The organism is Flavobacterium sp., assembly GCF_035299245.1.
Taxonomy (GTDB): Bacteria; Bacteroidota; Bacteroidia; order Flavobacteriales; family Flavobacteriaceae; genus Flavobacterium.
The window spans coordinates 115344-173014 of record NZ_DATGWY010000010.1 but is presented as its reverse complement, the minus strand read 5'-3'; the positions used below and the strand labels follow the sequence as shown (position 1 = coordinate 173014).

Below are 57671 nucleotides of genomic sequence, written 5' to 3'. Positions count from 1 at the left end.
CGCAGGTTTCGTCTTCTTTTATCGATTTGCAAAAAGTGGTGTGCATGGCCGAACTTCCGAGTGCAAATGCGGCGTTGAAGGCTGTGCTTGCTTTTAAATCGGACCATTCGGGCGTGTCAAGGTAAAAACCTTTGTCGCCCCAACCCATGGCGATGTGCGTCATTGTAGTGTCTTTGGATTTTGTATTTTCGACTTTAATCATCGTACTCCAATCTTTGAATTCGTTTTTGATGGGAACAATAACATCAGTATGAACGCCGTTGGTTTTGATGAAAATTTCGACTTCTTGCGATTGATTTTGAGCTTCGTCGGAATTGACTGTAATTTTGGATAATAAAAAGGCTGACGTGAGGTAAAGTGCTAAAAATAGTAGTATTCCTAAAAGTACTTTTTTGAAAATGGTGAGTGTTTTTTTGATGGTTTTCATGGATTGGTTTGGTTTTCTTTGCCAATCCAAATGTTGTGCCAGAAATTAGTGTTCCTTTTCACAAAAAAAGACCTCCGTTTTGGAAGTCTTTTTTTAATGAATTGCCATTTCATATTTATTACAATCCAAACGAAAACTCGGTTATGAGATTGATTGTATTGGTTTTGATATCACCGCTTAAACCACGACTACTCAAATTAGCTATTCTGTTGTTTAGTCCAAGATTATTTCTAAGTTCGATGGAAATTTTATTTTTATTTTTAATCGCAAAAGATTTCCCAAAACCAAAAGAAACTCCGTATTCTTTACTGGAAAAGGCAAAATTAAAAGGAAAATTAAATTCTGACTCTGGTCTTGAATTACTATTACCAGTAACCAAATTATGATAAGTAGTTCTTTTATCATGATTGGTTAGTAGTGATACATAAGGTCCAAAATTTGCAAAAAAAGATTTTTTAGCTCCAAAACTATATTTTACTACTAATGGAATTGTCAAATACTTGTATTCGTTTTTCGTAGTAACATCAACATCCTGTAAAATTAATTCTCCTGACTCAAGAACATAAGTATAATATGTTTTAGCAAAATAGTCAATTCTCTTTTTCTCAAATCCGAGTCCAGTTTTTAGAGAAAACTTTTCATTGATTTTATATTCTACAGAAAATCCACCTGTAAAATGTGTAAATGAGTCGTCTGTATTGTCTAAAATTGCGTTAGTGTCTCTATGAGTAGAATAATTCAATCCACCGAAAACACCCATACGAAATTCATCTTGAGCAAGAACGAAATTCTGCGCTACTACAATTAAAAAAAAGGTATAAATTACACTCTTCATACTTGTCTTGATTTATTGTAAATCATTTCTGTAAATAGTAAAGACGGACAGCAGTCCGTCTCTACGAATGAAATATCAAAAAAATATTTTTAAATTATACATTAAATCGGAAATGCATCACATCGCCATCTTTTACAATGTATTCTTTTCCTTCTACTCTTAATTTTCCAGCTTCTTTTACCTTGGCTTCTGAACCGTAGTGAGAGAAATCTTCGTAAGCGATTACTTCGGCGCGGATGAATCCTTTTTCAAAATCGGTATGGATTACACCTGCTGCTTTTGGAGCTGTATCGCCAATATTAATCGTCCACGCACGCACTTCTTTTACTCCAGCAGTGAAATACGTTTGCAATTTTAATAATTTATAAGCAGCGCGAATCAAAACCGCTGAGCCTGGTTCGGTTAAACCCATGTCTTCAAGAAAAACTTGACGTTCTTCGTAGCTTTCAAGTTCAGTGATATCAGCTTCTGCTCCAACTGAAAGTATAATAACTTCGGCGTCTTCGTCTTTGACCATTTCGCGTACTTGATCTACATATTTGTTGCCGCTTACTGCAGAACCTTCGTCTACATTACAAACGTAAAGGACAGGCTTGTTGGTAATCAACTGAAAATCTTGCATCAATTCTTCTTCGTCTTGATTTTGAGGAACAACGGTTCTAGCCGATTTTGCTTGTAGTAAATTCTCGCGTATACGATCTAAAAGTGCTTTTTCGGCTTGCGCTTCTTTATTTCCAGTTTTGGCAGCACGATTTACTTTTTCTAAACGCTTTTCAACTGTTTCTAAATCTTTTAATTGTAGCTCGATATCGATGGTTTCTTTATCGCGAATAGGATTTACGCTTCCATCTACATGCACAATATTATCGTTATCAAAACAACGCAAAACGTGAATGATGGCGTTACATTCTCTAATATTTCCAAGGAATTGATTTCCTAAACCTTCTCCTTTACTGGCTCCTTTTACCAAACCTGCAATATCTACAATATCTACAGTTGCCATTTGAACACGTTCTGGTTTCACTAATTCCTCCAAACGTACAATACGCGGATCGGGAACGTTTACTACGCCAATATTGGGTTCTATAGTACAAAACGGAAAGTTGGCACTTTGCGCTTTAGCATTGGATAAACAATTAAATAGAGTCGATTTTCCTACATTAGGTAAGCCTACAATTCCTGCTTTCATTGGTATATTATTTTAAAAGTGTGCAAATATACTTCTATTAATTTAAAAATATAAAATACAACTGAAATTACTTTTTAAAGCTGATATGGAATTTATATAAGTCTTATAAATAATTGTGTAACATAACTTTTGAGGTGTAAAGTAACTTTGTATAACATTACTAATTAAAAACTTATATCATGAAATCAATTTTTATCGGAATGGCTACATTGTTATTTACAATGACCATTCAAGCACAGAACAAGAACGTTAAAGACGAAACTATAACAACTGTTACAACCGTTACTACGTCGGACGGAGAAAAAAAATACGTTAAAAAGGAAAATACTGTTGAAGTTCAAAACATTGAACTCAAAGAGGAAAAGCCCAATACGTTGAATATTGAAACGAAAGACACACCAGTAGAAGTGACAACTACTACCAAAATTATTAACCCTGATGGAACAACACGTACTGTTGATGTGGATCGTTCCGCTTATTATGAGTTGAATGGAAAGAAATTCAAAGTAGCGTTGGATGCTAATGGATACAGAATGATGTCAGATAATAGTAAATCGAGTAGTTTCCTGAGAAAAACGAGTACAAATAGTTACATCTTTACTAGTGGAAACAAAACAGCAATTGGGTATTTTGATGTAAATGGAAATTTGGTTTTAGAGAGCTACAACCCAAAAACGGATCAAGTAACCTTTGAAACGTATACTGTTGTTAAACAATAACAGTATCTCTTTATATATCCCAAGTGAAAGTCCCGAAGCAATTTGGGACTTTTTATTTGTCATAAATTAAGTCTTCAATTGAATTGATGATTTCTTGCTCTTCTTCAGTTGTATCCAAACCCGAATTGTTCCAAAAATCGGTCAAAATAACATTGTGTTTATTAAAAAGTGTTTTGTCTTTAAATACTTCGCTTTCCTTGTAAATATAATTCTGATTGCTAAAATTAGTTGTCACAAAATAGTTTCTGACTTCAATACTTTTACTTCCTTCTTTCTCGATTTTATCAAACCCAATTTCTTCTTTAGAACTAACTAAATAATAGAATGTTCCTTCTATTCGATACATGGCTTTGAAATTGGATTTAAAAATATTTTTTGAACCAACAGCGGTTTTGTCTTCAAATTTTGCCATTGTCGATGGTGCTAAAACGGAACTTACTTCAATAATCATTTTCTTTTTAGGATCGTAAATAATGGTAAAATCATCGACTAAATTTTTATTAATTGCACTCGGAATCACAGTCATGCTATACAATTCTTTATTAGCAGAATATACTCTAATTAAGAATTCAAACTCTTTTTTTGCCTTTGGATCCAAAAGTAGATTTAAGTACTTGAAATTATAGTAATTCTCCATAATATCATTGAGGTTATAACCCAATAAATCAGCCGAAATATTTTTCTCTAACAATCCGACAGAGCGATTTTGTTCCACTAAAATATTCGAATTGAATTTCTTGGTTTTGTCAAACAATTGAAAGTTCATAATTCCATCATTATAATACGAATAGACTCCATTCAATTTAAAAAATTCTCTCGAATAGACTTTAAGTCTGGCTGGAACGGTAAGTGCTTTTTTGGAATTCTCAATCAACGAAATAAGTATTTTTTGGGGATGTTGTTTGGTGATGATAATTTCTTCCAAATTATTCACATTATTCTTTAAAAATACGACATTAATTTTCTCTTTTAATGTAGAAGAGCGAAGTGTTTGGCTGACATAAGAAGTATGTGTAATCTGAATATTAGAGGTTCCCTTCAAAAGAAAACTCACTTTACCTTCGGAATTACTCAACACCATTTGTTTGGTTTTTACTACCAAAACAGTAGCGTCTTCAATGGGTTGTTGTGTTTCAGCATCTTTTAGAATAATGATTTTTTCATCATTCTGAGAGAATACTGTAGAAGATAAAACTAGAAAAATGAATACAATAAAATGCTTCATCATCGGTTTTTGTTTGAACAAATCTAATAAAATTTTAACATATAAAACCCTCTTTTCCAGTAAGAAAAAACACTTTTGATAATTTTCTAATAAATTTTACTATGTACGCATAATAATTCAAAACATTTTAGTATATATTTGTTTTACTAACCAATAACACAATAATTTATGAAAAAAATTACCATTTTATTATTTCTACTGCATTTTTCGCTTGCTTTTTCACAAAAAACGGTAAGTGGAACGGTAAAAGACAATAACGGACAACCTCTGGTTGGAGTTAATGTAACCGAAAAAGGAACGTCTAATGGAACATCAACTGACCTTGATGGTGCTTTCAAAATCAAAGTAAAGGAAAATGCCACCTTAGTTTTTTCTTATGTCGGTTTCCAAACTATCGAACAGAGTGCATCAAATACCAACTTTAACGTTGTCATGTCTGAAGGCGAAGAACTAAAAGAAGTTCAAATTGTTGGTTCGAGAAGTACTAAAAGAACTGTAATTAACTCGACCGTTCCCATAGACATAATTGATGTTAAAAGCGTCACTACACAAAGCGGAAAAATTGAAATCAACGAATTACTTCAGTACGTTGCTCCTTCTTTTAACGCCAACAAACAATCGGGTTCCGATGGTTCTGACCATATTGATCCAGCTACTTTGCGCGGTTTAGGTCCGGATCAAACTTTAGTATTGATCAACGGAAAAAGAAGACACCAATCGTCTTTAATCAATCTTTTCGGAACTCGTGGTAGAGGAAATACGGGAACCGACTTGAATACAATACCAGCCAGTTCCATCAAAAGAATTGAAATTTTACGCGATGGTGCAGCAGCACAATATGGTTCTGACGCGATTGCAGGTGTAATAAATATTGTTCTGAATGACAATGTAAACGAATTAACTGGTGCGGTAACATATGGTGCATACGACACCAATGCCAAAGGCGATTTTTTACCCGGAACACCGAACACTCCAGGCTTTCGTTTGGACGAAAACGGAAACGGTAATTCCTATGGAAGTGATAAAGATTTTGATGGAAATTCAATGAAAATAGCCGCTAATTACGGTGTTAAAGTGGGTAAAGAAAGTGGTTTTTTAAATGTAACAACCGAATATTTTACCAAAGATAAAACGCTTCGTCCGGGTTATGATTTTAGAAAAGGGTTTGGTGAAGCTGAAATCAAAAGTTTGAATTTTATGGCCAATTTTGCTGCGCCAATAGGCGAGAAATTCGAATTGTATGCTTTTGGTGGAAGAAATGATCGTAATACCGATGCGTACGCATTCACAAGAAACGATGGTGAACGTGTAGTTGAATCGATTTATCCGGGCGGTTACACTCCTAGAATTACATCCAAAATTACCGATAATTCTATTTCGGGCGGAATTAGAACGCGCTCAAAAGAAGGTTGGAAAATGGATTTAAGCAACACTTTTGGTAAAAATAATTTTGACTACACTATCAAAGGAACATTAAATGCCAGTTTAGAATCGGCTTCGCCAAGAGAATTTGATGCGGGTGGATTCAGTTTAAGCCAGAATACAACGAACTTGGATTTTTCTAGAAATTTTAAATCGGTTTTAAACGGCTTGAATTTAGCGTTTGGTGGTGAATACCGCATGGAACGCTATCAAATTTTTAGTGGTGAAATAGGTTCGTATGCTACTTATGATACTAATGAAGTGCCAATCACTGATCCAACTACTCAATTCGCTCCAGTCGATCCTATCTCAGGAAATGTTAGGCCTGGTGGTTCACAAGGATTTCCTGGTTTCAGTCCAAAAAATGAATTGGACGAAAAACGAAACAGCGTTGCCTTTTACACGGATGTTGAATTGGATGTATCAACAGAGTTCTTGATGAGTGCCGCTCTTCGCTATGAAAACTATAGTGACTTTGGTAGTACTTTGAATTTAAAATACGCCTACAGAGTAAAATTATCAGACGATTTTAGTGTACGTGGCTCATGGAGTACCGGATTTAGAGCACCATCTCTAGCTCAGATTTATTTCAATACTAACTTTACTAATTTTAATGCAAGTGGTGCTACAGAGGTATTGCTTTCTGCAAACAATAGCCCAGTGACCAAAGGCTTTGGCGTAAGTGATTTAAATGAAGAAAAATCAATCAACGGTTCTATTGGTTTCACAGGAAAATTTGGCAATTTCACAGCTACAATTGATGGTTATCTTATCAATATTAGAGACCGAATTGTTCTTACAGGATACTTTGATGCAACTGCTTTAAACCTAAATGTTGATGCTGCTCAATTCTTTGTCAACGGTGTTGATACTGAAACCAAAGGAATTGATGTGGTAGTAGCCTACAAAAAAACAATTGGCGATTCTAAATTTGGAGCTACTTTAGTAGGTAACATCAACAACATGAAAATTCAAGAAGTTAAAAACGGAAATTTAGATGAATCGACATTTTTTGGTAAACGCGAAAAAGCATTCTTATTGGCTTCTGCCCCAAAAAATAAATTCAGTTTAAATCTGAATTACGAAAGAAAATGGTTTGATGCTGGCGTAGCTTTCACTCGTTTCAGTAAAGTAGTTTTGGTTGATTATGCGGATGAAGATGATGTGTATGGAGCCAAAATTGTTACCGATGCCACTCTTGGATTCAAATTGACCAAAAACTTCAAGTTAAGTGTTGGTAGTAACAACTTGTTAAATGTATATCCAGACAAACAAGACGAACAAGGGAACACCGAAGCTGGTGGATATTGGGATGCCGTTCAAATGGGATTCAGCGGAGCGTATTACTATGCTCGCCTAGGTTTTACCTTCTAAAAAAGAAAATAGTGTAACTAAAAAATCCTGAGTGAATGCTCAGGATTTTTTTTATTCGTTATGCAAAAACGATTGTCTGTTCAACAACGTTTCTTCGCTTTCGACATGATTGTCATCGGGAACGCAACAATCTACAGGGCAAACTGCCGCACATTGTGGTTCTTCATGAAACCCTTTACATTCGGTACACTTACCAGGAACAATGTAATAAATATCATCCGAAATCGGAGTTTGAGCTGCTTCTGCATCCACTTCCGTTCCATCGGGTAAAATTACTTTTCCGCGCAACTTGGTTCCATCTTTGTACCTCCAATCATCTGCTCCTTCATAAATCGCAGTATTTGGACATTCTGGCTCACAAGCACCGCAATTAATACATTCGTCTGTTATTATGATTGCCATAGCGTATTTTTAATTAATTTTGCGCAAAATTACAATCAAAACCTTTCATAAACAAGCTACTTATGTTACAAATCGACAAAAAAAATTGTTTTGTTCAATTGGGAACCTTTTTAAGTCAATTTTCTTTGGATAATTCCACTAAAAACGAAGCGGTTTTACATAACGATTTGTTTTATGATGAATTTCTAGCTTTAATTGAACTTTCCCAATCGCACAACGGTTGGTTTACTCCAGAACAAGTCTTTTTTGCCGTTCAGTCTTGGGCTGAAGCATTAAAAGAAGAAAATATAAATCATTGGTTGTCCAATTATGATTTTTCGAATGTGCAACCCAAAACAATCGGGTTAATTTTAGCCGGAAACATCCCGCTCGTTGGTTTTCACGATTTTCTTTCGGTTTTGATTTCGGGTCACAAAGCGATTGTAAAAACATCTTCTAACGACCAAAAACTAGTACCATTTCTCGCCAAATACTTAATTTCTGTTGATGAACGATTGGCTGATTTCATCCATTTTACAGAAGGAAAATTAGAACACTTTGATGCCGTAATCGCCACAGGAAGCAACAATACTGCGCGTTATTTTGAATATTATTTCAAAGACAAACCGAGTATCATTCGCAAAAACAGAAATTCAGTTGCCGTTTTAAACGGAAAAGAATCACACGACGATTTGGTTAACTTGGGCGAAGACATTTTCCGCTATTTTGGTTTGGGATGCCGTAATGTTTCGAAACTTTTTGTTCCTAAAGACTACGATTTTCAACCTTTTTTTCAGGCGATTTACGAATACAAAGACGTTATCTTCTACGAAAAATACTCTAATAATTACGATTACAACAAAGCCGTATTTTTAATGAGTAACTTCAAATTATTGGACAACGAATTTCTAACACTTAAAGAAGATTCGAGTTACGCCTCACCTATTTCTTCTGTTTTCTACGAATATTATGATAGTATTGAAGACATTACCGTTCAACTTCAAAACGACGCTGACCAAATTCAATGCATTGTTTCTAACGGATTAATTCCAAATAGCATTCCGTTTGGACAAACGCAAAAACCACAACTTTGGGATTATGCTGACAATGTAGATACTTTAGCATTTTTGATTTCTATCTAAAGTTAACGTTAAATTATTCGCAATAAATCTTATAAACTAAAACGATTTCGTTAATAACATAGGTCAATTATTGCCATATTCTAATCACTTTTTCGTAACCTATTTCCGAAATTTGCATCGTAATTTTTTGGAAAATAAAACTCATTTCATATACTGAATAAAATCTAGCACAACATGAAAAAACACAACTACAGCGCGGGACCATGTATTTTACCACAAGAAGTTTTTGAAAAATCAGCTCAGGCTATTTTAAATTTTAACAACTCTGATTTATCCATTTTGGAGATTTCGCACCGCAGCAAAGATTTTGTGGCAGTGATGGACGAAGCTCGAGCTTTGGTTTTAGAACTTTTAGGTTTGGAAGGAAAAGGATATCAGGCATTGTTTTTACAAGGTGGCGCTAGTTTGGAGTTTTTAATGGTTCCATATAATTTGATGAAAATGGATGGAAAAGCGGCGTATTTAGACACCGGAACTTGGGCCAACAATGCCATCAAAGAAGCCAAACATTTTGGAGAAACGGTTGTAGTAGCTTCTTCTAAAGAGCAGAATTACAATTTCATCCCAAAAGACTATTCCATTCCAACTGATGCAAGTTATTTCCACTGTACTAGCAACAATACCATTTTTGGAACTCAAATGAAATCATTCCCAGAAACCAATGTTCCTGTGGTTTGCGATATGAGTTCGGATATTTTTTCACGCACTTTGGATTTTTCTAAATTTGATTTGATTTACGCCGGAGCACAGAAAAATATGGGTCCAGCCGGAACCACCTTAGTGGTTGTCAAAGAAGAAATTCTCGGAAAATCAGGTAGAACGATTCCGAGTATGCTCGATTATGAAAAACACATCAAAGCTGAAAGTATGTACAATACACCAGCGGTTTTCCCGGTGTATGCGTCATTATTAACGCTTCAATGGTTGAAAAATTTAGGTGGAATTCCAGCTATCGAAAAAATCAACGAAGCTAAAGCCAATTTACTGTATACTGAAATCGACAGAAACCCATTATTCAAAGGAACAGCTGCCAAAGAAGACAGAAGCATCATGAACGCTACTTTTTTATTGGAAAACCCAGAACACCAAGAAACATTTGATAAAATGTGGAAAGAAGCCGGAATTTCTGGTTTAGCAGGTCATCGTTCGGTTGGTGGTTACAGAGCTTCGATGTACAACGCTTTACCTTTAGAAAGTGTACAAGTTTTGGTAGACGTGATGCAAAAACTAGAAGAAGTATTCAGTGTTCAGTCGCAGTTAGCAGAATAATTAAATTTAGACTACAGATTTGAGAAGGCAGAAAGCAATATACATTATACAACATACATTATACAATTAAAAAAATGAAAGTATTAGCCAACGACGGAATTTCTAAAAGCGGAATCAAAGCATTAGAAAAAGGCGGATTTGAAGTAATTACCACCAAAGTAGCGCAAGAGCAAGTTGCTAATTTTATTAATACGAATGACGTTTCGGTACTTTTAGTTCGAAGCGCAACCAAAGTTAGAAAAGACATTATTGATGCGTGTCCAGGTTTAAAAATCATCGGTCGCGGTGGTGTTGGAATGGACAATATTGATGTGGAATACGCTAGAGCGAATGGTAAACACGTCATCAATACGCCAGCATCTTCGTCAGAAAGTGTGGCCGAATTGGTATTTGCTCATTTGTTTACTGGTGTTCGCTTTCTACACGATTCCAACCGAAATATGCCTTTGGAAGGCGATACTAATTTTGAAGGTTTGAAAAAAGCCTATGCCAACGGAATTGAATTACGCGGAAAAACATTGGGAATCATAGGTTTTGGTCGCATTGGCCAAGCCGTTGCCAAAATGGCGTTAGGATTGGGAATGAAAGTTATCGCTGCCGATAAATACGTGAATGAAGCTGTTATTCGTGTTGATTTTTACAACGGTCAATTCATTAATGTGGATATGGTAACCGAACCTTTAGAAGACTTGTTCAAACATTCTGATTTCATTACACTTCACGTTCCAGCTCAAGAAGGTTACGTGATTGATAAAGAAGAAATTGCGTTAATGAAAGACAACGTTGGAATTGTCAATTGTGCTCGTGGAGGCGTAATCAATGAGGTTGCTTTAGTAGAAGCTTTGGAGAGTGAAAAAATTCTTTTTGCTGGTTTGGATGTTTTTGAAAACGAACCTACTCCGGAAATTCAAATTTTAATGCACCCAAGAGTATCGCTAACTCCGCATATCGGAGCAGCCACTTTGGAAGCTCAAGACCGAATTGGCACGGAATTAGCAGAGCAGATCATCAGCTTATTAAAAACTGAAAAATAAACTGATTTTCTTTTTTGATAGGTTAATAATTGATACATTTGATTAATAACCATTTAAAACAAAAGACATGTTCGAACAATTAACTCAACTAGTACAACAATTTGGAGGCGATGCAGTGGTGAATAATCCTGCCGTTCCCAACGAACAAAACGAAGCGGTAATGGAACACGCAAGTGGTTCTATTTTAGACAGTTTAAAAAATATAGCTGCGCAAGAAGGCGGAGCTGAAATGATAGGGAAATTATTCGAAGGCAATAATGCTGGCGATGCATCCAACCCAGTGGTTAGCATGATTACGGAGCAATTGAGCGGAAGTTTAGGTGAAAAATTCGGATTGAGTAGCGAAGCCTCATCGGGTGTTGCGGGAAGTTTGATTCCGAAAGTTTTGGGTTCACTTATTGGTGGTGCCAAAGATCCTAACAATCCCGGAATTCAAATTTCGGATGTGATTGGAGCGATTTCGGGTGGAAACGGAGCTTCTAGTGGCGGCTTGATGGACGCAGTTTCTAAATACGGCGGAATGCTTGGTTTGGATAAAGACGGCGACGGTCAAGTGGGAATTAGCGAAGTAATCTCTGCTGTAAGTGGCGGAAATGAAGGTTCTGGAAAGAGCGGCGGATTTTTAGGCGGACTCTTCGGAAAACTCTTTGGAAAGAAATAAAATACACACCATATTCATATTAAAAAAAAATCACCTCAATCGAGGTGATTTTTTTTATCCTTATAATAATGATATATATCACTCTTTTTTGGCTTTTGTTTAACTACCTTTGAATAATGTACTCTTTTTAGAAATCGATTCAGAGAGTGAACAGTCTGTTCTCAAACTTATTTCTAATGAAACTATATATAAAATACATGGTCAGTCTTCGCTGCAAAATGCTAGTGAAAGAAGAGCTGAAAAACCTCGGTATTCATTATATTGTGGTCGATTTAGGAATGGTTGAAATCCTCGAAGACATCACTCCTATTCAACTGGAAAAACTTCGTGTCGCTTTATTAAAATCGGGTTTAGAACTTATGGACGACAAAAAATCCATTTTGATTGAGCGCATCAAAAACGTGATAATAGAGTTGGTTCACTACTCTGATGCAGTTCCAAAAGTAAATTTCTCTGACTACTTAAGTGAAAAATTGGGATACGATTATACTTATTTAGCCAATACTTTTTCTGAAGTTAAAGGAATTACCATCGAGCATTACACCATTGCCAATAAAATAGAACGAGTTAAAGAATTGTTGATTTACGACGAACTCAATCTGACTGAGATTTCTTATTTGATGAACTACAGCAGTGTTGCGCATCTGTCCAACCAATTCAAAAAAGTAACTGGTCTTACTCCTACGTACTTCAAACAACTTAAAAACAAAAGACGTAACAGTCTGGAAAATATGTGAATTATACAATTAGGATAGGCAATTGTATAATCGATTTTGGTCATTAGCACCCGACCTTTGTTAAGAAGTTGTACCACTATAAACTTCTTTAAAAAAGTTATCATGAAGGAAGCTACAAAAATTGCCGTTTGGATTGACCACAATTCTGCCCATTTAATGGAACTTAAAAGTGAGCCTTTTGAAGTAAAAACGATAGAATCCAATTTTGATAAAAATACTATTGCTCACCATAACGAAAAATCAATGTATTCTAAAGAACAGCATTTGATGGAGCAATACTATAAAAAATTAGTAAAAGTCATCCGAAAATACGACTCTGTTGTACTGTTTGGTCCGACTGATGCAAAATCAGAATTGTTCAACATTATTAAAACGGATCATTTGCTGAACAATGTACAAGTCGAAGTAGTACAAACCGATAAAATGACTGAAAATCAGGTAAATGCATTTGTTAGAAACTATTTTACTTCATTTCCAAAATTCGTCAAGAGCTAAAAATTTAGAGATAATTACAGTTTACAAAAGGATGATTCCTAATAACTAAGGCAAAACTCAAGCGGAATTGCGCAAATTTATTGCATCATTTTCAAAATTGTAGTTCAATAGAATACCGTTTGTTGTACACTTTCAAACGGTATTTTACTTCTCATTATTCATTTAAAAAAACAAAAAAATAACATGGAATATCAAGAAGTAGAAAAAGCGGTTGGATTAATTACAGTAGAAATTATTGAGTACGTGCCGAACTCGGTAGTGATCAAAACCATTTTGAAGAAATCAACAGGAAACATTAGTGTGATTTCGTTTGATAGTGGCGAAGGATTAACCGAAAAAATTTCTCCCTTTGATACGTATGCTCAAATTATTGAAGGTCAGGCAGAAATTGTAATTGAAGGAAATGCCATCAAATTAGTAACTGGGCAATCCATTATAATTCCGGCGCACAAAACCAATAAAATTAACCCAAACGGACGATTTAAAATGATCCTAACCATCATTAAAAGCGGTTACGAAGACTAATGAAAAGTGTCACTAAAATCAATTTTGCCATCGTCAATATCACGGGAAAAATAGAGGAAGAATTTCCTGAATACTATCAAAATTTATTAGAAACTCCTTTATTTCTCTCGAATGAAAAAGTTGACAATACTAAGAAAGATTTTATTGAATACCTTGAATCCATTTCCCTTCAATTGCTTTTGTTCGAAAAAGAAAAACACCAATTAGTATGAAAAATAGGAATCCAAATATTGGCATCTCAGAAAAAAATCTAGAAATTGTGGCAACCAAGTTGAACGTTCTTTTGGCAGATGAATACGTGTTGTACACCAAAACTAGAAATGCACATTGGAATTTGGTTGGCGAAGATTTTTACGCCGTTCATAAATTTTTTGAATTGCAATTCGAACTTTTAGACGAACTTATTGATTCAATTGCCGAACGGGTTCGGTCACTAGGTCATTTCAGCGTGGCAACTTTGAAAAATTTCTTGAGTTTAACTCAACTTACTGAAGCCTCGAATCAAAAAAACGACAGTCAAGGATTCATAACTGCTTTGCTAGGCGATCACGAAATGATTATCATTTACCTAAGAGAAATTATTACCAAAATTGCCGACGAAAACCATGATGTAGGAACATCTGATTTTCTTACCAGTGTTTTAGAAACTCACGAAAAAATGGCTTGGTTATTACGCTCACATTTAACCAAATAAAGTGCTCTAATTTAGTTCCAAAATGCTTTGCCTCAAAACTATATAGCTCTTGGAATAAACTAAATAAACACTTTTAGAAAAAGCTCTGCTGGTTGATCAGTGGGGCTTTTTTGTACTAAAAAAATTAAAATTATGATAAAAATTTACCATCATTCAGAACGAATTTTTGAAAAATTATCCAATTTTGCAACCTTTATTTTAGGCAATTCTATTGCCTTTTTTATTGCCTTTATTGCTGTTCTGTTGTGGACATTCAACGACGATTTCTTTAAACAATCATTCCACGAAAGTTCAAGAGATATTCTACACGGTTTGACCTTTTTGAGTTTGTTCATCATTCAAAAGTCATTCAACCATTTTACGGCATCATTACATCTAAAAATTAATGAGTTAGTGGCTTCTCATGAACCTGCAAAAAATAACGTAATTAATGCAGAAACCAAAACCGAACACGAAATAAATGTACTTTCTAAAGAATACACCGAATTGGCCTTGCAACACGAGAAGGAACAACCAGAATAATTCCTTGTTTTACAATTAACTAAAGAAATAATTTTACAAATCACATAAAGAATTGTACAACATTTTTATGGCAGTTTATAACGAACTTTACTATAGAAATCCATAAAAAAAAGTACAATGTCAAAAGAAAAATCCAACAAAGAAAAAACAGGTAAAAAGTCACCAATTAAAAATTTAAAGGAGAAAAGAGCCGCCAAAAACGAAAAAAGAGAAGAACGAAATCGTACTACCGACATTTAATTAAAAAATCATGATTAAAGTCGTTAAACACGGAGTTCTTTTGGGCAAAACCGATCTCACTTTTGAAAACGAAGGAGTACTAAATCCTGCCGCCATGCAAATTGGCAACAAAGTGCATCTTTTTTATCGAGCCGTAAGCAAAGGCAATTTTTCAACCATTGGATATTGTGTTTTAAGCGATGCATTGACAGTTGAAAGTCGGATGGAAGAACCTTTGCTTAGTCCCGAATTTGACTACGAATCACAAGGATTAGAAGATCCGCGAATCGTTCAAATTGAAGGTGTTTTTTACTTGACTTATACAGCCTACGATGGCATCAATGCATTGGGTGCGTTAGCGTTATCAACCGATTTGGATCATTTTGAAAAGCAAGGATTAATAGTACCGAAAATCACGTACGAAGAATTCATCGAACTTTCTAATCCCAATTGTCAGTTAAACACCAAGTACATTCGCTATAACGAACACAATCGTGCGATTGAATACCATGGTGAAGAAGTGTATTTGTGGGATAAAAATGTCATCTTTTTTCCCAGAAAAATTGATGGGAAATTGTGTTTTTTACACCGCATCAAACCCGACATTCAAATTATGGTTCAGGTGACTGATTTGAAAGAACTCAACCACGATTTTTGGAGCGATTATTTTCAGAATTTAGACCAGCACATTGTGCTTTCGCCAAAGTACGACCACGAAGTCAATTACATTGGCGGCGGTTGTCCTCCAATCGAAACCAAAGAAGGTTGGCTGCTGATTTACCACGGCGTACACGATACCATAAAAGGATATGTGTATTCGGCATGTGCCGCTTTATTGGATTTGAAAAACCCACAAAAAGAAATTGCACGTTTGCCTTATCCACTGTTCTTTCCTGAGCTTTCTTGGGAATTAAAAGGCGAAGTCAATAACGTTTGTTTTCCAACTGGAACATCACTTTTTGACGACACTTTATACATTTATTATGGTGCTGCCGACGAGCGAATTGCTACAGCATCAGTCAGTTTATCTGAATTGATAAACGAATTGCTTTCAAACACAACTATTTAAAATACACGATCATGCTTACAAAAAACCAAATATCATCGACTTTCAAACATCGAAAAAACAATCAAAAAAAAGAAGTTGCATCTGTAGAAAATAATTCAACTCCTGAAATTGTGTTCATTGCTTCGTATCCACCAAGAGAATGCGGAATTGCAACTTACTCACAAGACTTACTCAAAGCATTGAAATCAAAATTCAATCATTCGTTTAAGATTAAAATTTGTCCGCTTGAGAATGAAAACGAAAATCATGTTTACGGAACCACTTCAAAACCAAAATTGAATATTGATTGCGCAGGTTCATTTTCTTCGATTACAGAAAACATTAACTCCAATTCGAACATCAAATTGGTAGTCATTCAACACGAATTTGGATTATTTAAAACCAAAGAAGCCGAGTTGGTTCAATTGATAAACGACGTAACAAAGCCTGTGATCATAGCATTTCACACCGTTTTACCCAATCCTACTGAAGCGCTTCAACTGCACATTCAAGAAATCGCTGATTCAGTAGCATCCATTATTGTCATGACCAAATCATCGGCAAAAATACTGATGGAAGATTACGCTATTGATTCGAAAAAAATCACAGTAATTGCCCACGGAACACATTTGGTTTCGCACGATAATAAAGAAGATTTGAAAAACAAATACCAACTTTCGGGCAGAAAAGTACTGTCTACTTTTGGCTTGTTAAGTTCCGGAAAAAGCATTGAAACTACTTTGAATGCATTACCCGAAATTGTGGCCAAAAACCATGAAGTCATCTTTTTGATTATGGGAAAAACACATCCAACAGTGGTGAAAAATGAAGGTGAAAACTACCGCAATTACCTCGAAAATAAAGTGGTAGAACTGCATTTAGAAAATAATGTTCGATTTGTAAATTCATTTCTGCCTTTGCCTGATTTATTAGAATATTTGCAACTGACTGATGTCTATCTTTTTACATCCAAAGATCCGAATCAAGCAGTGAGTGGCACTTTTTCGTATGCGTTGAGTTGCGGTTGTCCGATCATTTCAACACCGATTCCACATGCCAAAGAAGTACTGAATAATGAGTGCGGAATTACCATAGACTTTGGAGACTCAGTTCAATTGGCACATGCAGTGACAGATTTGTTAAACAACGACGAATTGCGTTTGAATTGCAGTTTGAATGCGTTACACACCATGTCGGCAACAGCTTGGGAAAATGCGGCTTTAGCACACGGATTATTGTTTGAAAAAATCAGCAAGAATCAAATTCAATTGGAGTACGCGGTTCCACCTGTTAATTTGAATCACATCAAAAAAATGACCACTCAATTTGGTATGATTCAATTCTCTAAAATCAACCAACCTGATTTGAGTTCGGGTTATACTTTAGACGATAACGCACGTGCCTTGGTTGCCATGTGTCAGTATTACGAAGCCACAAATGATGCTGAAGCGGTAGAATACATTTCAATTTACTTCAATTTCATCCAATATTGCTTCCAATACAATGGCTTTTTCTTGAATTATGTGGATGAAGCCAAGGAGTTTACACCGCAAAATAATGAAACCAATTTAAATGATGCTAATGGAAGAGCCATTTGGGCTTTGGGTTACTTGCTTTCGATTGATTCAAAACTACCCGATTCACTTTTGCACGAAGCCGATTTGATTTTTCAAACCAGTTTACTCAATATGCTGGAAATCCACTCTACACGCTCAATGTCGTTTATTATCAAAGGATTGTATTACAGAAATAGCAAACAAAACTCGAGAAGAAACGAAATTTTCATTACTAAATTGGCTGATCGATTGGTGCAAATGTACCTTCATGAAACCGACAAAAACTGGAAGTGGTTTGAAAGTTATTTGACCTATGGAAACAGTATCATTCCCGAAGCCATGCTTTGTGCTTGGTTGACTACCAATGATAAAATGTACAAAGAAATTGCCAAGACTTCGTTCGACTTTTTATTATCTAAAACATTCAACGAAAACTCGATAAAAATTATTTCGAATACGAGTTGGTTGCACAATGGAGAAAAAAGTAATTTGAAACAATTGGGTGGCGAACAACCTATTGATGTGGCGTACACCATATTAGCATTGAAAAAATTCAATGAAGCATTTCCCAATCAAGGTTATGATTTGAAAATGCAAATTGCTTTCAACTGGTTTTTAGGAAACAATCATTTGAATCAAATTGTATACAATCCTTGTACTGGTGGAAGTTACGACGGCTTGGAAAGTCATAATGTCAATCTCAATCAAGGTGCAGAATCAACCGTAAGTTATTTGATGGCGCGGATGACTATGGACGATGTTGTGCCAACACCAATTGAAAATAAAAACGCACTGCTTTTAGGAAAAGGCGAACACGAAGTCGCTTATTGATGTGAAATACAGCTTGAACTTTGAATAGCTTTTGATTTTCAAGCTTTTGGTTTCGTCTCACACAATTAAAGTCTTGTAAAAGTGGGAAATAGAATATTATATGAAACAACTTATACGTTCTTTAACGCTAAAATAACGCGACAAGTTTCGTTTCAATTGAATAAAAATAACTTTAAAAATAATCAATATGAACAATTTACTTTACACAATCGCAGTAATTCTAGTGGTACTTTGGGCTGTAGGCTATTTCGCTTACGGAGCCAGCTCACTCATCCATTTACTATTGGTAATTGCAGTAGTAGCAGTGCTTTTTAGAATCATCCAAGGAAGAAAAATTTAAAAACAAATAAATAATAAGATTATGAAAACAAACAGAGTCGCAGTTGGAGTTTTAGGCGGAATAGCCGCTGGAGCATTATTAGGAATATTATTTGCACCTCACAAAGGTTCGAAAACCAGAGAAAAAATCCTCAATAAAAGAAAAGGCTACACCGATGCAGCCAAGGAAAAATTAGAAGAAGTCATCACCGATTTCACCAAAAAATCGAATGGTCTGTGGGATGACGCTAAAGACATTGTTACTAAAGATGTAAAATAATGAAAACGCTAAACATCAAAAAGGCGCATAAAAACACCTTACTTTTTATTTTTATCATTGCCATGATGCTTATTTTCTCATCGTGTTCTAAAAAAGTAAGTTTTTTAAACTCGTCGGTAGTTCCGGCAGCTCGAGGAAACGTTGTAATCGATAAAGACAACAATGAAAATTACACGATAAAAATCGACATCAAGAATTTGGCCGAAGTAGAACGATTGAATCCGCCAAGAAAAACGTATGTAGTTTGGTTGCAAACTAGCGAACGAAATTACAAAAACCTGGGGCAGATTGAAAGTTCATCGTCAAGAATGTCATCAAAATTGGACGCTTCGTTTAAAACGGTATCTTCCTTTAAACCATCAAAAATAATGATTACTGCTGAAGACGATGGAGAAGTGAGTTATCCGAGTAATCAAATTATTCTAACAACAGAACAATTTTGATGAGTACTTTACTATTTTTCATAAAAATCATCTCAATTGAGGTGATTTTTTTATGTTAAAGTTCTATAAAATCGATTCTCAATCTGCTGAAAATTAGTAACTTTGAAGAAAGTATTGATTATGAAATACTGTGTATCATTCATTGTACTAATTTGCCTACTATTGAGTTGTAAACCAACCAATAAAGTGGTGAATGCCGCACCTGAAACACCCACAAAAGTTTCAGATACTGTTCGTATTGCCAACGAAGAAGAAGAATACGAAGTAATCATTATTGATCCTGGTTTCAACACCTTTTTATACAGTCAGGCACGACCACGCGGATTTTATTCGGAAGTATTTTTAGAGCAACGCAATCAAGTGTATGTATATGAATGGAACATGCGAGCAAGGCAACCAATGCATTTTGGTTCTGACTTGTACATGATGCAAATTGACTACGATCCGAATATTGATTATGGCTATGAAGTAAACTATTTACTCTATAATTATTTTGTTTATTTCCAACTCAAATACAATCAACGGCTCGGTGGATTTGTACCGCGAATTTAATTTACTAAATTTGTAGTCAATAATTGATTATGAGTACATTTAAAAAACGCTGGAACATCAAATCCAATTGGCAAGTTTTTGTCATTTTGGTGGTGTTTGCTATAACAGGTTCTACTGCAGCGTATTTGTCCAAACCCGTTTTATCGTTATTCGGAATTGTTCGAAATGAAACTTCAGGTTGGATGTATTGGCCACTTTACATCATTTTAATCTTCCCTATATACCAAGTTCTTTTGGTGACTTTCGGATTTATATTCGGGCAATTTGAATTCTTTTGGGCGTTTGAAAAGAAAATGCTTCGGAGTATGAAATTGGGATTTATTGCTGATTTTTTCGACAAATTGTTTAAAACTAAAGGTGAAAGTTAAATTGCATCTTAATCTATGAAATTTTGCCTCAGATTCACAGATTTTATATCGTTTCTAATCTTTGAATCTGTGGTGAATAAGAAGTAGTTTAAGTCAATTGAATCAACTAAAAAAGCCAACCGTTTCCGATTGGCTTAGTACTTATTTTCCTTTTTTGAAGAGGTACGTGTACGCCCACATGATGGTAAATGATGGAATGAAGTCGGTAAACGGAATCGCTTCTTCAATAAAAGCAAAAATACCTCCTATTTTTCCGGCGTAACCTTTATAAATTCGAGTCATTAAATAACCTGCAATTGGTGCCCAAACTATATCGCCAAATTCACCTAAAATTGGAATGGCATAGGTAGCATAACCAAACAAATCTAAGATGATACTTAAAATTAAATCTCTGGTTTTGTTGGAAGCAAAATCGCGAGGTTGACTCACTTGCACATTTTCTGTCATTTTCAATCTAATTAAAAATTCTGAAAGTGATTATGCAAAACTAATGCCAAACTTACTACTCGGTCGCGTGAGCGATTGAGGCATTGTTTGAGCTCTCCCGATGGCAATCGGGAAGCGAGTGCCGAAAGCGCGACCCAGTTGAACTTAACCAAATTTTTTCATAGCAAGAATGTACTGTTCAACTGGGGCACGCCCAACTATTTCTCCTGTTTAATCAAATTGAAGAAATCGTTTCGGTTTTCTTTTTCATTGAAAATTCCGCCGTACTGAATGGTTGAAGTATAGCTCGACTCGTCTTTGATTCCGCGACTTGAAACACATAAATGCGTGGCTTCCATCACTACAATTACATTATCCGTTTCAAGAACCGTTTTGAGTTCGTTGAAAATCTGCATGATCAAGCGCTCTTGTACTTGCGGACGACGCGAAAAATAATCGACGATACGGTTTAATTTTGACAAACCAATTACTTTTCCGCTTGAAACATAACCAATATGTGCTTTCCCGATGATAGGTAGAAAATGGTGTTCGCAAGTCGAATTGAAACTGATGTTGGCTTCCACTAACATTTTGTCATAGTGGTAGCTGTTGTCAAAAACCGATATTTTGGGCTTATTCGCTGGATTCAATCCTGAGAATATTTCTTGGATGAACATTTTGGCCACGCGGTGTGGCGTTCCTCTCAAACTGTCGTCGGTCATGTCCAATCCCATTTCTTCCATAATTTGATGAAAATGGTGTTCGATGGCAGTCATTTTATCAGCATCAGATTTCTCAAATGCATCAGGACGTAAAGGTGTGTCGGCCGATGTCATTTGATGATTATCGCCAATCAATTCGTAAATTTCTTTTTCTAACAGTGTGTTCATGGCAGTGCTGATTTAAATTATTTTGTTCAACAAATTTACAAATAAATTAAACAAAAAATTTTCTTTAACTTTAATTTATAAGTTATTCAACGATAAAAAAAATTGATACTTGGGTAAATTGGTAAATACTTTGTTTCTTTGTAAAAAAGATTTTGAAATGATTCAGGCGAAAAACATTCACAAGTATTACGACCAATTACACGTATTAAAAGGAGTTGATTTACACATTCAAAAAGGTGAAATTGTGTCGATTGTGGGTGCTTCTGGAGCCGGAAAAACTACCTTACTTCAAATCTTAGGAACGTTAGACAATCCTTCTGTTGAAAACGGAACTTCATTACAGATTAACGGTCAAAATGTCATTCAGATGAACGATAAAAGTTTATCTACTTTTCGAAATCAACACTTGGGTTTTATTTTTCAATTCCACAATTTATTGCCTGAATTTACTGCTTTAGAAAATGTGTGCATTCCCGCTTTTATTGGAAAAAAAGACAAAAAAGCGACTGAAATTGAAGCCAAACGATTATTAAGCTACTTAGGTTTAGAACATCGAATGGATCACAAACCAAGCGAACTTTCGGGTGGAGAACAACAACGTGTGGCTGTGGCAAGAGCTTTGATTAATAAACCAGCTGTAATTTTTGCCGATGAACCTTCGGGAAATTTAGATACTGCTTCGGCCGAAAATTTGCATCATTTGTTTTTTAAACTAAGAGAAGAGTTTGGACAAACATTTGTAATTGTAACGCACAATCAAGATTTAGCCAACATGGCCGACCGCAAGTTGGTGATGGTAGATGGTTTGATTAGCAGTTAATTCCACAAATCGTATTCTTCAAAGAAATCGAGCGAAATCGGTTTTGAAATGAAATTCTTAACGCATTTGTATTGTTTGGCTCGTTCTATTTCGTGATTATCAATTGACGAACTTACAATATAAATGTTCAATTTATTGATGAACGACTGTTTTTGTATGGCGTCTAAAAACTGCCAACCGTCAATATTGGGCATGTTCAAATCCAAAAAAATAATATCGGGCATTCCGTTGCCTTGCTCGTTCATTTTGATTAATTCATCCATTGCATATTGTCCGTCTGGAAAATTTTGCACGCGATTGAACCGTTCTGATTTTTCGATGATTTTTTTGAATAATAAAACAAAAATAGGATCATCGTCAATAATAAAGGTTGAGTAGTGCTGTTTCATCCTAATTGTATTTTAAAAGTGGTACCTATGTCTACTTCGCTTTCAACACCAATGGTTCCGCCCAAAACTTCGATGTGATTTTTAGTCATAAAAAGTCCGAGTCCAGTTGCATCCGGATTGTTGTGAAAGGTTTTATACATACCAAAAATTTTGTTTTTATTCTTGGCTAAGTCAATCCCGATTCCGTTATCCGTAAAAGTCAACTGTAATTTATTGCTGATTTTTTCTGCTTTAATTGCAATTTTCGGACTTCGTTTGGGTGATTTGTATTTGATGGCATTGGTGAGTAAATTCAGAATAATACTGTCAAAATACGACGGAATAGTTGTGATTTCTAGATCATCTGGAATAGCAATATCGATGGATACTTTTTCGTTTTTGATGACACCATTCATACTGATTAAAGCGTTTTCAACAAACGATTTGACGTTGATTTTAACTTTATCACTTTCGTTTTCCATTCGAATTTTGATGGTTTCATTCAGGTGAAATATGGTTTCGGATAATTTGTTATTACTGATTTTTAACAATTCGAAGTATTCTGCTTTTTCTTTTTCGTCGGTGGAAGCATCGATCAAATCAATAATCATCGACATATTACTGGTGTTTGAGCGAATATTATGGGAGATGATGTGGGTAAAATCGAGTAACTTTTCGTTCAATCGTTTGGATAACGAATACAAGCGTTTTACTTTTTCATCGGCTTTTTTAAGTGCTGAAATATCTCGAGAAACGACTATATATTTGGTGTAACTTCCATTTTCATCGTACATCACACTCGCCGAATCTTCGCGCCAATGGTATTTGCCGTTTTTTCCTTTGAAACGAAATTCGTAGCTAAAATACTTGACTCTTTTGAGTAAATTGGAATAGATCAATTCTCGAACTCGTTGCGCATCGTCTTTGTGAAAATAATTGAAAATGTCACCCATTTCCATTTGATACACTTCTTCTTGAGTAAATCCTAATAATTTGCAATACGATGGTGAAATGTAAGACACGAATCGATTTTCAACTACCAAAAAACCATCGTTCGAATTGTCAGTAATTAGGCTTAATTTTCGTTCGTTTTCGATGAGTACTTTTTCGAGTTGGTGGCATTTGAATCGGTGAATTTTTATCACCAAAATATCACACAGCGAACGCGCAAATCCCAAATCAGTTTCCGACCATTTTCTAGGATCATCCCGATGTTCGCAGCAAAAAACACCTACTAACTTTCCGTTTTCCCGAATCGGAATATCGAGCATATCAGTAATGCCAAGCGGAATTAAGTAATTTTCTTTCAATTCCTGAGTGTATTTGTTGGTCAAAACGTGATCCGCTACAATGGCAATTCCTTCTTTTAAAGCGGAGAAATAAACGGGTAATTCATTCGAATTGAGTACATCATTTTTAAAATGGGCATTTTGAGTTCGATCGTACAAATCAATACAAACTAATTGTTCGCCTTCAATACGCCAATAACTTGCGCGATCTATATCCAAACCTTCACATGCAATGGCTGTAAATAATTCATAGATGCTTTCCAAAGAAGAAAAATCATAACTTGATGACTTATAAAGCCTAAGCAATAAGTCAAAATGTAAGTTATTGTATAGTAAGTTCTTGTTAATATCACTCATATTACAAGTATTCTGTAGGTATTCCTCCCCAATTTGATGTTATAAATTTAATGTTTTTTTGTTAACTTTATAATAATATGTTTAATTTATTAACATTCTTAATAATCATATCTTAGCTAAAGTAGCATTTCAATTAAACAATTGTTAAAATCAAAAAACTTATTTACCTCTACATTGCCTTTTTTTAATAACTTTGATGAAATTTATAGTATGCTACTGATTTTCCTTTCATGGATTTATATACTTGCAACCACAGTCAATTTGGGCGTTGGCTTGAATCAAATTACCAGAAATTCAAGCAATGACATTGTAATAACGGTTTTCAAAGGATTGTTTTTAACAACTATTCTAGCCAGTTTTTGGGCTGTATTTGGCCGCATTCATTGGGAATTTCACCTCTTTTTATTGGTTGTTAACGTACTACTTTATTTGAAATTTAAATCCGAAATAAATACTGTATATCAATCATTTACCGCTGATTTTTTGAGATTATCAAAAAGTTTGCAACTCTACTTAGTACTTGTTTTTCTATTAATCTTGGCGCAATGTGCTTCCGTTCCGTTCATTATCGACAACGAAACCTATTACATTCAAACAATCAAATGGTTAAACGAGTACGGCTTTGTACAAGGTTTAGCCAATTTACATATTTTCTTCGGACAAACGAGTGGTTGGCATATTACTCAAAGTGCATTTAATTTCTCTTTCTTATATACTAATTTCAATGATTTAAGCGGATTTTGCCTACTTCTTGGAAACCTATTTGCCGTTCAAAAACTCAATTCGTATTTTACAACTACCCATAAATTGTATCTGATTATTGGATTGCTTCCAGTGGCCAATGTTTTGCTTTTTCAATTCATTAGCGCACCATCGCCTGACATCGTGGTGTATGTTGTAAGTTTTATTATTCTCTTCTATTTCATCGAAAATTACACTACCATTTCTGCTGAATCTTTCAAAACCATAGTCGTATTGGTATTGTTTCTGTTTTACTGCAAGCCAACCTCGTTTTTGATGTTTCTTTTACCTTTGATTTTACTAGTCGTAAACTATAAAAAATTAGCTTCTCATTTATTCCCAAGTTTCACATTGAGTTTCTTGGTTTTAGGGCTTTTCGTAACCAAAAACACCATCCTAACAGGTTACCCATTATTTCCTACAACCAGTTTAGCATTCCATAATTACGATTTTAGAGTTCCAATAGAGTTAGCCGATTACCACTTCAATCAACAGCGATTGTATCGATTTTTCTTGAGCAAAGAGGAATTTCATTCGCTTTCATTTACTGAAAAATGCTTCCGATGGATTTCGATGGATAAAATCAGCGGTTGGTTTAATGTGTTGAGTGTGGTGATGATTGGAGTGCTTCCTTTTTTCATCAAAAAATGGTTCAACCAACGCGCTTTTTGGATCGTGTATGTTCTAATGGTAGTACAATTGATTGTTTTAATTACAACTTCACCTCAATTTCGATTCTTCATCCATTTTAATTTGTTTTTCGGGTTTTTAATAGCAACTGTTATTGTGAAAAAGAAACGACTCATCCATTTCGGATTGTATCTGAGTCTAATTCTGGTTTGCATCATGCTCTTCTTCCCTATCAAATACAGCTATTTAACTCAAAATCAACTGATAATGGACAACAGTAAATTCTCCAAAAGAAATACCGTTTTTCCGCACCACAATTCAAAATTAAAAACCACTTTTCATGCGGTGAAAAATGGCAATCTCACTTACTTTTCACCTGAAAACTATGTCTTCTTTTGGGCCAATGGCAACGGAAAATTACCGTGTGTGAATGTGCGTCAAATTGATTATTTTGGCGCTCGTTTTCATTACGTACCGCAATTGCGAACGACTCAATTAAAAGACGGATTTTATTCCAAAAAATGGTTACCCAATGACTAAAAACGAACTTCAATCGTTTCTCGATGAAAAAGTAGATTTGTACAACAATCCGAAATTTATCGAAAGCGATCCCATTCAGATTCCGCATTCCTTTTCATTAAAAGAAGACATTGAAATAGCTGGATTTCTCTCGGCTACCATCGCTTGGGGAAACCGCAAAATGATCATTAAAAACGCTCAAAAAATGATGGATTTGATGGGGAATTCACCTTACGATTTTATAATGAGTCACCAAGAACATCATTTGGAATCGCTAGAGAATTTTGTTCATCGCACGTTCAATGGCTTGGATTTGGTCGGATTTGTAAAAGGTCTGCAACATATTTATCAAAACCATGGCGGATTGGAAACTGTTTTCGCTCAAAACCAAGAAAATGATTCCATGCAAAAAAGCATCTCCGAATTTAAGAAGTTATTTTTTGAAATCGAACATCAAAGCCGAACCCAAAAACACATTTCCGACCCGATGAACAATTCGGCAGCCAAACGCATCAACATGTTCTTGCGTTGGATGGTGCGCAACGACAACAAAGGCGTTGATTTTGGTATTTGGAAAAGTATTTCACCTGCTGCGCTATCGTGTCCGCTTGATGTACATTCAGGCAATGTTGCTCGAAAATTGGGTTTACTTGTTCGCAAACAAAACGATGGGAAAGCCTTGGCTGAACTCGACACTCAACTACGATTATTAGACAAAAACGATCCCGTTAAATATGATTTTGCACTCTTTGGGTTGGGTGTTTTTGAGCAATTTTAGTTCAAGAAAATGCGTTATATTTACCAACTAAACTATTCAAACCGCTTATGGAAATTCTTTTACTAGTAATTCTATTCATATATTTAGTCGTTACCAACAACTCTTTGAGTTCCAAATTACGGAACATGGAAGACCAACTTACCGCTTTGAATCGGAAAGTCAATAAGTTGAAAAACACAGTTTCTTCCGATTCAAAATCGCCTGATGCTGTTCCGAAACCTGAAATAAAAACCGAAAAACCGAATGTCCCTGTCATAGAAATTGGAGAAGAATTCAAACCTGTTGTTGAAATTCCGGTATCCAAACCAATCGAGAAAGCAGAAGAAAAAGTGGTCTACTCTATGGATCAACCGCAACAACCTCGACCTGAACCACAACCTTACGTTCCACAAAAATCGTGGTGGGAAAATTTCAAAGAGAAAAATCCTGATTTGGAGAAATTCATCGGTGAAAACCTCATCAACAAAATTGGTGTTCTGATTTTGGTTTTGGGAATCAGTTATTTTGTGAAATATTCGATTGATAAAGGTTGGATTAGTGAACCGGCACGCGTTGGACTCGGAATACTTTCGGGAGCATTAGTGTTGGGAATAGCACACAAATTGCGTGATAAATTCGCCGCATTTAGTTCGGTTTTTGTCGCAGGCGCGATTGCTATTTTTTACTTCACCATCGGAATTGCCTTTCACGATTACAAGCTCTTCGGACAGACCACTGCATTCATTATTATGGTGTTAATCACCGGATTCAGTTGTTTCATTTCATTATCGTACAATAGAAAAGAACTTGCAATTTTATCACTCATTGGCGGATTTGCTGTTCCGTTTATGGTCAGCACAGGCGAAGGAAATTACATCGTTTTATTCACTTATATTCTAATTCTCGACCTTGGAATTCTGGCGATTGCTTACTTCAAAAAGTGGAACATCCTGAATATTTTGGCTTTTGTTTTTACTGTTGTACTGTACTGTTCTTGGTTGGTTACCGATGTTTACATTCTGAAACCACATTACCTTGGTGCTTTGCTGTTTGGATTTGCGTTTTACTTGGTTTTCATCGCTATGAACATCATCAACAACGTTCGAAACAAAGGTTCGTTTACTACAATTGAACTTTCAATTTTGGTCAGCAATACCCTCCTATTTTACGCTGCTGGAATGGTGATTTTGTCGAATTATCATTCTGAATTTAAAGGAGTATTCACCACTTTATTAGGGATTTTAAATTTTGGTTATGCGGCCATTTTGTCCAAAAAATTCCACCTCGACAAAACCGCTGCGTATTTGCTCATTGGTTTGACTTTAACGTTCATTACCTTGGCCATTCCGGTTCAGTTTGAAGGCAATTACATCACTTTATTTTGGTCAGCAGAAGCAGTTTTACTATTGTGGTTGTCCCAAAAATCCAACATCAGCAGTTACAAATTTGCATCGGTGGTCGTAACGGGTTTGATGCTGATCAGTTTACTACTTGATTGGAAAAACAGTTATGCCTACGGACAAACGTATTGGATTGTTTTCAATAAGTTTTTCATTACCGGAATTGTAGCTGTTTTATCATTGGTTGGCATCCGTCATTTACTTAAAAATGAAACTGAAATTTCAGAGTTGTGGGGTGGCACATTGGACCCAAAAGTGTACGATAAAATCATCAAAATTACTGCTATTGTAGTGGGCTATTTTGTTGGATTGTTTGAAGTTTCCTATCAGTCAACGGCTAATTTATACGGAAGTGATTCTCCTTTCGGATTCACTATTTTATATCATTTGACATTTTGTGGCGTGCTGTTTTATTTCCTTGTTAAATCAAACGAAGTCACCAATCATAAAATTGCTGTCATCATTGGATTATTCAATATTTTTCTGTTCACATTTTGGTTTTCAAATACGCCTTTCAGCGAAAATTACGAATACCTAAATTCGGTAGTTCACTACAGAGTATCATTTTGGCTGCACTATTTATCATTAGCCATAGTAATTTATTTTGGCTATCAAATCTATAAAATGAATAAAGAGAACGTGATTTTTGAATTCTTCAGTAGTAAATCCATGTTGTGGATTGTGGCCTTTTTCATCATTTATTTGGCAAGTACCGAATTGATGCTGCACAGTGAAGTGATTTCGCTTTCGCCAATAACACAAAATGAAGCGATGTCAAGTCAATCGTACCAAAACTACAAAGACATCACCAATGCAAAAGATGTACTTGCCTACAAAAACACTGAAACCGTTAGAAATTTAGTAGTTCGCACAGGCTATCCGATTCTTTGGGGAATTATTGCGTTTGCGTTTTTGATTTACGGAATCAAAAAACAGAACAAAAAAGTCCGAATCATCGCACTTGCCTTATTGGGATTGACCATAGTGAAATTATTCTTGTACGACATTCGGAATGCCTCTGAAACCGGAAAAATAATCGCATTCATCTTATTGGGAATACTCATTTTGATTATTTCATTCGTATACCAAAAAATCAAAGTATTGGTTTTAGATGATGCCAAACCTACTGAAAAAGAAGAAAAAAATGATACGATATAGTTTGTTATTTCTGATTGTGCTGACGCAATTATCGTTTGCACAACAAACCAAAGCTCAACTTGAAAAAGTCGGTGAAAAGAATTTCTACCGCATTCGGGTTTCACCTGAAATTCGCTCGGCTTCCAAAATCAATTTGGGTGATTTGCGTATTTTCGACAGCAAGAAAAACGAAGTTCCGTATGTAGTCGAAATTCAACCTCAACAAACAAAAACCAATCAATTTGAAGCTTTTTCGATACTTTCTAAAAGCAGTGTTGCTAAAAAAACCTCGTCAATTATTGTTGAAAATCCGAAGCCAAAAATTAGTGAACTTACTTTAATTATTGCCAATTCTGACGCCAATAAAAAAATCAGCATTAGCGGTAGTAACGACCAAAAACAATGGTTCGGAATTGCCAATAGCATCGAATTATTTGATATGAATGATCCTAATTCGACTCAAGTGACACAAACTATTGATTTCCCTTTGTGCGAATATAAATTCCTCAAAATTGATTTTGACGACACCAAAACACTACCGGTTAATGTTCTTCAAATTGGCACAACCAATTCTAGTTTTCAACTGAATCAATGGGAAGAAATCCAACCCAAAAATCGCTTTGTCACTCAATCGCCAAAAGAAAAGAAAACGGTGCATCAAGTGGTGTTAAATCAGCCGCAAAGCATTGAAAAAATAAAGATTAAAGTCAAACAACCTACCTTGTTCAATCGAGAGGTTACTATTTACACTTTAGAAACCAAAAAAGTAACTAATTCAACCATAACTAATCAAGAAACAATTGCGCAATTCACTCTTTCCTCAAAAGGTCCTGATGAATTTGATATTGTTCCAGGTAAAATCAGCGAATTGTACATCGAAATTGCCAACGGCGACAATGCGCCACTCGACATCGAATCGATTCAACTCTACCAAAAACCAATGTTTCTATTAGCCGAATTGAATCCAGATGAAGAATATACTGTTGTCACTGGAGATGAAAAACTATTCGCTCCATCCTACGATTTGGCTCATTTTGAAAATGAAATCAAAAACGTGGCAGGTGAAATTAAAATGACCAATACCGAACAAGAAACCAGCGATAAAAAAGTAAGCGAACAACCGTCGTTTTGGCAACAACCGTGGTTCATGTGGCTTTGCATTATTGTGGCTGGAATCACCATTTTATACTTCAGTGTCGGTTTGGCCAAAGACCTAAAAAAATAACCGAAAACCGCCATAAAACTGTTTTTTATCATAAAAAGTTCGAATTAGAATTACTATTTTTGTCACTCATAATTACAAACAACACACTATGCTCATTATTGGAATTGCCGGTGGAACAGGTTCAGGAAAAACAACCGTTGTGCACCAAATCATGAACGAATTACCCGAAACCGAAGTAGGAATCATTTCACAAGACTCTTATTACAAAGCCAATCCAGGTTTGTCCTACGATGAACGAAGCAAAATCAACTTCGATCATCCACGTGCCATCGACTTCGAACTACTCGTTCAACATCTGAAAGATTTAAAAAACGGCAAAGCCATTGACCAACCCGTGTATTCGTTTGTAACGCACAACCGAACCGACGATACCATTCACACGCATCCGCGAAAAGTAATGATTGTAGAAGGAATTTTAATCCTTGCCAATGCTGAACTTCGCGATATGTTTGACGTTAAAATCTACGTTCACGCTGACTCCGATGAACGCCTAATCCGACGCTTAAAACGCGATATTGCCGAACGCGGTCGCGACATGGAAGAAGTGTTGAATCGCTATCAAAACACGCTAAAACCGATGCACCAACAATTCATCGAACCGACCAAAGAATTTGCCGACATCATCATTCCAAACGACAAATACAATACCGTGGCCATCGATGTAGTACGCGCCGTAATCAACCAAAGAATTGCCTAAAAAATGACCAATCCGCTCAATAACTTTTTCACCCAATATCCGTTCCTCAAATTCTTGAGCAACCGATACGTTATTGTGCTGGTTTTTTTCATCATTTGGATGCTGTTCTTAGACAATACTTCCTACTTGCTTCATCAGGATTTGAATAAACAAATCGACGAACTCGAAGCCAATAAAAAATACTATCAAGACGAAATCAAAAAAGACAATCAAAACATAAAAAAATTACAAAACCTCGATCATGTTGAGCACTACGCCCGCGAAAAATACTATATGAAACGCGACAGCGAAGACATCTACATCATCGAATACGAAGAAGACGAATTGCGCAAAAAAGATTCAATTGCCGATTTACAGTAGCACTCGTTGTACGTTCTTTAGACCAATTGTCCCGCTATCCGCAGTATCTGCCATTGCGAGAAAAAAGTAATAATTTAGAAACTCTCGGTAACGCAATGTCAGGATACTTGCTTCTATCGGGGCTAGTTTAGAACTTGTAGTAGTTTGTAAGAGGCATGAATGAATAAAGAAGAAAGACCGCTGCGCTGCAAGAAGCAAGACACAATTTTCTTATTCTTTCAACGAAGCAATCTTTCAGCAAAGCGGTCTTTCAGCAAAGCGATCTCACAGCGAAGCAGTCTTGCAGCGAAGCGATCTTACAGCGAAGCGGTCTAACAGCAAAGCGATCTTTCTTCTAAAAACAAAAACCAAAACACCGTGGAAAACAACAACTTATTCCCAGAATTTGAACCCGTTTCTTCCAAACAATGGAAACAACAGATTCAGTACGAACTCAAAGGCGCCGACTACAACGAAACCCTAGTTTGGGAAAGTCCAGAAGGCATTAAAGTCAAACCTTTTTACCACAACGACGAAGACAAAGCTAACTTAGGTTCTAACGTATCTGAAACGGCTTTTAGCATCGTGCAAAACATCTTTGTACACGACGTCAAAAAATCAAACGAACGCGCTTTAGACACATTACAACGCGGCGCCGAAAGCATTCGTTTTACCATCGAAAATAAGGAGGTATCTATTGAAGAATTGATGAAAGACCTTCCTTTGGAAAGTACCACGTATTACTTCCATTTGCCGTTTCTTTCAATCGATTTCGTAAACCATCTGAATGATTTTAGCAACAAAAACAAGGCAAATTTCATCCTCCAAATCGATCCAATCGGACAATTGTGCAGCGACGGCAACTGGTTTGAAAATCTCGACTCCGATTTTGAAAAACTGAACTCTATTGCATCAAAATCAGTTTCATTTTTAAAAATATCCTCTGGTATCTACCAAAACGCTGGCGCCAATAAAGTACAAGAACTTGCTTACACTTTGGCGCATGTCAACGAATACTTTAATCGTATTTCAAGCATTAATTCGCCCATAACCATTGAAGTCGCAGTAGGAACCAATTACTTTTTTGAAATTGCCAAACTACGTGCTTTAAGATTATTATTCAACACTTTAGCCAAAGAATACAATCACAATTTTGACTGTCATATCATTGCTACACCTACCAAGCGCAACAAAACTCTTTACGATTACAACGTCAACATGCTCCGCACCACAACCGAATGCATGAGTGCCATTTTAGGTGGAGCTGATGCTATCGCCAATTTGCCTTACGATAGTTTGTACCACAAAGACAACGAATTTGGCGACCGAATTGCACGCAATCAATTGTTGGTTTTGAAACACGAGAGTTATTTTGATAAAGTCAATAATCCGGCCGACGGTGCTTATTACATCGAAAGCCTAACCGAACAATTAGCCGAAAAAGCGCTTTTATTGTTCAAAGACATTGAAGCCAACGGCGGATTCATCACGCAATTAATCGAAGGCAACATCCAACGTAAAATAAGCGAAAGCGCAGCCAAAGAACAAGAACTTTTTGATTCAGGTAAAGAAGTATTACTCGGAACCAACAAATACCCAAACAAAAACGACAAAATGAAACACGATTTGGAATTGTATCCTTTTGTAAAACAAAATCCGCGTAAAACCTTAATCACTCCTATCATCGAAAAACGATTGGCCGAAAAAGTAGAACAAGAACGAATAGCATCTGAAAAACTAGAATAAAAAATAGCAACAAACTTTATTATGAAAAAGATACCATTACTTATTGTAATCCTTTTGGGATTTATTTGCAATTCACAAACAATAGATGTAACAGAAATTGAGTTAAATTATGTAGGAGACAGTAGCCCTCAAAATATAACTAAGGGAAATACTAAAATTTATTTCTCTGCTGATAATGGAATTGATTATGAAGAATTGTGGGTTCATGACATGTTGACAAATAATACCTACATGGTAAAAAATATCTCTTCGGGTGGTGACGGAATTGACTACAATTCTATTTTTTTAACTGTAGGTGATATTTTATATTTTACAACAAGTCCTTCTTCATTAGGAATTGAATTGTGGAGAAGTGATGGAACAGAGAGTGGAACTTATTTAATAAAACATATAGGAAATTATGGAGGACCAAGCTTAATTAATAGCCTCACTTATTACAATGGAAACCTCTTTTTTGCTGCATATGATACTACTGTAGGACGTGAGTTGTGGGTAAGTGATGGAACTCCTAATGGTACAACTCTTTTTAAAGATATTTATAATGGTGTTATAGGAAGTAATCCTGGAAACTTTTTTATTTTTAACGGTAATTTATTCTTTACAGCAAACAACGGTACTAATGGAAATGAATTATGGATTAGTGATGGAACTGACAATGGTACGACTCTTTTTAAAGACATTTATCCTGGTGCTAACGGAGGTATCGCTCAAGGTGGTTTCATCAAAATGAACAATAGTTTTTATTTTTATGCCTCAGACAGTAATTCTACTGGATATGAACTATGGAAAAGTGACGGAACAAGCAATGGGACAGTACTTTTTAAGGACATTATTCCTGGCGCAAATAATTCAAATTACGGTCTTATTGGAGCTTCAACATCAAGTTATTTCATATTCGAAGTGATATCAACAAATGGAACTGAGTTATGGAAATGCGATGAAACAGTTGCTGGAACAACACTTTTGAAAGATATTTATAGTGGAGTTAATAGTGGAGTTTCGTCTACTACACAATTTGCCGTATATAATAATAAAATTTATTTTGATGCCAATACAGCAACTACTGGTGTAGAGTTATGGGGTACTGACGGAACAACAGTTGGGACCGAATTGGTAAAAGACATTCGTACAGGTACAACTGGCAGTTTTATAACAGAGCTAACTGCTACAAGTAACTATTTAGTTTTTTCAGCTAGAGGTGACGATCGTGATTATAATACTGTCTGGAAAAGTGATGGAACCACTAGTGGTACCTTTGAATTAAAAGATACAAATCTGACACTATATTCAAACACTAATTTTAGTTTTGTTGAATTTAACAACCTCGTCTTTTTCGCTGCTGGATATAACAGTGCCAATGGGATTGAGTTATGGTCAACCGATGGAACAACAGCCAATACAACTGTTTTTAAAGATATATACCATCGTTTTTCTGGTATGACTGATTTCTATGATGTTGCAGAATTAGGAAATAAACTAATTTTTACTGGAAATAATGGCAACGGCAATGAACCATTCATTACTGATGGGACAATTATTGGAACGCAACCTATAAAAGATATTAATCCAGGTAACAGTAGTCCTTTTTTTACTAGCGCTGGTTTTAGATCTGCATCATATACAAAAGCAGGAAACTATGTGTTTTTTAGGGCTATCACTCCAAATTTTGGAGCTGAAATATGGAAAACTGATGGTACAGAAGCCAACACTACTATGGTAAAGGACATAAAAGTTGGTCTTGGCAACAGTATTTCTGAATATCCGTTATTCATGGAATTTAATGGTATATTTTATTTTAAAGCTGATGATGGGGTTCATGGAGAGGAATTATGGCGTAGTGATGGAACAGAAACGGGAACATATATGTTAAAAGATATTAATCCCGGAAACGGTCATGCATTTGGTAATCAATCAAATATTTATTATAATGAGCCGAATACTTTAAATGAAAAGTGCTATGCCGTTTTAAATGGATATCTATATTTTGCAGCCAATGATGGTACTGATAGTTCGATATGGAGAACAGATGGGACACAAAATGGGACAACAAAAGTTATTAATATACCTGCTAGTGGAGTTTATGACAATGGAAGAGTAGTCATTAATGCAAGTAATGATAAAATCTTTTTTAAAACTAACACTAATAATTCATCTTATGGAAATAATAGTATATGGTCATCCGATGGGACACAAACTGGAACTACCCTTCTATATGAAACTAACATAACTGGTATTGTACAATTTAAAAAGAATTTAATCCATAATAATAATCTCTATTTTACTGCATATGGTAATAATGGAACAACTCTTGTAAAATCAGATGGAACGCTTAATGGTACAGTAGCTCTGATAGAAAATTTTACTGACTTCTATACATTTAACACATTGACTTCATGTGGAAATTATGTTTATTTTGGTGTTGGAGAACAAGGTTCATATACCTCTAAAGAGCTATGGAGAACAGATGGAACTACCCCAGGTACAGTGCAGTTAGGAGCGATACCTTTGGAGACACCTGAATTCTTCATTGATTGCGACACTTGTTACCAAGATAATTTAATATTTAAAAAAGACAGTCAAAATAATGAAATTTATTATGTCAATGGTAATTCAACAAATGCTGACAATTACCTGACAGCTGACATAGTAAACTCTGAAAATTTTGGTGAAATTGGATATTATATATATACTGATTTTTATGAATTTAATGGTAAATTACTATTTCCAGCAGCCAAGCAATATTCTGGTACTGAACTTTATTCTTCTGAATTTGACATGACACTAAACACTCCTGATTTTAGCAGTGAAACTATAAATAAAATCATAGTTTACCCTAATCCAGCAAAAAATAACTTTAGTGTTAAAGTTAATAATGATGAAGCAATCATCAGTTTAAAACTATTTGATTTATTTGGAAAAAAAATAGACCTTATACAAAAAAGCGATTCAAATTTTGACATATCTAATCTGAGCAGCGGTATTTACATCATAACTGTTGTTACCAATAAATCCAGTTATAATAGCAAATTAATTATCAAAAAATAAAACACTTAAAAAGTGAGAAAGAACATACAACACATAAAGTTAGAAGTTGGAAGTCGGAAGTTAGAAGTTTTGAATACAGAAACCTTTAAAACCGCTGAAGACATTCTGGTTAAAAACTCTTACTTCAAACAAGACATCGAAAACCTCGAACATCTTGGTTTTGGTGCTGGTTTTGCTCCTAATCTGCGCGGACCTTACGCAACCATGTACGTGCGTCGTCCGTGGACGATTCGTCAGTACGCCGGATTTTCAACTGCTGAAGAAAGTAATGCTTTCTATCGTAGAAATTTGGCTGCTGGACAAAAAGGACTTTCGGTAGCCTTCGATTTAGCGACACACCGCGGTTACGACTCCGATCACGAACGTGTTTTTGGAGATGTAGGAAAAGCAGGTGTTGCCATCGACTCGGTAGAAGATATGAAAATCCTTTTCGATCAAATTCCACTGGGTGAAATGTCGGTTTCCATGACCATGAACGGTGCCGTTTTGCCTATTATGGCGTTTTACATCGTCGCTGCTGAAGAACAAGGTGTAAGTATGGAACAACTTTCGGGAACCATTCAAAATGATATTCTAAAAGAATTCATGGTGCGTAATACGTACATTTATCCACCAACGCCTTCGATGAAAATCATTGCTGATATCTTCGAATTCACCAGCAAAAAAATGCCCAAATTCAACTCGATTTCCATTTCGGGTTACCACATGCAAGAAGCGGGAGCAACCGCCGATATTGAATTAGCCTACACTTTAGCCGACGGTTTAGAATACATCAGAACAGGTTTGGCAGCCGGAATGAAAATCGACGACTTCGCTCCTCGCCTTTCCTTTTTCTGGGCCATCGGAATGAACCATTTTATGGAAATTGCCAAAATGCGTGCCGGTAGAATGTTGTGGGCAAAATTGCTGAAACAATTCAATCCACAAGACGAAAAATCATTGGCATTACGCACGCATTGTCAAACCTCAGGTTGGAGTTTAACCGAGCAAGATCCTTTTAATAATGTGGCTAGAACGTGTATTGAAGCAGCAGCAGCAGCTTTTGGAGGAACGCAATCGTTACACACCAATGCCTTAGATGAAGCCATTGCATTACCAACCGATTTCTCGGCTCGAATTGCTCGAAATACACAAATTTTCCTTCAAGAAGAAACCAAAATTTGCAAAACGGTTGATCCTTGGGCAGGAAGTTATTATGTGGAAAGTTTAACCAATGAAATAGCTGAAAAAGCATGGGCTTTGATTGAGGAAGTAGAATCTTTAGGTGGAATGACGAAAGCCATCGAATCGGGAATTCCAAAATTACGCATTGAAGAAGCCGCAGCTCGCAAACAAGCACGTATCGACAGTGCACAGGATATTATTGTTGGTGTCAATAAATTCCGTTTGGAAAAAGAAGATCCATTACAAATTTTAGATGTAGACAACGATATGGTTCGTAAACAACAAATTGAACGGTTGAATCAAATCAAAGCTACTCGAGATAACGCTAAAGTAACCGAATGTTTGGCAAAATTGACCGATTGCGCGAAAAACCAAAACGAAAATTTACTATCTTTAGCCGTAGAAGCAGCCCGAAACCGAGCCACACTAGGAGAAATCAGTGATGCACTCGAAGCCGTTTTCGGACGCTATAAAGCACAAATTAGATCTTTCAGCGGCGTGTACAGTAAAGAAATTAAAAACGACGAAAGCTTTGAAAAAGCTAAACAATTGGCCGATGCCTTCGCTAAAAAAGAAGGACGTCGCCCACGCATTATGATTGCTAAAATGGGACAAGACGGTCACGATCGCGGTGCCAAAGTAGTTGCAACGGGTTATGCTGATGTTGGTTTTGACGTCGATATTGGTCCACTGTTCCAAACACCTCAAGAAGCCGCCAAACAAGCCGTAGAAAACGACGTTCATATTCTGGGCGTTTCTTCCTTGGCTGCCGGACACAAAACGCTGGTTCCACAAGTCATCGAAGAACTCCGAAAGTACGGTCGTGAAGACATAATGGTGATTGTTGGTGGCGTAATTCCTGCACAAGACTACCAATTTTTATTTGACTCAGGAGCGGTTGCCGTTTTCGGACCTGGAACTAAAATCAGCGATGCGGCGATAAGTATTTTGGAAGTACTATTGGAGGATTAATAGACAGTCACAGTCGCAGTTTACAGAAATAGAAAACAGAAAAACACTAACAGCTTTGTTAGTGTTTTTTTTATGTCAAATAAGTCACAAACCTACTTTCAAAACCTGTTTTTTTAACAAAAAACATTTCTTAAAAAAAACTAAAAAATCAAGTAGGGTTTTTATTTCATCAACTGTTTTAGGTATCTAACCAACCAAACCAGTTCTTCATGAATAGAACTTTACAACAACAGCTTCTGCCCCAAAAACTGAACCTATTGTTGATCTTTGCTGCATTGCTTTTCTCAGGAAAGACGATTGCGCAAGGAACTACGTGTGCCACTGCAACACCAATAACCATTAATGGAACTTGCATCACAACAGCCATTGTCAACGACGGAACACAAAATGCCCCCAACCTCAACGCATCTTGTGGAACAGTGAGTTTTAGGCATGAACGATGGTATACTTTTACCGTTACAGGTGGACCACTTAATGTAACCATCACAGCCGACTCTGTAGATAGGGATTTGTATTTGCAATTGATGTCATCTACAGCAGCATGTACCGGTTTGTCCCAAATTGCTTGTGCTGATGACGATACTGCAGCCAATTCCTCCCAAACTGAAATCATCGATATTACTTTAGCCAACGGAATCTATTACCTAAAAGTGTGTAATGTTGGCGGTGGCTCGAGTATGACCATTGATGAATTGTGTATCACAGCAGCTCTAAACCCTTGTAACTCTACTACTGCGCTTGCTAGTTGTGGTACAGCGCAAACAGCGACAATCACATCTGGAATCGGAATGTACGATACTCAAGTTTGTGGTATTTCGGCATTGGGTAACGAAAAAATCTACACTTACACTCCAACTGTAACGGGAAACTACTCTATTCAACAAAATAATTCATTAAGTAGTATCAGTTATCAATTCAAACCCGTTTCCAATGGATGCAATGGCAATAACTGGATTTGTGTTGGAAATTTAAATGGATTTGCAACAAGCAATTCATTCATACTTACTGCTGGAGTTGCTTACTACATTATGCTTGACACTGAAATCACAACAGGTGAAAGCGTCAATTTCAGTTTAAATTGCTCCACTCCGGTTCTTTTTAATGATGAATGCAGTAATGCAACTAATTTGAGTGTCAATTCATCTACCAATTGTGTTGTCACAGCAACAGGAACAACAGTTGGTGCAACAGAATCGTATCCAGGTTGTTCAGGAACTGCCGACGATGATGTGTGGTACAGTTTTACAGCATTGAGTACCAACCATATACTAACAGTCACACCCACTACTTTATCGGATGCCGTTTTTGAAGTTTTTGATGGTACTTGCGATGGCGGTTTATTCAGCATACTTTGTCAAGATGCTACTGTCGGAAATGGTATAGAAACTTCCTTCATCTCCGGATTAATTCTTGGAAACACGTATTTAGTTCGCGTTCACAGTTTGGCAAGTTCGTCTGGGCAAGGTAGCTTTAGCATTTGTGTCTCTTCACCACCCAATCCGTGTTTAAATCCAATTGAGATTGATGCCTGCGATACCACAATAAATTTAGTAGTTCCGCCGGGTTATGGTAGTTATACTAACTATGCCTGTGGTGATGAAACCAACGGAATTGAACAAATCTACGTATTCACACCACAAGACAATGGAGATTATTACATCCAACAAAACAGTGCTTTCGGCTCAGTCAATTATCAAATCAAACTGAAAGCCGATGGTTGTAACGACTTAGGTTGGAACTGCATCAGTACGTTAACAGGCACTTCTGTTAGTTCTTACATGGATTTAACTCAAGGAGAAGAATACTATATTTTAGTAGATCCACAAGATACAACTGGCGGAACCATTAATTTTACACTAAGTTGTAAAGTCAATGCGCCAGCAAATGATGAATGCGCTACAGCCATCAATATTCCTGTAAATCCGACATCGGTTTGTACTACAAGTGTTACTGGAACAACTATTGGTGCTGATGAATCGCTATTGGCTTGCTCAGGCACAGCCGATGATGATGTTTGGTTTACTTTTACCGCAACAAGCGATACTCATGCTATTTCAGTTACTCCAACTACTTTGGTGGATGCTGTATTTGAAGTATTTGATGGAACTTGTCTTACTTTAAATTCGCTTGGTTGTTTTGACAATACATCAGAGCAAATCGTCGAATCAGGAACCATAACGGGTTTGACTATTGGAAATGTATATTTAGTACGTGTTTACAGTAGTGGTTCGGATATTGGTTTTGGTGGATTTACGATATGTATTACTACGCCACCCAATCCGTGTGATTTTGTTTCACCAATTGTTTGCGGAACAACAACTAACACGACACTACCATCGGGATTAGGTAATTATACGTATTCATCTTGCGGCACCATTGCTAATGGTGTAGAACAAATCTATTCATTCACTCCAACTACAACAGCAAGCTACACTATTGAACAATTAAGTTCGTTTGGATTGATCAATTATCAAATTAAAGAAGCATCTTTAGGTTGTGATTCGACCAATTGGACTTGTATTTATAGTTTAAGTAATGCTCAAACGAGTCCGTATTTTGAATTAATTGCTGGAACCGAATACTACATAGTTTTAGATCCTGAGACAAATGCAGGTGGAGCAATCAGTTTTTCTATTACATGTGGTGTCATTCCACCTATCAACGACGAAGCCTGCAATGCCATTCCGCTTACCGTAAATAACAGTTGTGTTTATGATACCTATTCTAATACTAATGCGAGTAACTCATTAGAATTGACCACACCCAATTGTGGGAATTATGTTGATGACGATGTTTGGTTTTCGGTTGAAGTTCCACCAACCGGAATTGTCAACATTGACACTCAAATTGGAAATGTAACGAACAGTGGAATTGCAGTTTATTCTGGAACTTGTAGTATTTTAACACAAATTGCTTGTGATGATGACAGTAGTGCCAACGGATTAATGTCGGCCTTAACCATTTCCAATAGAACTCCGGGTGAAATCTTATACATCCGTGTGTGGGAAAATGGCGGCGGCAACAGTGGCGATTTCGGAATCTGTATCACCACTCCACCGTTTTGTTCCGTTCCGACTTCACAGGCAACCAATTTTGTAATCGGTAGCTCAACATCCAATACAGTGAGTGCTTCATTTACGGGAAGTGCTTCGGGGTACTTAATCTTACAATCACAATCAAATATTCCTCCATTGCATCCTGTAGACGGAATTACTTACAATTCGACCAACGTCAATACTTTGGGAGTGAATTATTTCTTCGTTCAAAACAGTCCAACTCCCAATTTCACCAATACTTCGCTTTCGGGAAACACACATTATTATTATTACATTTATGCTTACACCACAGGATCGGCTTGTGCTGGACCCGTTTATAGTCCGTTAGCACCATTGACAGGCGATACCATTACTTGTGTTACTGAACCAACTTCAGTCGTAGAAAACAATATCACTGCTTCAAGCTTTACACTTGATTGGTTTGCTCCAAGTGGTGGAAATGCATTACCAATTACATACACTATACAAGTGTCAACAGATGCTGGATTCACTACTAATATTCCGGGATCACCGTTTACAGTAACTAATCCAATTACGATTTTTACAGTAACTGGATTGTCCATCAATACGGTGTATTATTATCAAATAAAAGCCAGTACTGCAGTTTGTTCAAGTGCGCAAGTTACGGGTTCGGTGTTTACGGGCTATTGCTTATCTAATTCAACCAATTCAACTCGTTACATAACGAACTTCTCAACTACTGGCGGAATAACCAATATTTCAAATTTGGCTTCGGGTTATTCTCCAACTGGTTTAGGCGATTTCAGCGCGCAAGTGGTAACACAAGAATATTATGGAACCGTTAATTTTTCGGCTAACTTTTTCAACGGAACTTTTTCCTATGGTTTTAATATTTGGGTGGATTGGAACAACGATTTGGATTTTATTGATGCTGGTGAAAAAGTATATGCATCTGGCGCTTACGTAACATCGGCTTCGGGTAGTTTTACCATTCCGACTACTGCTTTAGTTGGTGCTCATAAAATGCGAATCAGGGCTGATATTTCTTCGCTTAATCCCAATCCGTGCGGCACTATAACGTTGGGTGAAACCGAAGATTACACACTAATAGTAAACGCACTTCCGTGTTCGCAAAATCCCACCAATGTAACCGCCACATTTACGAGTCAGACTACAGCAACTGTATCATGGACGGCTTCCAATCCAGTTCCTACTGATGGTTATCAATACTATTTTTCAACTTCTGCTGTTAATCCAACGTATTCAACATTACCAACGGGAACGATCCCTTCCACTATCAACTCGATTAATTTCGCCACATTAATTCCGAATCTAACCTATTACTTTTGGATTCGCTCCAATTGTGATGTCGCAACTGGACAAGGAATTTGGGTTGGTCCGATTAGTTTCTCTCAATTAAATTGCGCACCCGGAAACGGAACTGGAACATCAGCTTTGGGTTGCCCATCTGTAATTGCTGGCGGCTTGAGTTTGAATGGTGTGGATCCGAGTCCGATTGGTGGTTGTACTACAGCCACCAACTGTGTTGATTTAGAAGCCAATTACCTTCATCTTGGTCAAACTACAAGTTATACGGTACAATCGATTCCGTATGCGCCACCGTACCAATTTGGTTGTTTGCAACATCCACTTAGCATCAACACCGACGATGTTTGGTCGCCCATAGTGAACTTACCTTTTAATTTCTGTTTCTACGGAAACAATTACAACCAATGCTTAATCAGTTCTAATGGAGTCATTTCATTTGATATTGTCGGAAACGTTCCAAGCGGTTATTCTGCTTGGTCTTTTGCCAGTAACATTCCTAATCCAGGTCTATTTAAAAATTCGATTTTTGGAGTGTACCAAGACATTCATCCTGGCGTGGGTGGAACCATTGGTTGGGAATTAATCACTCTGAACACCGGTTGCAGAGCTTTGGTCGCTTCATGGAAAAACGTTCCTATGTATGCTTGTACTTCGCAATTGTATTCGGGTATGATGGTATTGTATGAAAACACCAATGTCATCGAAATCTACATTCAACAAAAAACATTGTGCAGTACTTGGAATGGCGGAAACGCAATTGTAGGACTACAAAACGCGACTGGAACACAAGCAACCATTGTTCCGGGAAGAAATGGTTTGGATCCTGATTGGGCAGTGAGTAATGAAGCGTGGCGATTTGTTCCATCGGGTGCATCATTAACATCTATAAAATGGCACGAAGGTTCGGGAACAACTGGCCCAATTATCGGAACAGCCGATGTCATCAATGTTTGCCCAGCCACAACCACAACTTACACTGCAGAAGTAATCTATAATTTGTGCAATGGAACTGTTTTAACCGAAACCGATGAAACTGTAGTAGTCGTAAATGGTAGTAAAATCTGGAACGGTTCTGTGGATACTGATTGGAACAAACCCAACAACTGGACACCGGCTATTTTACCTGATGCTACCGATTGTGTTGTGATTCCAGTAACAGCGAACGATCCAATCATTTCGGGTGTAGGTTACAATGCTTTTGCCGGAACCTTAACCATTCATAACAATGCTTCTTTGACTTTAACATCCAATAATAATCTTTCAGTTACCAACTTAATTACGGTTCAACCATCAGGTTATTTTGTGATTGAAAACAACGGCAGTCTCATTCAGATTGATAATGTTACGAATGTCGGAAACATTAATTATCAGCGCACCGCATCCATAAAAAGAAACGATTATGTGTATTGGTCGGCACCAGTTGGCAATTTTAACATCAACAATATTGCAGCACCAATTGTTCCAGGACCAACTTTTAAATGGAATACTACCATAGCCAACACCAATAACGGTCAAGGAAATTGGGAAACGGCATTGAGCGAAACCATGTTAGCTGGAAAAGGATACATCATGCGCGGTCCAGACACTTTCAGTTCGGTAGCCAGTGCACCTTTCAACGCCAATTTTATTGGCGTTCCGAATAACGGAATCATCACCCAAACTATCTCACGTGGAAACGACGAAAACCTGACTTTTCATGCAGGCTTGAACGGAACCGAAATCACCAATTTTAGTGACAATTTGAATTTGGTCGGAAATCCTTATCCGTCTTCGATAAGAGCGAGTCAATTTCTATTGAACAACAACACCAAAATAGAAGGAAACATTTACATCTGGACGCATCAAACACTTCCATCGGCAATTGCGAGTCCGTTTTACGGTTCCTTTGTCTACAATTACACCGCTTCTGATTATATCGTTTACAATTTTACGGGAACGAATTGTTGCCCAGCTGCGAGTTCGGATCTATTTATTGGTGCCGGACAAAGTTTCTTTGTTGAAATGAAAGACGGACCAACTGCCACTGATTTCATAGAATTTACCAATAATTTACGAAGTCCGACGTATGCCAACGATTTCTTTTTCCGATCAGCACACAATGCTGCAAATACTTTAGCTGACATTGAACGACACCGCTATTGGCTTGACATTGTAGATACTAACGGTCAGTCGAACCGAACTTTAATCGGTTATGTACAAGGCGCAACCAACAACAAAGATTCGTTTTTTGATTGTAGAATGGGCGTAAGCAGTCAAATGAGCATTTTCTCTGAAATTGAGCAACAAAAACTCAGCATCCAAGGAAGAAGTTTGCCTTTCTCTCTTTTTGATGAAGTACCAATTGGCGTAAACCTTCCGCAACCCGGAACGTACAGCATCAGTTTGGCGGCTATCGACGGACTTTTTACAACGCAAAACATTTACTTAAAAGATCAAAATCTCAACATCATACACGATTTAAAATCGATGCCGTACTCGTTTTTCAGTACTCCACAAACCATCAACGACCGCTTCAAAATTGTATATACTAATAGTGTTTTAGGCAGCATTGATCAGAGTTTTGACAACGAAGTTAAAGTCATCACCAACGAAAAAATTACAATTGAATCTTCTTCCATGCCGATAAAAGAAATTCAGGTTTATAATGTATTAGGCAGTAGGGTCGCCGAATACCACAACCTAAACTTGAATACGTTCACAATCAACAATCTAATTGCAACAAAATCGGGTTTATTTCTGAAGATTGTTCTTGCTAACGACGGAACAGTGATGAAGAGAATTGTATATTAATTACTTGTTTTTTGTGTTCGAAATCACCTGCATTTTTTTAATGTGGGTGATTTCTTTTTTGGAGCAAAAAGGCTTGGGCTTTCTTGTAATCCTTATTCCTGCTTTCCGCACCGCACGGCGGATTGCTCCAATCAGGGCTAGAAAGTAAATGCATTGAGAAGAAGCAAAATTGCTAAGACGTCTTCCTTAAAACAAAACCTTTCTCTATCTTTGAACTATGAAACGCAACACTCAAACACTCCAAAACTGGAACTTACTCGCGCAAGCCTATCAAGACAAATTCATGGAAATGGATTTGTACAACGCTACTTACGATGCATTTTGTGATGCAATTTTCAAAGACAGTGCTCGTATTTTGGAATTGGGTTGTGGTCCGGGAAACATTACGAAATACCTTCTCGAGCAAAAACCCAACTACTCCATTTTGGCTACAGATACGGCACCAAGCATGATTGAATTGGGAAAAATCAACGTTCCCAAAGCACAATTTCAATTGTTGGATGTACGTGATGTGCTGGAATTAAACTCCACTTTTGATGCCATTTTAGGCGGATTTGTGGTTCCGTATTTGAACACACAAGAAACTGAAAAATTCATTGCCGATAGTTTTCAAATACTCAATGATGACGGAATATTGTATTTCAGTTGCATCGAAAAAGAAAACTCGTATTCTGAAACCCAAACCAGTAGCGACGGTAAAGTTACCATGGAGGTAAATTACCACGAAGCTGCTCATTTATTAAAATCATTAGAAAAAAATCAGTTTCACTTGCTTTCCGTTTCCCGAATTGATTATCCAAAACCCAATGGTACGAGTGACATCCATTTGGTTATTATTGCACAGAAATAAAAATAGCCTTGAAACGAATTCCAAGGCTATTTTCCAAAACATATAACCAAATAATCAACTATTCTATTGTAAGTTCTGCTAGGTTCTCGTCTTGTTTCACTTTTCCTAATTGAATTGTTTTTAGGGTTCGTTCCACTTTTCCGTTGGCTTTTCGAAGGTATATTTCAACCATTACTGTTGTTGGACCGTTTTCTGTTAACGTTCTTTCTCCAAAATAATTGGTTTTTATGATGTATTTGCCTTTTACTGGGTTACGCAACAAATATTGTTCTGGTCCATAACCTTCAGTAAAGTCTTTTGAAAAACGAGCTCCGATTTCGGTTTCTCTATGACCATAGTAGCAGGTTTCATTTGTTGGTTCAACAATATGCAAATCAATATCAGTATCCATTTGATTCCAATTCAAAATAATTCGAATTCCAATTGGCATTTTATTCAAATATTTTGCATCCAATTTACCCGAATCGATTTCTTTATGCTCACTCAACAAACGATTAATATCCATCAAAATAATATCTTCCACGCCCGAATATTGTCCACTCATTTCTCCGTAATAATTCACTTCAAGTGCTTTAATTAATTCGTCAAAAGCAGCTTGATATTGTTTATTATCTTCCAATACTAAAGCTAAATCGCGGTGAGATTGTGGTTCGTGTTCCCTCCATTTTGCCACTTGATTAGCCGTAAATAAGGCTACGTCATACTCTTCCCATTGACGCAAAAGATAGGTTAACGACTTGTACAATTGATGATTTTCCAGACCTAAATCGGCTATGTTACTCAAAATAAGTAATGCTTTTTCCTTGTCGCCATTATCATAAAAATGATTGGCAACATCAAAATAAAAGCTAGGATTATTGATTTGTTCCTCACGCAATTGTATATACGCAGCGTATTTTTTATCCAATGGCGCCGATGATAATGCTTTGAGATAAATGCGATCAGGATTCCATTGACCTGTTTTGGTCCCAATTCTGTTGTTATTAGAATACGTTCCTTCAGTAATATCGTCTTGTTCATTAGTATTAGTAGCATTGGTTCTTATTTCAACTCCAGCTACGCTACCCTCAACTAATTTCTCTACACTTTGAGCTCTTACCGTAGTTACTGAATAAGCAATACTTTTCTTAGAGACTTCTCTCTCTTCATCTTCCTCTTCCTCTTCTTCATTTTTTCTGTCTCGATTAACTCCAAGTGCCGTAACAACAACCGATTCTAATTGAACACTTGAACTGGACAACCTAACATTATAAGTCGTACTTCTCCCAATCTTGACTGTCTTATCCTGCATACCTACAAATGAAAACACTAACTCTTGATTGGGCTGAGCATTGATGGCGAATTTTCCATCCATATCAGTCTGTACGCCGATTCTAGTTCCTTTGATGACAACATTTACGCCTGGCAATGGTAATCCATTCTCATCTGCGACAACTCCACGAATATTTCCTCTTATTTTTACAGGTTTTGGCGTCGGAATTGGTTCTGGCGCTTGGTATTTTACATCGTTTTTCCACCAAGCCAAAAGCTGGTTGTAATAGCTTTCCACATTCTGCCAATTACTTTGCTTTTGGGCTTTTGCTTCTGTAACGCGTTGTTTCATTATTCGGTCAAACTCATCTCTTAATTCAACTGGTGGAATAATTTCGTATTGAATATAATCGTTGAGGGTTTCCAAAACAATTAAAGATGTATTCTGAGTAACAATCCCAAATTTTTTGCCTAAAGTTTCTATTTCTTCAGCATTATCCTTGTAATTGATTTCTAAAAAAGCAATTTTCTTTTGAGCCCAGAGCCTTTCTATACTCACTTCGTTGGTTGCTTGATTGATGGCGTCTATTGTGATTGTTTTTTCTATAACTGGAGTTGTGTCGTATCCAAATTGCAGTGTAATTTCATTGGATGCTTTTAACGAAATTCCAGACATACTAAAACTTCCTGAAACAACTGTTCCCGCCATAGGATAAATTTCAGTCACCAAAAAATTCTCTTTTATTCCTAGAAATTTTAAGCTTTTAAATTGCAATTTGTTCAATCCATCCTTAACATTTAATTGGTTTAAATTGATGAAATCACCTCCAGTTTTTGTTGCATTAAATTTGAGAAAAGAATAATCCGATGAAGCTAATGAAGAAATGGTGTATAGAGGTTTTGTTGTTGACGAAATAACATTTGAACTTAACGAAGACATTCCATCAGTAAAAAACAAATGCTCATCATGAGAAGCAAACTTCAGTTTTGAAAAGCGAGTTCCACCATTATATTCTACGTGCTCCAAAACTGTTTTTAAAGCAGACCAATCTCCATTTTTAATAGAATAAACATTCTTTTTTTCAAAATTATAACCTGCAAAATACAATGTTACTTCTACAGAATTCAATTCATGAAAATAAGCATCTAAGAACTCTAATTCTTTTTTTAAATCGCGGTTTCGACAACTAAGCGACACATCCCAAATCAATCCTATCGAATCAGGTTTCTTTTTTTGAATGGTTTTGGTATCAATTAAAGTAGTAGTATAAAAATAATGCTGATTATCTAGCGATTGCACAACAACATCTTGAATTTCAGCTCGAATTGGAATAGTAATCATTAATTTATCCTGAGGCGTGTAATTGATTTTTTTGATGGTAGAAACATAACTTTGTCCTAAACTTTCAACAGCTATTATTCCGCTATCATTGGTAATTGTCGGACTAGATGCAGCTCCGATTACCGAAACAGTTAATTCAAAGACATCCAATTTTCGTTGGCTAGAAGTTAGCATTTGATACGATAAATGTGTAGCATCAAAACTGGAAAGTTCTTGTTCATAACCAATAACTACAATTCGTTCATTATTAGGCATCAACGGATAAATACGTGTTTTAAAATTATTCCCTTCTACCTTTTCTAATAATCCTGGATCAACTCTACGATGCTCAATTGCCTCAAAAACTTGCTTTCCTTTATTTTTATTAACAGGAACAGCCTCACGCATTTTTCCGTTAATATCAATTGCGTAACGTGAAACCGAAACTCCTTCCGGAAGAGGAAAAATCAATTCGGCTTCCATTTGTCGATTAGTTCCATTGAAAAAATGCATTTCGGTGGTTGTGTAAGCAATATTTCCGACCACTTTTACATTAACTTTTAACTGGCTCAATCGAACAAGACTTGAATCTTTTCCTTTTACATTTAATTGTGGACTTTGTGCAGAAGCAAAAAATCCAAAAAACAATAAGACGGTTAGGATTGTATTTTTCATAAAATAGGTTTTTAAGTTGGTTGAAGAAACCGTTATAATGGTATAGAGCTATTTTTTTATAAAAAGGTTGTGACGAACATACATTTTTAATCTATTTGGTTATTTTTATACATTAAATTGATTTTTCATGTCTAAACTTCCGCACATCTCAACCAGCATTTTTACTACTATGTCGCAAATGGCAAACGAGTATGGTGCAATTAATTTATCACAAGGTTTTCCAAATTTCCCTGTTGATGAACGATTGAAAAACTTAGTTTCAAAATGGGCAAAAGAAGAAGTACATCAATATTTACCAATGGCTGGTTTTCCGCCTTTATTGGAAAAAATAGCGCATCTAACCCAAACTTCCTACGGTAGAAAAGTGAATCCATCAACCGAAGTGTTGATTACAGCTGGCGCCACTGAAGGCATTTTTGCGACGATTCAAGCCTTGGTGAATAAGGAAGAGGAAGTCATTATTTTGGATCCGAGTTACGATTGCTATGAAACGCCTATTTTATTATGTAATGCCATTCCGAAACGCATACCGTTGAAGGATGATTTCACGCCGAATTGGGAATTAATTGGTTCCACAATGAACGCCAATACTCGAATGATCATCATCAACAATCCGCACAATCCTACGGGCAGAGTTTGGACAGAAAATGATTTTCTTCAACTTGAAAAGTTAGTGGATTTGTACCCAAACGTGATCGTGCTTTCGGATGAAGTGTACGAATACATCACTTTTGAAAACCAACACATTTCAGTACATCATCGCAAGAAATTACGAGAAAACAGTGTGAGTATTTCGTCGTTTGGAAAATCGTTTCACATTACAGGCTGGAAAATTGGTTATGTCATTGCACCCGAACATTTGATGAAGGAAATCAAAAAAGTACATCAGTTTTTGGTGTTCTCGGTCAACAGTATTGCCCAATACGCCATCAATGATTATATGGATGTGGTTCAAGTTGCTGATTTGGGGTGTTTTTATCAAAGTAAAAGGGATTTTTTTAGAAAACTAATGGCTGAAACTCCGTTTGAGTTATTGCCTTGCGAAGGTTCTTATTTTCAAATTGCCTCGTATACAGGGTTTTCAAATGAAAACGATATTGATTTTACTCAACGATTGGTCAAGGAATTTGGAGTTGCAGCCATTCCGCTTTCTCCTTTTTACGCCGATGCCAAACAAACCCAATGCATTCGATTTTGTTTTGCAAAAGAAGAAGAAACTTTAAAAAAAGCAGTCGAACGACTACAGAAATTATAAATTCCTTTTTATATTTGCGCACCAATTTCGGGATGTAGCGCAGCCTGGTAGCGTACTAGCATGGGGTGCTAGGGGTCGCTGGTTCGAATCCAGTCATCCCGACCAATGAAAATCAAAAGATTTACTCCAAAATAAAATCCATCAAGCTCGCTTGAATGGATTTTATTTTGGAGTAAATCTTCAATTTTTGAAAAAAATTGAGAATGATTTTCATTGAGCAACTTACCCTAAACTCTGGATCACCGATAGGTAATCCAACAGCTTGAATGGATTTTTTTGTGGAAAATCTTCAGTTTTGAAAAAACTACAAAGAATTTTTGTTGAGCATCTTGCCCCTAACTCTGGATCACCGACAGGTAATCCAACAGCTTGAATGGATTTTTGATTTAAAAACACTTCAACATTGAACATTTGTTGTTCTTCATTCGTTGTTTTTTTTGAATGTTGAAAAGTCAACTTGGAATGTTGAATTTTGAAGTTGGTTTACTAAGAACTACAATTGCCCTAGCCCAGATCGAAGTGAAACGCTTTTTGCCAAAGCGATTGAGTTGTACTTGTTGCGATAAAGCGACCAACGGAAGCTCTTAGCGCAACGTAGTACAACCAATTGATTTAAAAAAACGTGTAACGCAGAGCTGGATGAGCTTCTAAAAATCATCCATAATTCAATATGTTTACTTCTTGTCAACCCATTATTTTAGAAACTATCGATAAAAAATCTACTTTTGTTTTTAAAATGCTTCAACCCAATTTATGAATGGAGTTCAAAAAATAATCTTAGTTGTACTCAGTATGCTTTCATCCACTCTTATGGCCAATCCATCAGAGAATCCGTTGTTGCAAAAAGGTTGGGCAGCATTGGTAAAAGACGACGAAAATAAAGCATTTGGTTATTTTTGGGAAGCGCACGAGAAAGCAAAAAAAGAAAACAATTCCGAAGACAAAGCGGAAGCACTACTCTATCTCGGAATTTGCTCTTATGGTTCCAGTTTGGAAAAAGGACTGCAATTTGCAACCCAATCGTTGAACGAATTCAAAAATCTAGAAAAAACCAATTCTGAAGTTGCTAAAATTGGTCGTTATCGTTGTTTACAATTGATAAGTACCATTTACAGTCGGCAAAAAAAATACGACGACGCCATGCGTTTGAGTAAAGAAGTTGTGGTCGAATTAAAAGACAAAAACGACAAATCAGGAACACTAGGCTTGGCATACACGAGTTTGGGAACGCTGTACGATTTGAAAAAGCGCAGCGATTCATCCGACATTTTTTATCAATTGGCTTTAACCGAGTTTGAAAAATCAAATAACACTGCCTACTTGCCTACGTCATATTGCAAAATGGGTGAAATCGCTCAACGTAAAAAACAAAAGGATGTTAGTCTCAATTATTTTAACAAAGCCTTATCAGTAGCACAATCAAGCGAAAACAAACAAGCACAAGTAAATGCTTTAATCGGATTGGGAAATTGGTACCTCGATTTCAATTCGGATACACAAAAAGCAGAAAATTACTTTTTAAAAGCGTTGGTTTTGGCCGAATCCTTGACCGATAGAACTTTTGAAATCAAATCATTAGAAGCTTTGATTAAAGTCAAACGCCAACAAAACGATTTTTTTGAAGTCAGCCAACTGCAAAACAAAGTCATCCAAATCAAAGACGAATTTTACTCGTTTGAGCGCGAACAAATTGTAAAAAGCTTGGAAGTACAATTTGAAGTAGCCGAAAAAAACCGAAAACTCAAATTGGTTTCGGCTGAAAAAGAAGTGTCAAAACTGACGAATTATTTGCTCATTAGTTTACTAGGATTGCTTTTGATAGTATTTACCATTTTGTTTTTCTTCCTAAAAAGAATCAACAAACGCGACAAACAACTACTGAAAACTAAAGAAGAATTAGTCGCATTGATGGAAGAGCAAAAACTATTGAAAGAGCAGCAGTTTCAGAACGACATCGAACATAAAGAAAGTCAACTCAGCGCCATCACTATTCAAATGGTAGAAAAAAATGAATTGCTCGATGAAATCAAATCGATTCTCAATAAAAAAGAACCTTCTTCGGAGGCCGAACTTAAAAAACTAGTGAACAAATACACCATTCAGGATAATAACTGGAAAGATTTTGATCACTACTTTGAAAGTGTAAACAAAAACTTCTATACGCGTTTAAAACAAAAATACCCTGAAATTAGTGCTAATGATTTGAAGATTTGTGCCTTAATCAAACTTAATTTATCCATTAAAGAAATGGCTACTATTTTGAATATATCGCCTGATAGTGTCAAAACGGCTCGTCATCGTTTACGAAAAAAATTACAATTATCAACCGAAGAAAACTTAACTGATTTTATACTATCCGTATAAAAACTACTGATTTTCATTGTTTTACACTCATGTTTACCTAATGTCAACCTGAATTATATAGATGGACTGAAAATAAAAAGTAATTTTGTTTTGAAATTGTAATGAAAAGAATAATACCAACCATTAATCAAAAAAAAGAAATCATGAAAAAGAACTACCTAATTGCAAGCTTAGTAATGTTGCTGACAACACTGCAGTTCAATGCCCAAGTAGTCAATGGCAACTTTGAAAATATCAAACCCAACTTCCTTCCAAGTAATTGGGGAATGAATCTAAGTCTTCCTGTAGTAATTGATACCGAAACAGGAGAAACTACATCCGATAATATACAATTCACTTGGTGCATTCCTGCTTTGTGTTATGTATCGTACGAACCGCACACAGGTCAAACCGCAATGGAAATCTCCAACGCATTCAATCAAACGCAAAATAAAGTGATTCCTGGAGAAGCAATGATTTTTAGTGATGCAACTCAAGATTCACCTGGTTGGAATCCAGGCGTGCCAATCGAACCCGGAATGAACGTTCAAACTCTAGGATTTTTCTACAAATTTTTCCCAGCCGGAAACGATGTAGCCGAAGCCAAACTAACCGTTTTTGATGCTGAAGGAAATGAAATTGGAACGGCAAGTGTCGAAATTTCTGGCACGAATAGTCAGTACAGCTATGTGTATTCCTACATTGATTATACTTCGAATGCACAACCTGCTTATATGTACATTTCGTTCAATATGGCAAAAGAAGGTTCGACACCAACATTCGGAAGTCGTTTGATTATTGATAATGTTGTGACCAATTTCCAAGCACTTGATGTGGTTTTAAATACGACTCCTATCAACACTGATTTTGCAATTGCTCCTACTGTAGTTGATCAAGAAATCAATATCATTCCAGCGAGCAATGCCGTTGGAATCATCAACTATAAAATCTTCAATATGGAAGGTAGATTGGTTAAAGAAGCTAATGTTGAAAATACCAACTCTTATGTTTATTCTATGAACATTGACGAATTGAACAGTGGCGTGTATTTTCTTCAAATCGATTCCAACTTAGGAACTACAACTAAAAAAATCATCAAAAAATAATACCATCAAATAACGAAATTGTTTTTTAAAAACTGGATTGGAAGTAATTTCAATCCAGTTTTTATTATTTATAATGTTTTTGTTGCCACGAATACACGAATTTAAAATCTTAAACATTTGATTTTATTCGAATGTTCATCAAAGATGAACAAATTTTAAATCTGCATTTTTTATTAATTCGTGAATTCGTGGCTAAAAAAAATAAATTTCAACATACTTATTTCTTGTTCTTAAACCCAATTTCGGTTATTTATCCAAAAAATAATCTTTAGATTTTGTTAGTTAATTCATTTACTATGCGTGCATACTAAAAGTTTTACTATCTTTACGCAAACTAAAACTTCAAATTATGGATTTTTCAGCAAAAATGCTTCGCGATGATGCGTTAAAAGGTAAAACAATAGTAGTAACAGGTGGCGGAAGTGGTTTGGGAAAAGCCATGACAAAATACTTTCTTGAACTTGGAGCTAATGTGGCTATTTCTTCTCGTGATATAGAAAAACTAAAAACCACAGCTGCAGAACTCGAAAAAGAAACTGGTGGAACCTGTTTACCAATCCAATGCGACGTACGTCATTATGATCAAGTTGAAGCGATGTTAGCCGAAGTATTGAAAACTTTTGGAAAAGTAGATGTTTTGCTCAACAACGCCGCTGGAAACTTCATCTCTCCTACCGAACGCTTATCTGCCAACGCTTTTGATACAATTATCGATATAGTTTTGAAAGGTTCTAAAAACTGTACTCTTGCCTTCGGAAAACATTGGATTGCCGAAAAACAAACCAACTGTAATGTATTGAATATTGTAACTACTTACGCTTGGACAGGTTCAGGCTACGTGGTTCCTAGTGCAACAGCCAAAGCCGGAGTACTCGCCATGACGCGCAGTTTGGCGGTAGAATGGGCCAAATACGGAATTCGTATGAATGCCATCGCACCTGGTCCGTTTCCTACCAAAGGCGCTTGGGATCGACTATTGCCGGGCGATTTAGCTGAAAAATTTGACATGTCCAAAAAAGTGCCGTTGCGTCGTGTTGGCGATCACCAAGAATTGGCGAATTTAGCCGCGTATTTGGTTTCCGATTTCTCAGCGTATATTAACGGTGAAGTCGTAACCATCGATGGTGGCGAATGGCTTCAAGGCGCGGGACAATTCAATATTCTTGAGAAAATTCCACAAGAAATGTGGGACATGTTGGAAGCGATGATTAAGAATAAAGGAAGTAAATAGATTTCAGAACGCAGAAGCAGAAGGCAGATTTTTATCAGGAGCAGGAATTTTGTGGTTGTAACGACGCACAGTCCCGCTTTCCGCTTTACTGCGTGCCGCTACAATCGGGGCTAGATTAGACGTTTAGTCTTTCAGTAAAACTACAGTTGGAGTGGTCAGCAATCAGTGTTCAGAAAGCTGAGAGAAGAAAATCTGTGCATCTGTGGCAAATAAATCAGTTCAGCATCATCCGCTTTCCATAAATGAGCGAAGCGAATACTTAGCGAACCTTGCGTAAAACTTAGCGTCTTTGGGGTTAAAAAAATATTTAAGTAAAGTTTGCGTTTAGTAGTATACTCTTGTACCATGAAAACCAACTTTACTTTTTTTATTCTACTCCTACTCACCTCAAGCTGTTTTTCAAAAAACACCACTGAGACTGTGACTGAGACTCCATTCGTAAACACCTCCAAAGTCATTCATATTTTTGTAGCCTTGTGTGATAACAACTACCAAGGCATTGTTCCGGTTCCAGCCAAAATTGGTAATGGTCAAGACCCAAACAACAATTTGTATTGGGGTTGCGGCTTCGGAATTAAAACCTATTTTAAAAAAAGTGCTGAGTGGAAGTTTCTAAAATCAGAAAAAGTAAGCGGAATTATTTTGGAACGACTTATTTTCAAGCATACTTCCAAAGATGTTTATTTGGTTGCTGATGCCTACGATGGAAAAGAAATTAAGCAATGCACAAAAGATTTTTTGAGTAGCAATGCGGGCGATTTAAAAAACACCATTACGATTAACGACAAAACCATCGGAATTTATGGCAACTCCGACTTAGTCGCCTACATCGGTCACAATGGTTTAATGGATTTTAATTTGGAAGAAACCTATACCAATTCGGATAATAAAACCCGCGATTGCATTATTTTGGCGTGCAAAAGTCGGAATTACTTTTCACCTTACATTAAAAATTCCAAATCAAATCCACTGGTTTGGACCACGCAATTCATGGCACCCGAAGCCTACACGATTCACGATGCTTTGTCAGGTTATGTATTGAACGAAACTTCCTCTCAAATGCACCAACGTGCGGCCAAAGCGTATGCTAAATTCCAGAAATGCAGTTTAAAAGCCGCTTCGAAGTTATTGGCGACAGGGTTTTGAGATTCGCTGCGCTATGAGATCGCTGCGCTGAAAGACCGCTTCGCTGCTAGACCGCTTTGCTGAAAGATCGTTGCGCTGCAAGATTAAGAAAATTGAATCTTGCTTCTTGCAGCGCAGCGGTCTTTCTTCTTTCTTCTCAACACTTATTACTGAACACTACAACTGCCCTAGCCCAGATGGAAATGGAAAGCTTTTTACTCTGAAACTGTATTTTTTGTTGGCTGGATAAAGCGACCAATGGAATCTCTTAGCGAGCCTTACAAAAAAATAGTTTCAGAGTAAAAACTTGTAATGCACAGCTGGATTAGCTTTTAGAAATAAAAAAATTAACAATTAACTATTGTTAACAAATAAGGCTTTTATAAACCATAAAAAATCGTATTTTTACACCTCAAAATTTTTAAAGTATAAATGGGTAAAATCATTGCAATTGCCAATCAGAAAGGTGGTGTTGGAAAAACAACAACTTCGGTTAATTTAGCCGCATCACTGGGTGTTTTAGAGAAAAAAGTATTATTGATTGATGCCGATCCACAAGCTAATGCGAGTTCGGGTTTGGGCATTGATGT

Annotated in this window: 49 protein-coding genes and 1 tRNA gene (2 of these 50 cut by a window edge); 39 read left to right on the top strand and 11 right to left on the bottom strand. The window is 36.4% G+C overall.

Features of this window, described 5'->3' with window-relative positions; all coding sequences use genetic code 11:
* The 3 genes from VK161_RS08195 to ychF form a co-directional block, all read right to left on the bottom strand.
* Positions 1-427: the 5' portion of a TIGR02117 family protein gene (locus tag VK161_RS08195; RefSeq protein ID WP_324214289.1), read on the bottom strand. Its footprint begins 260 nt before the window's first position; the window shows 427 of its 687 coding nt (coding positions 1-427); it begins with the start codon at positions 425-427; the stop codon falls past the left edge of the window.
* 118 nt (positions 428-545) lie between these two features.
* A complete protein-coding gene (locus VK161_RS08190; protein WP_324214288.1) occupies positions 546-1262 on the bottom strand; it encodes a porin family protein in 717 nt (238 codons plus the stop codon).
* A 94-nt stretch (positions 1263-1356) separates the two neighbouring features.
* Positions 1357-2451, bottom strand: a complete 1095-nt coding sequence (gene ychF / locus VK161_RS08185) for a redox-regulated ATPase YchF (protein WP_324214287.1) — start codon at positions 2449-2451, stop codon at positions 1357-1359.
* 179 nt (positions 2452-2630) lie between these two features.
* Here ychF and VK161_RS08180 point away from each other — a divergent pair, with 179 nt between their 5' ends.
* Positions 2631-3170, top strand: coding sequence for a hypothetical protein (locus VK161_RS08180; protein WP_324214286.1), 540 nt, complete (start codon positions 2631-2633; stop codon positions 3168-3170).
* Between the two features lie 52 nt (positions 3171-3222).
* Here VK161_RS08180 and VK161_RS08175 read toward each other — a convergent pair whose 3' ends face one another.
* Positions 3223-4398, bottom strand: a complete 1176-nt coding sequence (locus VK161_RS08175) for a hypothetical protein (protein ID WP_324214285.1) — start codon at positions 4396-4398, stop codon at positions 3223-3225.
* A 165-nt stretch (positions 4399-4563) separates the two neighbouring features.
* Between VK161_RS08175 and VK161_RS08170 the strand changes: the two genes are divergently transcribed.
* Entirely contained in the window at positions 4564-7191 is a 2628-nt protein-coding gene (locus VK161_RS08170) for a TonB-dependent receptor (RefSeq protein ID WP_324214284.1), read from the top strand.
* Positions 7192-7242: 51 nt separating this feature from the next.
* Here the strand turns inward: VK161_RS08170 and VK161_RS08165 are convergent, their stop codons facing one another.
* Positions 7243-7593, bottom strand: a complete 351-nt coding sequence (locus tag VK161_RS08165) for a 4Fe-4S dicluster domain-containing protein (protein WP_324214283.1) — start codon at positions 7591-7593, stop codon at positions 7243-7245.
* A gap of 62 nt (positions 7594-7655) precedes the next feature.
* On the opposite strand from VK161_RS08165, the gene VK161_RS08160 reads away from it, so the two are divergent.
* From VK161_RS08160 to VK161_RS08075, 18 genes are all read left to right on the top strand, one after another.
* A complete protein-coding gene (locus tag VK161_RS08160; protein WP_324214282.1) occupies positions 7656-8714 on the top strand; it encodes an acyl-CoA reductase in 1059 nt (352 codons plus the stop codon).
* 174 nt (positions 8715-8888) lie between these two features.
* Positions 8889-9983 carry a 3-phosphoserine/phosphohydroxythreonine transaminase gene (serC, locus tag VK161_RS08155; RefSeq protein ID WP_324214281.1) on the top strand — a complete coding sequence of 365 codons (1095 nt, stop codon included), beginning with the start codon at positions 8889-8891 and terminating at the stop codon, positions 9981-9983.
* Positions 9984-10057: 74 nt separating this feature from the next.
* Positions 10058-11017, top strand: a complete 960-nt coding sequence (locus tag VK161_RS08150) for a D-2-hydroxyacid dehydrogenase (RefSeq protein WP_324214280.1) — start codon at positions 10058-10060, stop codon at positions 11015-11017.
* 67 nt (positions 11018-11084) lie between these two features.
* A complete protein-coding gene (locus VK161_RS08145) occupies positions 11085-11678 on the top strand; it encodes a hypothetical protein (protein ID WP_324214279.1) in 594 nt (197 codons plus the stop codon).
* Positions 11679-11854: 176 nt separating this feature from the next.
* Complete coding sequence (locus VK161_RS08140; protein WP_324214278.1) at positions 11855-12415, top strand: AraC family transcriptional regulator; 561 nt, start codon at positions 11855-11857, stop codon at positions 12413-12415.
* Between the two features lie 102 nt (positions 12416-12517).
* Positions 12518-12910, top strand: a complete 393-nt coding sequence (locus VK161_RS08135; RefSeq protein WP_324214277.1) for a hypothetical protein — start codon at positions 12518-12520, stop codon at positions 12908-12910.
* Positions 12911-13093: 183 nt separating this feature from the next.
* Positions 13094-13435 (top strand): cupin domain-containing protein, encoded by a 342-nt coding sequence (locus VK161_RS08130; RefSeq protein ID WP_324214276.1) that lies wholly within the window; start codon positions 13094-13096, stop codon positions 13433-13435.
* Positions 13435-13647, top strand: coding sequence for a hypothetical protein (locus VK161_RS08125; RefSeq protein ID WP_324214275.1), 213 nt, complete (start codon positions 13435-13437; stop codon positions 13645-13647). Before VK161_RS08130 ends, VK161_RS08125 begins: the two co-directional genes overlap by 1 nt.
* Positions 13644-14129: a DNA starvation/stationary phase protection protein gene (locus VK161_RS08120; protein ID WP_324214274.1), complete on the top strand. Its 486-nt coding sequence runs from the start codon at positions 13644-13646 to the stop codon at positions 14127-14129. Before VK161_RS08125 ends, VK161_RS08120 begins: the two co-directional genes overlap by 4 nt.
* Before the next feature lie 132 nt (positions 14130-14261).
* Positions 14262-14651: a low affinity iron permease family protein gene (locus tag VK161_RS08115; protein WP_324214273.1), complete on the top strand. Its 390-nt coding sequence runs from the start codon at positions 14262-14264 to the stop codon at positions 14649-14651.
* Between the two features lie 117 nt (positions 14652-14768).
* Entirely contained in the window at positions 14769-14891 is a 123-nt protein-coding gene (locus tag VK161_RS08110; RefSeq protein ID WP_324214272.1) for a hypothetical protein, read from the top strand.
* 10 nt (positions 14892-14901) lie between these two features.
* Positions 14902-15939, top strand: a complete 1038-nt coding sequence (locus VK161_RS08105) for a pesticidal protein Cry7Aa (protein ID WP_324214271.1) — start codon at positions 14902-14904, stop codon at positions 15937-15939.
* An 11-nt stretch (positions 15940-15950) separates the two neighbouring features.
* Positions 15951-18305, top strand: coding sequence for a glycosyltransferase (locus VK161_RS08100; RefSeq protein WP_324214270.1), 2355 nt, complete (start codon positions 15951-15953; stop codon positions 18303-18305).
* A gap of 187 nt (positions 18306-18492) precedes the next feature.
* Positions 18493-18645 (top strand): lmo0937 family membrane protein, encoded by a 153-nt coding sequence (locus VK161_RS08095; protein WP_324214269.1) that lies wholly within the window; start codon positions 18493-18495, stop codon positions 18643-18645.
* A gap of 21 nt (positions 18646-18666) precedes the next feature.
* On the top strand, positions 18667-18903 hold the full coding sequence (locus VK161_RS08090; protein WP_324214268.1) for a YtxH domain-containing protein: 237 nt from the start codon (positions 18667-18669) through the stop codon (positions 18901-18903).
* Entirely contained in the window at positions 18903-19346 is a 444-nt protein-coding gene (locus VK161_RS08085; RefSeq protein WP_324214267.1) for a hypothetical protein, read from the top strand. Before VK161_RS08090 ends, VK161_RS08085 begins: the two co-directional genes overlap by 1 nt.
* A 120-nt stretch (positions 19347-19466) precedes the next feature.
* Complete coding sequence (locus tag VK161_RS08080) at positions 19467-19898, top strand: DUF6146 family protein (protein ID WP_324214266.1); 432 nt, start codon at positions 19467-19469, stop codon at positions 19896-19898.
* Between the two features lie 29 nt (positions 19899-19927).
* Positions 19928-20266, top strand: coding sequence for a DUF6787 family protein (locus VK161_RS08075; RefSeq protein WP_324214265.1), 339 nt, complete (start codon positions 19928-19930; stop codon positions 20264-20266).
* Between the two features lie 141 nt (positions 20267-20407).
* On the opposite strand, the gene VK161_RS08070 is transcribed toward VK161_RS08075, so the two are convergent.
* Positions 20408-20713, bottom strand: a complete 306-nt coding sequence (locus VK161_RS08070) for a hypothetical protein (RefSeq protein ID WP_324214264.1) — start codon at positions 20711-20713, stop codon at positions 20408-20410.
* A gap of 197 nt (positions 20714-20910) precedes the next feature.
* The gene (folE, locus tag VK161_RS08065) at positions 20911-21582 is read right to left on the bottom strand and encodes a GTP cyclohydrolase I FolE (protein ID WP_324214263.1); all 672 of its coding nucleotides are present in this window, start codon (positions 21580-21582) and stop codon (positions 20911-20913) included.
* 157 nt (positions 21583-21739) lie between these two features.
* On the opposite strand from folE, the gene VK161_RS08060 reads away from it, so the two are divergent.
* Positions 21740-22402, top strand: coding sequence for an ABC transporter ATP-binding protein (locus VK161_RS08060; RefSeq protein ID WP_324214262.1), 663 nt, complete (start codon positions 21740-21742; stop codon positions 22400-22402).
* Here VK161_RS08060 and VK161_RS08055 read toward each other — a convergent pair.
* Together VK161_RS08055 and VK161_RS08050 are read right to left on the bottom strand one after the other, a co-directional pair.
* On the bottom strand, positions 22399-22791 hold the full coding sequence (locus tag VK161_RS08055; protein WP_324214261.1) for a response regulator: 393 nt from the start codon (positions 22789-22791) through the stop codon (positions 22399-22401). The genes VK161_RS08060 and VK161_RS08055 overlap by 4 nt on opposite strands.
* The gene (locus VK161_RS08050; RefSeq protein WP_324214260.1) at positions 22788-24416 is read right to left on the bottom strand and encodes a PAS domain S-box protein; all 1629 of its coding nucleotides are present in this window, start codon (positions 24414-24416) and stop codon (positions 22788-22790) included. The genes VK161_RS08055 and VK161_RS08050 overlap by 4 nt, the downstream gene beginning before the upstream one ends.
* Before the next feature lie 210 nt (positions 24417-24626).
* Between VK161_RS08050 and VK161_RS08045 the strand changes: the two genes are divergently transcribed.
* From VK161_RS08045 to VK161_RS07995, 11 genes are all read left to right on the top strand, one after another.
* Complete coding sequence (locus VK161_RS08045; protein ID WP_324214259.1) at positions 24627-26327, top strand: LIC_10190 family membrane protein; 1701 nt, start codon at positions 24627-24629, stop codon at positions 26325-26327.
* The gene (locus VK161_RS08040) at positions 26320-27084 is read left to right on the top strand and encodes a TIGR02757 family protein (protein WP_324214258.1); all 765 of its coding nucleotides are present in this window, start codon (positions 26320-26322) and stop codon (positions 27082-27084) included. Before VK161_RS08045 ends, VK161_RS08040 begins: the two co-directional genes overlap by 8 nt.
* Positions 27085-27209: 125 nt before the next feature.
* A complete protein-coding gene (locus VK161_RS08035) occupies positions 27210-29621 on the top strand; it encodes a DUF2339 domain-containing protein (RefSeq protein WP_324214257.1) in 2412 nt (803 codons plus the stop codon).
* Positions 29608-30825, top strand: coding sequence for a hypothetical protein (locus tag VK161_RS08030; protein WP_324214256.1), 1218 nt, complete (start codon positions 29608-29610; stop codon positions 30823-30825). Before VK161_RS08035 ends, VK161_RS08030 begins: the two co-directional genes overlap by 14 nt.
* A gap of 88 nt (positions 30826-30913) precedes the next feature.
* A complete protein-coding gene (gene udk, locus VK161_RS08025) occupies positions 30914-31522 on the top strand; it encodes a uridine kinase (protein ID WP_324214255.1) in 609 nt (202 codons plus the stop codon).
* Between the two features lie 3 nt (positions 31523-31525).
* Positions 31526-31882, top strand: a complete 357-nt coding sequence (locus VK161_RS08020; RefSeq protein WP_324214254.1) for an FtsB family cell division protein — start codon at positions 31526-31528, stop codon at positions 31880-31882.
* A 357-nt stretch (positions 31883-32239) separates the two neighbouring features.
* Positions 32240-33607 (top strand): methylmalonyl-CoA mutase subunit beta, encoded by a 1368-nt coding sequence (locus VK161_RS08015; protein WP_324214253.1) that lies wholly within the window; start codon positions 32240-32242, stop codon positions 33605-33607.
* Positions 33608-33628: 21 nt separating this feature from the next.
* Entirely contained in the window at positions 33629-36652 is a 3024-nt protein-coding gene (locus VK161_RS08010; RefSeq protein ID WP_324214252.1) for an ELWxxDGT repeat protein, read from the top strand.
* A 12-nt stretch (positions 36653-36664) separates the two neighbouring features.
* Positions 36665-38788 carry a methylmalonyl-CoA mutase gene (gene scpA, locus VK161_RS08005; protein ID WP_324214251.1) on the top strand — a complete coding sequence of 708 codons (2124 nt, stop codon included), beginning with the start codon at positions 36665-36667 and terminating at the stop codon, positions 38786-38788.
* Positions 38789-38997: 209 nt separating this feature from the next.
* Positions 38998-45924, top strand: coding sequence for a GEVED domain-containing protein (locus tag VK161_RS08000; RefSeq protein WP_324214250.1), 6927 nt, complete (start codon positions 38998-39000; stop codon positions 45922-45924).
* 217 nt (positions 45925-46141) lie between these two features.
* Positions 46142-46774 carry a class I SAM-dependent methyltransferase gene (locus VK161_RS07995; protein WP_324214249.1) on the top strand — a complete coding sequence of 211 codons (633 nt, stop codon included), beginning with the start codon at positions 46142-46144 and terminating at the stop codon, positions 46772-46774.
* A 58-nt stretch (positions 46775-46832) separates the two neighbouring features.
* Here the strand turns inward: VK161_RS07995 and VK161_RS07990 are convergent, their stop codons facing one another.
* Entirely contained in the window at positions 46833-50021 is a 3189-nt protein-coding gene (locus tag VK161_RS07990) for a VIT domain-containing protein (protein ID WP_324214248.1), read from the bottom strand.
* A gap of 127 nt (positions 50022-50148) precedes the next feature.
* Here VK161_RS07990 and VK161_RS07985 point away from each other — a divergent pair, with 127 nt between their 5' ends.
* Together VK161_RS07985 and VK161_RS07980 are read left to right on the top strand one after the other, a co-directional pair.
* Positions 50149-51276, top strand: coding sequence for a methionine aminotransferase (locus tag VK161_RS07985; RefSeq protein ID WP_324214247.1), 1128 nt, complete (start codon positions 50149-50151; stop codon positions 51274-51276).
* A gap of 28 nt (positions 51277-51304) precedes the next feature.
* Positions 51305-51381: transfer RNA gene (locus VK161_RS07980), tRNA-Pro, on the top strand.
* Positions 51382-51498: 117 nt separating this feature from the next.
* On the opposite strand, the gene VK161_RS07975 is transcribed toward VK161_RS07980, so the two are convergent.
* Complete coding sequence (locus tag VK161_RS07975) at positions 51499-51732, bottom strand: hypothetical protein (protein ID WP_324214246.1); 234 nt, start codon at positions 51730-51732, stop codon at positions 51499-51501.
* 297 nt (positions 51733-52029) lie between these two features.
* Between VK161_RS07975 and VK161_RS07970 the strand changes: the two genes are divergently transcribed.
* The 5 genes from VK161_RS07970 to VK161_RS07950 form a co-directional block, all read left to right on the top strand.
* The gene (locus VK161_RS07970; protein ID WP_324214245.1) at positions 52030-53640 is read left to right on the top strand and encodes a tetratricopeptide repeat protein; all 1611 of its coding nucleotides are present in this window, start codon (positions 52030-52032) and stop codon (positions 53638-53640) included.
* Between the two features lie 143 nt (positions 53641-53783).
* Positions 53784-54725, top strand: coding sequence for a T9SS type A sorting domain-containing protein (locus VK161_RS07965; RefSeq protein ID WP_324214244.1), 942 nt, complete (start codon positions 53784-53786; stop codon positions 54723-54725).
* Positions 54726-55074: 349 nt separating this feature from the next.
* Positions 55075-55956, top strand: a complete 882-nt coding sequence (locus tag VK161_RS07960; RefSeq protein WP_324214243.1) for an SDR family oxidoreductase — start codon at positions 55075-55077, stop codon at positions 55954-55956.
* A gap of 345 nt (positions 55957-56301) precedes the next feature.
* Positions 56302-57102 (top strand): hypothetical protein, encoded by an 801-nt coding sequence (locus VK161_RS07955; RefSeq protein WP_324214242.1) that lies wholly within the window; start codon positions 56302-56304, stop codon positions 57100-57102.
* Positions 57103-57513: 411 nt separating this feature from the next.
* On the top strand, positions 57514-57671 hold the 5' portion of the coding sequence (locus VK161_RS07950) for an AAA family ATPase (RefSeq protein ID WP_324214241.1). It continues 610 nt past the right edge of the window; only the first 158 of its 768 coding nucleotides appear in the window; its start codon is at positions 57514-57516; its stop codon lies off the right edge, out of view.

What these genes read in the sequence shown, in the direction of transcription:
- VK161_RS08190 (WP_324214288.1), bottom strand. Translation starts at nt 1,262, where the DNA reads ATGAAGAGTGTAATTTATACCTTTTTTTTAATTGTAGTAGCGCAGAAT.
- ychF (WP_324214287.1), bottom strand. Translation starts at nt 2,451, where the DNA reads ATGAAAGCAGGAATTGTAGGCTTACCTAATGTAGGAAAATCGACTCTA.
- VK161_RS08180 (WP_324214286.1), top strand. Translation starts at nt 2,631, where the DNA reads ATGAAATCAATTTTTATCGGAATGGCTACATTGTTATTTACAATGACC.
- VK161_RS08175 (WP_324214285.1), bottom strand. Translation starts at nt 4,398, where the DNA reads ATGATGAAGCATTTTATTGTATTCATTTTTCTAGTTTTATCTTCTACA.
- VK161_RS08170 (WP_324214284.1), top strand. Translation starts at nt 4,564, where the DNA reads ATGAAAAAAATTACCATTTTATTATTTCTACTGCATTTTTCGCTTGCT.
- VK161_RS08165 (WP_324214283.1), bottom strand. Translation starts at nt 7,593, where the DNA reads ATGGCAATCATAATAACAGACGAATGTATTAATTGCGGTGCTTGTGAG.
- VK161_RS08160 (WP_324214282.1), top strand. Translation starts at nt 7,656, where the DNA reads ATGTTACAAATCGACAAAAAAAATTGTTTTGTTCAATTGGGAACCTTT.
- serC (WP_324214281.1), top strand. Translation starts at nt 8,889, where the DNA reads ATGAAAAAACACAACTACAGCGCGGGACCATGTATTTTACCACAAGAA.
- VK161_RS08150 (WP_324214280.1), top strand. Translation starts at nt 10,058, where the DNA reads ATGAAAGTATTAGCCAACGACGGAATTTCTAAAAGCGGAATCAAAGCA.
- VK161_RS08145 (WP_324214279.1), top strand. Translation starts at nt 11,085, where the DNA reads ATGTTCGAACAATTAACTCAACTAGTACAACAATTTGGAGGCGATGCA.
- VK161_RS08140 (WP_324214278.1), top strand. Translation starts at nt 11,855, where the DNA reads ATGAAACTATATATAAAATACATGGTCAGTCTTCGCTGCAAAATGCTA.
- VK161_RS08135 (WP_324214277.1), top strand. Translation starts at nt 12,518, where the DNA reads ATGAAGGAAGCTACAAAAATTGCCGTTTGGATTGACCACAATTCTGCC.
- VK161_RS08130 (WP_324214276.1), top strand. Translation starts at nt 13,094, where the DNA reads ATGGAATATCAAGAAGTAGAAAAAGCGGTTGGATTAATTACAGTAGAA.
- VK161_RS08125 (WP_324214275.1), top strand. Translation starts at nt 13,435, where the DNA reads ATGAAAAGTGTCACTAAAATCAATTTTGCCATCGTCAATATCACGGGA.
- VK161_RS08120 (WP_324214274.1), top strand. Translation starts at nt 13,644, where the DNA reads ATGAAAAATAGGAATCCAAATATTGGCATCTCAGAAAAAAATCTAGAA.
- VK161_RS08115 (WP_324214273.1), top strand. Translation starts at nt 14,262, where the DNA reads ATGATAAAAATTTACCATCATTCAGAACGAATTTTTGAAAAATTATCC.
- VK161_RS08110 (WP_324214272.1), top strand. Translation starts at nt 14,769, where the DNA reads ATGTCAAAAGAAAAATCCAACAAAGAAAAAACAGGTAAAAAGTCACCA.
- VK161_RS08105 (WP_324214271.1), top strand. Translation starts at nt 14,902, where the DNA reads ATGATTAAAGTCGTTAAACACGGAGTTCTTTTGGGCAAAACCGATCTC.
- VK161_RS08100 (WP_324214270.1), top strand. Translation starts at nt 15,951, where the DNA reads ATGCTTACAAAAAACCAAATATCATCGACTTTCAAACATCGAAAAAAC.
- VK161_RS08095 (WP_324214269.1), top strand. Translation starts at nt 18,493, where the DNA reads ATGAACAATTTACTTTACACAATCGCAGTAATTCTAGTGGTACTTTGG.
- VK161_RS08090 (WP_324214268.1), top strand. Translation starts at nt 18,667, where the DNA reads ATGAAAACAAACAGAGTCGCAGTTGGAGTTTTAGGCGGAATAGCCGCT.
- VK161_RS08085 (WP_324214267.1), top strand. Translation starts at nt 18,903, where the DNA reads ATGAAAACGCTAAACATCAAAAAGGCGCATAAAAACACCTTACTTTTT.
- VK161_RS08080 (WP_324214266.1), top strand. Translation starts at nt 19,467, where the DNA reads ATGAAATACTGTGTATCATTCATTGTACTAATTTGCCTACTATTGAGT.
- VK161_RS08075 (WP_324214265.1), top strand. Translation starts at nt 19,928, where the DNA reads ATGAGTACATTTAAAAAACGCTGGAACATCAAATCCAATTGGCAAGTT.
- VK161_RS08070 (WP_324214264.1), bottom strand. Translation starts at nt 20,713, where the DNA reads ATGACAGAAAATGTGCAAGTGAGTCAACCTCGCGATTTTGCTTCCAAC.
- folE (WP_324214263.1), bottom strand. Translation starts at nt 21,582, where the DNA reads ATGAACACACTGTTAGAAAAAGAAATTTACGAATTGATTGGCGATAAT.
- VK161_RS08060 (WP_324214262.1), top strand. Translation starts at nt 21,740, where the DNA reads ATGATTCAGGCGAAAAACATTCACAAGTATTACGACCAATTACACGTA.
- VK161_RS08055 (WP_324214261.1), bottom strand. Translation starts at nt 22,791, where the DNA reads ATGAAACAGCACTACTCAACCTTTATTATTGACGATGATCCTATTTTT.
- VK161_RS08050 (WP_324214260.1), bottom strand. Translation starts at nt 24,416, where the DNA reads ATGAGTGATATTAACAAGAACTTACTATACAATAACTTACATTTTGAC.
- VK161_RS08045 (WP_324214259.1), top strand. Translation starts at nt 24,627, where the DNA reads ATGCTACTGATTTTCCTTTCATGGATTTATATACTTGCAACCACAGTC.
- VK161_RS08040 (WP_324214258.1), top strand. Translation starts at nt 26,320, where the DNA reads ATGACTAAAAACGAACTTCAATCGTTTCTCGATGAAAAAGTAGATTTG.
- VK161_RS08035 (WP_324214257.1), top strand. Translation starts at nt 27,210, where the DNA reads ATGGAAGACCAACTTACCGCTTTGAATCGGAAAGTCAATAAGTTGAAA.
- VK161_RS08030 (WP_324214256.1), top strand. Translation starts at nt 29,608, where the DNA reads ATGATACGATATAGTTTGTTATTTCTGATTGTGCTGACGCAATTATCG.
- udk (WP_324214255.1), top strand. Translation starts at nt 30,914, where the DNA reads ATGCTCATTATTGGAATTGCCGGTGGAACAGGTTCAGGAAAAACAACC.
- VK161_RS08020 (WP_324214254.1), top strand. Translation starts at nt 31,526, where the DNA reads ATGACCAATCCGCTCAATAACTTTTTCACCCAATATCCGTTCCTCAAA.
- VK161_RS08010 (WP_324214252.1), top strand. Translation starts at nt 33,629, where the DNA reads ATGAAAAAGATACCATTACTTATTGTAATCCTTTTGGGATTTATTTGC.
- VK161_RS08000 (WP_324214250.1), top strand. Translation starts at nt 38,998, where the DNA reads ATGAATAGAACTTTACAACAACAGCTTCTGCCCCAAAAACTGAACCTA.
- VK161_RS07995 (WP_324214249.1), top strand. Translation starts at nt 46,142, where the DNA reads ATGAAACGCAACACTCAAACACTCCAAAACTGGAACTTACTCGCGCAA.
- VK161_RS07990 (WP_324214248.1), bottom strand. Translation starts at nt 50,021, where the DNA reads ATGAAAAATACAATCCTAACCGTCTTATTGTTTTTTGGATTTTTTGCT.
- VK161_RS07985 (WP_324214247.1), top strand. Translation starts at nt 50,149, where the DNA reads ATGTCTAAACTTCCGCACATCTCAACCAGCATTTTTACTACTATGTCG.
- VK161_RS07970 (WP_324214245.1), top strand. Translation starts at nt 52,030, where the DNA reads ATGAATGGAGTTCAAAAAATAATCTTAGTTGTACTCAGTATGCTTTCA.
- VK161_RS07965 (WP_324214244.1), top strand. Translation starts at nt 53,784, where the DNA reads ATGAAAAAGAACTACCTAATTGCAAGCTTAGTAATGTTGCTGACAACA.
- VK161_RS07960 (WP_324214243.1), top strand. Translation starts at nt 55,075, where the DNA reads ATGGATTTTTCAGCAAAAATGCTTCGCGATGATGCGTTAAAAGGTAAA.
- VK161_RS07955 (WP_324214242.1), top strand. Translation starts at nt 56,302, where the DNA reads ATGAAAACCAACTTTACTTTTTTTATTCTACTCCTACTCACCTCAAGC.